The organism is Streptomyces sp. AC602_WCS936 (genome assembly GCF_019049125.1).
Taxonomy (GTDB): Bacteria; Actinomycetota; Actinomycetes; order Streptomycetales; family Streptomycetaceae; genus Streptomyces.
The window spans coordinates 56830-112482 of record NZ_JAGMUF010000001.1 but is presented as its reverse complement, the minus strand read 5'-3'; the positions used below and the strand labels follow the sequence as shown (position 1 = coordinate 112482).

Sequence of the window (55653 nt, the reverse complement as noted above, 5' to 3'; positions counted from 1 at the left end):
AGGTGGCGAGGATGAAGTCGGAGTTGGCGGCGAACCGGATCAGTTCGGAGTGGCCCTGGCCCCAGCCGGTGCCGAGGGTGCCGCCGGAGCCGAACGCCCACAGGGCCTGCATGGCCTGCTCGGAGTGGCCGACCTGGCCGGCGCGGGAGAGCGTGTATTCCTTCATCGGGTCGAGCCAGGCGTCGACGCGCTGCTGGATGTGGGGTTCGAAGCTGGCGACGCCGACGGCGCCGACGGCGGACATCAGCAGGCCGAAGACGATCCAGCTGGTGCGCTCGGTGGCGACGTACAGCATGATCACGAACATGCCGAAGAACAGCAGCGAGGTGCCGAGGTCGGTCTCGAAGACCAGGATGAGGATCGAGACCATCCAGACGACGAGGATGGGGCCGAGGTCGCGGCCGCGGGGCAGGTAGAGGCCCATGAAGCGGCGGCTGGCGAGGGCGAGCGCGTCGCGCTTCACCATCAGGTAGCCGGCGAAGAAGATCGCGAGGACGATCTTGGCGAATTCTCCGGGCTGGATGGAGAAGGAGCCGACCTGGATCCAGATGCGGGCGCCGAAGACGTTCTTGCCGAGGCCCGGCACCAGCGGGAGCAGCAGCAGGATCAGGGCGCCGACCATGGAGATGTAGGTGTAGCGCTGAAGGACGCGGTGGTCCTTGAGGAAGATCAGCACGGCCACGAACAGGGCGATGCCCATCGCGGTGTAGAGCAGCTGGCGGGGTGCGGCGTTGCCGGCCTGGTCGATGGACTGGAGGAGTTCGGACTGGTCCAGGCGCCAGATGGCGACGAGGCCGAGTCCGTTGAGGAGGGTGGCCAGGGGCAGCATCAGCGGGTCCGCGTAGGGCGCGAACTTGCGTACGACGAGGTGGCCGACGCCGGCCAGGAGGCCGAGGCCGAGGCCGTAGCTCAGCAGGCCGGCGGGTACCTCGTCGTTGATGGCCAGTCCCACGTTGGCGTACGCGAAGACCGGGATGAGGACGGCGAACACGAGCAGTGCCAGCTCGGTGTTGCGCCGGCTCGGCGCGCCGATGGCGCCGATCGTGGACGTGTGGTGCGTCGGCGAGTTGGAAGTACTGCTCATCGGATGACGGTGCCTCTCACGGCTTGCCTACTGCTTACCGCACAGCGAGACGACCTTCTGTTCTTCCTCCGAGAGGGTCGGTCCTGAGCCTGGAGTGGGTGCGGTCGTGGACGGGGACTCGGACGATTCTGGTGCCTTCGGCGATCCCGAGGGGTTCGGGGTCGGTGAGGCCTTGGACGTGAAGGAGGCGGGAGTGGTTCCCGTGGTGCCTCCGGCCTGGCCCTGGCCCGTCTTCGCGTTCTGCTCGTTCTTGGCGTCCTGCTCGTTCTTCGCGTTCTGCGCGGCGCGGCGCTCGGCCTGCTTCTTGCAGGCGGAGGCCTGGACCGCCAGTTCCTCGATCTTGGCGCGCGCGTCGGCGAGGTCGCCTTCGGGCATGGTGGCCTCGACCAGTTTCTGCTGGTAGGGCGGCAGGTACTTGAGTTCGATCTCGGGGTGGTCCTTCTGGACCTTGGAGAGCGAGACCCAGGCGAGATCCTGGCTGATGCCCCGGTACAGCGCGAGGTGGTCGTCCTTGGTGCCGACGTAGTACTGGGTCTGGGTCCAGCGCCAGCCGCCGTACATGCCGCCGCCGATGACGGCGAGGGCGAGCACCGTGTAGAGGGATCTCTTGAGCCACTTGCGGTTCTTGCGGGGTTTGACGAAGTCGTCGGGGCCGTAGTCGTCGAAGTCGCCGGCGGGGATGAAGCCGGTGGTGTCGCCGCTGCCGGGCGGGCCGAACTCGCCGCCTCCGCCGTGCCGGCCGCCGCCCTGGCGGCCGAGGCCGGCGGCGCGGCCCGCCGGGGTCTGCATGATGCCGTTGTCGCCGAACTGGGCCTGGTTCTCGGCGACGGCGCCGACCACGACCGGGGTGTCGGACAGCTGCCCGGCGAGGGTGTCGCCGGTGTCGAGGTCGAGGACGTCGGCGACGATGACGGTGATGTTGTCGGGGCCACCGCCGCGCAGGGCGAGCTGGATCAGCTCCTGCACGGTCTCCTGGGGGCCCTGGTAGCTGGCGAGGGTGTCCTCCATCGTCTGGTGGGAGACGACGCCGGACAGTCCGTCGGAGCAGATGAGGTAGCGGTCGCCGGCCCTCACCTCGCGGATGGACAGGTCGGGTTCGACGTGGTCGCCGCTGCCGAGGGCCCGCATCAGCAGGGAGCGCTGGGGGTGGGTGCCCGCCTCCTCCTCGGTGATGCGGCCCTCGTCGACCAGGCGCTGCACCCAGGTGTGGTCCTGCGTGATCTGGGTGAGGACGCCGTCGCGCAGGAGGTAGGCGCGGGAGTCGCCGACGTGGACGAGGCCGAGGCGCTGGCCGGTCCACAGCAGGGCGGTGAGGGTGGTGCCCATGCCCTCCAGGGCGGGGTCCTCCTCGACCATCTGCCGCAGCTGGTCGTTGGCGCGCTGGACGGCGTGGCCGAGGGAGGTGAGGACGTCGGAGCCGGGCACGTCGTCGTCGAGGGCGACGATGGTGGAGATCACCTCGGAGGAGGCGACCTCGCCGGCGGCCTGGCCGCCCATGCCGTCGGCGATGGCGAGCAGGCGGGGACCGGCGTAACCGGAGTCCTCGTTGCCCTCCCGGATCATGCCCTTGTGGGAACCGGCGGCGAAGCGCAGTGACAGACTCATGCGCACCTCGCCCGTCGGCTGCTCCGGGTACAGCCGGTCGTGTCGAGCCACACTGCCCACCCTCCGGTCGGGAGCGCGCCGGGGCCCGGGGTGCCGGCCGCCGGTGCGTGCTCGCTCCGCTCGCGCTCAATCATTGGTGTAGCACTACTTCCGCAGCTCGATGACGGTCTTGCCGATGCGGATCGGCGCACCCGGGCCAATCGGTGTGGGGGTCGTCAGCCGGGACCGGTCCAGGTAGGTGCCGTTGGTGGAGCCCAGGTCCTCGACGATCCACTGACCGTTCTGGTCCGGGTAGATCCTGGCATGGCGGCTGGAGGCGTAGTCGTCGTCCAGCACGATCGTCGAGTCGTGTGCCCGGCCGAGCGTGATGGTCTGGCCCTGGAGGGCAACGGTGGTGCCGGTGAGGGTGCCTTCCGTCACGACCAGTTTGGTGGGGGCGCCCCGGCGTCCCCGGCCGCCGCCCTGCTGCTGGCGCTGCGGTGGTGGCGCCTGGCTCTGGCGCGCGGCGGCCTGCTGCGGCCGGTCGGCGCCGCGCCGCGCTCCGCGCTGGGTGACCCGCGTGCCGAACAGGTCGCTGCGGATGACCTGCACGGCCACGATCACGAACAGCCACAGTACGGCCAGGAAACCCAGCCGCATGACCGTGAGGGTCAGCTCTGACATTGCCCCCGGATCACCCTTCGGCTTGCCTATAGATAACGGTGGTGCTGCCCACGACGATCCGCGAGCCGTCGCGGAGCGTAGCGCGGGTGGTGTGCTGCCCGTCCACCACGATGCCGTTGGTGGACCCGAGATCCTGGATCGTCGAGGGCGTTCCGGTCCGGATCTCGCAGTGCCGGCGGGAGACGCCGGGGTCGTCGATCCGCACGTCGGCTTCGGTGCTGCGGCCCATCACGAGCGTCGCGCGGGAGATCTGATGGCGGGTGCCGTTGATCTCGATCCAGTGGCGGGTGCGTCCGCCGGCCGCGGGTGCGGCCGGGGGCTGCTGGCCGCCCGCGGGCTGCGGGTAGCCGTATCCGCCGGGGCGGCCGCCGGGCGGCGGCGCGGACGGCATGGGCGGGGCGCCGGCGGGGGCGGCGGGCGGCGGGTAGCCGTAGCCACCGCCGTTTCCGGCGCCGGATCCGCCGGGGCGTCCGGCCGGGGAGGGGGGCGCGGCGGGTCCGGTGGGTGCCGGGCCGCCCTGGTGGCTGCTGGAGGAGGCGAGCGTGCGGCTGCGCACCCGGTACAGGCCGGTGTCGAGGTCGTCCGCCTTCTCCAGGTGGACCTTGATCGGTCCCATGAAGGTGTAGCGCTGCTGCTTGGCGTAGTCGCGGACCATGCCGGCGAGCTCGTCGCCGAGCTGGCCGGAGTAGGGGCTGAGGCGCTCGAAGTCGGGCGTGCTCAGCTCCACGATGAAGTCATTGGGTACGACGGTGCGGTCCCGGTTCCAGATGGTCGCGTTGTTGTCGCATTCGCGCTGGAGCGCTCCCGCGATCTCCACGGGCTGCACCTCGGACTTGAACACCTTCGCGAAGGTGCCGTTGACCAGACCTTCGAGACGCTGCTCGAACTTCTTCAGGACTCCCATGGGGCACCTCCTCCGTCGCTGCCGTCCTGTCCGCTGCCTTGCGTACTGCTGTTTCGCGTACTGCTTTCCTGCGTACTTCCCGCGTGCGTACCGCTCACGCGCGCACTGTCCACCTGGTACTGCTTACTGATCGTATCCACGCGCCGGTCGATCGGCTGGTTCCCCCTGTCGGCCCGGTCGACGGTGTCGACGCCTCCCGGTGCCTCCCGGTGCCTCCGGGTACTCATGCCCAGGATCGTAGAGGCGGCCGCAGACCAGTGTCCCGCACCCGGCCGTCGACCCCCACCGGCTCCTGGGCGGATGCGCCGGACCGGTACGAGGTTGATACGTGAACGGCCGGCGGCCGGGACGAGTGCCCGAAGGAGGGCGGGCGTCCCGGTTCCCCTGCCCTTCACCGCTGGGAAAGGGATGTGAATCCACCCCGTACAGCGTGCTAATGTTCTCGTGTCGGAAGGCGCCGGACCGCAAGGAAAGGCCCCGAGGACACACCCAATGCGCGGGTGGCGGAATAGGCAGACGCGCTGGATTCAGGTTCCAGTGCCCGCAAGGGCGTGGGGGTTCAACTCCCCCCTCGCGCACCAGCCGGAAGCCCCCCAGGTCTCGGACCTGGGGGGCTTCCGCATGTTCGGACGCCGGGCCGTGGGGTGCCGGATGCTGTGAGGAAGGTCTCAGGGCTCGCGGCGCCACAGCGCGGGCACGTTGGGCGGCTCCCAGCCGGCCAACGAGGTGTGCGCCTGGAGACAGCGGTAGCCGCCACCGCCGTACGTCACCCGGTCCCCGGCCGCGTAGGAACGGCCGGCCGCCCAGGTGCCGCCCGGGGGGTCGGTGGGCGGGTCGGTGGGGTCCGGGCCAGGGCCGCCGTCCACGTTCAGGACGAAGTCGAAGGTGGCCTCCTTGCCGCCGCCGGCGTCGCGGACGTTCATCAGCAGCGCCGGGTCGAAGAGCGCGTCCGTGCTGTTGCGGGGCTCGCCGGGGAAGTACAGCTGGGTGGTCAGCACGGGCTCGCCGGGCGCCTGCGCCTTGACGTGGATGTGCCGGGTGCGGCCCGGATAGAGGCCGGGGACGATCGTGCGCAGGGTGAACGCGCCGGAGGCGTCGGTGAACTGGTGGCCCCTAAAGCGGTACCCGGCCATGTCGTAGGCGCCCGCGTCGTCGGCCTGCCAGAAGTCCAGGAGCACGCCGGTCAGCGGGACGCAGTTGCGGCCGAAGACGTAACCGCTGACGGTCAGCGGGGTCCCCGGGGTGCCGGGTGTCACCAGGTCGGTGCGGAGCGGGGAGTTCGGTTTGAAGTAGGGGCCCTCCATCTGGTCGGGCGTCGGGTCGTCGCCGTCGTCGCAGTAGGGGGTCGGCGGCAGGGTCCGGCCGGTGGAGCCGCGGGCGGCGTCCCGGGCCAGCGCGATCGAGCCGGTGGCGATCAGCGGGACGGCGGCGCCTGCGGCTACGGCCGCCCTGAGCAGCGTCTTGCGGCTGACGCCGCGGTCGGGGGCGGGGCCCGGGCCGGGTTCGTCGGGGGCGGCGGGGGAGGTGGGGGCGTCGGAGGTCATGGCGGTTCCTCGGTCTCCTCGGTGGGGTGGTCCCTGGGGAAGCTGGGCGGGACGTGCGGCAGCCGGGACGTCGGGACAGGGAGCGCGCCCGCCGGCGCGGGGCAGGCTGCTGTCGTTGCTTCGACGGGCGCGCTCCGTGGTGATCGCTGGAAACCGTAGGCGCGGCGGCCGGGGCCCGGGCACCTCCTGTTTCGCCCTCTGGCCGGCGTTATGCGGGGCTGGTGGGGGCGTTCGCGGGGCGGGCGCGCGACGGTTGCGCGTCAGGGGCGGGCGCAGTGGGGGCGCCTGTGCGGTGGTGGCCGGGGGCGGGATGGCCCAGGTGGGTGGGGTGGGGCGGGCCGTACGCACGGGTGGGGCGGGCCGTACGCGCGGGTGGTGCGGGAGGCGGCGTGTACGGACGGTTCGTGCGGCGGTACGGTCGTGGCGCGTTGACGCCGGGCTGATGAGGCCGGGTGAGGCCGGGGCCTGGTGAGGCCGGGTCCGGGTGGGCTCGGGGACTGCCGGGCTTGGGGCCTGCCGGGCTTGCGGTGTGGCTCCGGTCTGGGCGGCGGTCCGGGCGCGGGTGCGGCGCCGGTTCGGGCCCGGTTCGGGCGGTGGCTCAGGTGCCGGTTGCCGGTACGGCTCGGGCGGGCGGGACGGCTCAGGTACGAGGACGGGGAGGTCGGCCGGATGGCCGAGGCGATGACGGGGACGCGCGGCGCGGCGGACGAGGCCGGTGCGGTGGACGTGGGGGATGTGGTGAATGTGGTGGATGCGGCGGGCGGCGCTGAGGGAGGCGTCGGCCGAGTGCCGGACGTGCCCGGGTTCGCGCGGTGGCCCGGCGGCGGTTCGCCGAAGGCGGAGGGCAAGGCGCTGCGCACGCGCGTCCCGCGGTCCGCGCACGCCGCGCTCGACCTGGACGGCTCCCGCCCGGACGCGGTGAGCGCGGTCGAGGAGTCCAACCGCGGCCGGATACCCGGGCTCACCCCCATACGCGCGGGCCGGATGGCGGCCACGCCGTTCGCCTTCCTGCGCGGGTCGGCCGGGCTGATGGCGTACGACCTGGCGCGCACCCCGGTGACCGGCATCGGCGCGCAGATCTGCGGCGACGCGCACGCCGCCAACTTCGGCCTCTACGGCGACGCCCGCGGCGGCCTCGTCATCGACCTGAACGACTTCGACGAGACCGTGCACGGCCCCTGGGAGTGGGACCTCAAGCGGCTCGCCGCCTCGATCGTCCTCGCGGGCCGGGAGGCCGGCGCCGACGAGGACACCTGCCGCGAGGCCGCCCACGACGCGGCCGGCGCCTACCGGCGCACCATGCGGCTGCTGGCGAAGCTTCCCGCGCTGGACGCCTGGAACGCCATCGCGGACGAGGAACTGGTCTCCCACACCGACGCCCACGACCTGCTCGGCACTCTGGAACGGGTCTCCGAGAAGGCCCGCGCCAACACCAGTGGACGTTTCGCCGCCAAGTCGACCGAGGCCACCGAGGACGGCGGACGGCGCTTCGTGGACGCCCCGCCGGTGCTGCGGCGCGTTCCGGCCGCCGAGGCCGCGTCGGTCGCGGCGGCCCTGGAGCCGTACCTGGCGACCCTCTCCGAGGACCGGCTCCCGCTGCTGGCCCGGTACGCGGTGCACGACGTCGCCTTCCGGGTCGTCGGCACCGGCAGCGTCGGTACGCGGTCGTACGTCGTACTGCTCCTGGACCACCGGGGCGAACCGCTCGTGCTCCAGGTGAAGGAGGCCCGGCCCTCCGCGCTGCTGGCCCACCTGGCGACCGCCGGGTTCGACGCCCCCGGGGCCGGGCACGAGGGGCGCCGGGTGGTGATGGGGCAGAAGCGGATGCAGGTGGTCAGCGACATCCTGCTGGGCTGGACCACGGTCGACGGGCGGCCCTTCCAGGTACGGCAGTTCCGCAACCGCAAGGGCAGCGTCGACGCCACCGCCCTGGCCGCCGACCAGATGGACGACTACGGCCGGATGACCGGCGCCCTGCTGGCCCGCGCCCACGCGCACAGCGCCGACCCGCGGCTGATCGCCGGCTACTGCGGCAAGAACGGCGAGCTGGACGAGGCGGTGGCCGCCTTCGCCGTGGCCTACGCCGACCGCACGGAGGCCGACCACGCCGTACTGCTCGCCGCCGTGCGGACCGGACGGGTCGCGGCGGAGCTGGGGGTGTGAGGGGAGCGCCGGGGACCGCGCGGGCGGCTTCCCCGGCCCGCAGGCCCTAGGCTGGTCGGGTGACGACGCCCGAAGCTGAGCCCGAGCAGGGGGGTGCGCCGCGTCCCGAGGAACGGCTGGAGAAGGCCGTACGGGCCGCCGAGCAGGCACTCATCGAGTACGAGATCGCGCTGGAGACCTTCCGCGTGGAGGTGGAGAACTTCTCCCGCCTGCACGAGCAGCGGCTCGGACCGGTGTACGCGCGCCTGGAGGAGCTGGAGGCGCAGATCCTGGAGGCCCGGGCCGCCCGCACCGGTGACGCCGAGGACCGGCGCCGGGCCGACGAGGCACGGGCCCGGCTGATGCCCATCCCCGGGGTCGAGGAGCTGCTGCACGGCTGGATGGACGGGGACGGGCTGTTCCCGGAGGCCACGGCGATGCTCACGGACCAGGCGGTACGCCCCCCGCAGCGGGTGCGGCCGAGCGAGGAGGCCCGCAAGCTCTACCGCGAGCTGGCCCGCAAGGCCCACCCCGACCTGGCGCAGGAGGAGGACGAGCGGGCCCGGCGCGAGGAGTTCATCACCCGGGTCAACGCCGCCTACGCCCGTGGTGACGCGGACGCGCTGCGGGAGCTGGCCGAGGAGTGGGCCGCGGGGCCGGTGCCCGAGCGGCGCCCGAGCCGGGGCGAGGAGCTGTACGCCCGCCTCGAATGGCTCGACCGGCGCAAGGAGATGCTCACGCTGCTCGCCAAGGAGCTGGAGGAGAGCGCGATCGGCGGCATGCTGCGGCTGGCCCCGGACGATCCCGACCGGCTGCTGGAGGAGATCGCCGAACAGCTCGCGGCCCAGGTGCGGGAGCGCGAGGCGGAGCTGGCCGCGGCGCTCGGGCAGGACTGAGCCGGGCGGTGGCTCCGGTAGCGTCTGGGGCATGAGTTTCGGAGCTGGTGTGCCCACGGTCGAGGTCACGGACCTCAAGGACGGCGACTTCCTGCTGGACGTCCGCGAGGACGACGAGTGGCAGGCGGGTCACGCCGCCGGGGCGCTGCACATTCCCATCAGCGAGTTCGTCGCCCGGTACGGTGAGCTGACCGACGCCGCGCCGCAGGACGGCCGTGTCCACGTGATCTGCCGCTCCGGCGGCCGTTCGGCCCAGGTCACCATGTACCTGGTCCAGCAGGGCATCGACGCCGTGAACGTCGACGGCGGCATGCAGGTGTGGGCGGCGGCCGGGCGGCCCGTGGTGGACGGCAAGGGCGAGCCGGGGCACGTCGTCTAGGGGGCAGGCCCTGGCCCGTCCCGCCGGTGTGGTGTCGCCCACGGTGCGGTCGGTCCGCCGGGGGCTGTGCGGGCGGCCGGTCCTGAGTACCGTTCCCGTTCGAACGTCACCGAGCAGCCGCACCAGTGGTGCGCGGGCGCCCCGTGGCGGGGCGGGCGGAACGAGGATCAGGACCGGAACGGGGCGGAATGGACGCGTACGACACAGGCTCGGACGCCCGGCAGGGGCGGGGAGACGATCAGGACGTCCCGGCCGGACCGGGTGGACCGGGCGGACCGGGCGGACCGGGCGGCGACACCGGTGAGGCGGGGACCGCCGGGCCCGCACAGCCCGCCGAGCCCCCCGAGCCCCGCACCGGTGTGGCCGCGCTCTCCCCGCGCTACCAGGTCGGTGCCGTGATCGCCCTCGCGGTCGTCGCCGTCGCCGTCTGCGCCCACCTGGGGCTGGTCTTCCTGCACGTGGCCCCGTCGAACACCCTCACCAAGCAGCACGGCGCCGCGGTGGACGAGTGGGTCTTCCCGGAGTTCGAACAGAACTGGAAGCTCTTCGCCCCCAATCCCCTCCAGCAGAACATCTCCGTCCAGGTCCGCGCCGAGGTGAGCACGCCGGACGGCGGCATACGCACCACCGGCTGGTACGACCTGTCCGCCGAGGACGGCCGGGCCATCGACGGCAACCCGGTGCCGAGCCACACCCAGCAGAACGAGCTCCGGCGGGCCTGGGACTTCTTCGTCGCCACCCACGACTCCGACGACCGTCCGGTGGGCCTGCGGGGCACGCTCTCCGAGTCCTATCTGCGGCGCATCGCGGTCCTGCGCCTGGAACGCAACGACGCCGCCGGTCCGGGCGGCGTGGTCGAGCGCGTCCAGTACCGCTCCCGGACCACCAATGTGGAGCCGCCCCCGTGGAGCGGGGTGAAGGTCTCCGACCGGCCGACCGTGCGCGAACTGCCCTGGTGGCCGGTGTCCGGCGAGGGTGAGGACGCCGCCGCGAAGAAAGAGGGTGCCGCGTGAACCGCATCGTCCTCTCCGTGTCCCGCGGCATCGCCCGCGTCACCGGTGGCGCGCTGGGCCCGTACCAGACGGCCGTGATCCGCATCGGCTTCAGCGTCACCTGGCTGCTGTTCCTGCTGCGTGAGCTGCCCCACCGCCACGAGCTGTACGGACCCGACAGCCCCTGGGGCCACGACCTCGCCGAGCAGCTGATCGCGGACAACGGCGCCTTCTCGGTGCTGATGTGGTCCGACGGGCGGGTCTGGTTCGAGATCGTCTACGCGCTGGCCGTGCTGAGCAGCGTGCTGCTCCTGCTGGGCTGGCGCACCCGGACCGTGTCCGTCCTCTTCATGGTCGGCGTGCTCTCCCTGCAGAACCGCAGCGTTTTCATGGGGGACGGCGGCGACAACGTCCTGCACCTGATGAGCATCTACCTGGTCCTCACGCGCTGCGGCCAGGTGTGGTCGCTGGACGCCCGCCGGGCGCGGCGCGCCGAGGAGGCCCGGGCGCGCGGCGAGCGGGTGGCGGACCGGGTCGGGCCGGTGCTGTGGTGCGTGTTCGGGTTCCTGCTGCTCACGGTGACGCTGGCGGGCGGGCTGGCCGGCGACTGGTTCGTCCCGGCGCTGCTGTGGGCGGTGTGGGTGGCGCAGGGCCTGTGGTGGGCCGTGGGGCGCGGCACCGGGAGCGGCGGGGGGAGCGGGCAGCCGCGCATCCTGCTCGACGTGGTCACCAACGTCGTGCACAACGGCGCCCTGGTAGTGATCATGGCGGAGGCCTGTCTGATCTACGCCACGGCGGGCTGGTACAAGATCCAGGGCTCGCGCTGGCAGGACGGCACCGCGGTCTTCTACCCGCTGCACCTGGACTACTTCTCGCCGTGGCCCGCGCTGTCCGACGTCCTGGCGTCCAGCGGCACGATGGTCATGCTCATGACCTACGGCACGGTCGCCGTGCAGGTCGCCTTCCCGTTCACGCTGTTCAACCGGCGGGTCAAGAACGTGCTGCTGGCCGCCATGATGACCGAGCACGCGGTGATCGCCGTGGTGCTGGGGCTGCCGTTCTTCTCGCTGGCGATGATCGCCGCCGACGCGGTCTTCCTGCCGACCTCCTTCCTGCGCCGGATGGGCGGCTGGGCGGTGCGCGGGCGGGACCGGCTGCTGCTCCTGCTGCCGGGTTCGCGGGCGGACGGGCTGCCGGCCGGGGGCGGGGACGGCGGTACGGCGACGGTGCCCGGGCCGCGTGCCCGCTCCGGCGGGACCGGCGCGTGGGAGACCGGTGCCCAGGCGGCCGGTGCCGGGGACAAGCGGGAGGCCGGTGCCGGGGACAAAGGGGGCCCCGATCACACGCACGTAGGCTTCGGGGCATGACCGACCCCGACCCGCTCGCCGACTGGCGCCGGTACGCCGGTGCCTGCGTGCTGCTCGACGGCTTCCACGCCCTCAAGCACGCGCTGCGCTTCGGTGCCGAGGTCCCCGTGGCCGTCACCGCCGACCGCACGGCGGCCCTGGCCCTCGCCGACGAGCTGGCACCCGACGTACGGTCCGCCCTGGACGGGCTGCTGACCGAGGTGGCGAGGGAGGCGTACGCCTCCCTGGTGCCGCGCCCGCACCCCACCGCGGTGGCCGCCCTGGCCGTACGGCCTTCCCGCGAGGCCGGACTGCGGGCGCTGGCGCACACGCCCCGGCGGGCGCCCGTGGTCGTCCTCGACCAGCCGCGCAACCTCGGCAACGCGGGGGCGGTGATCCGGCTGGCCGCCGGTTTCGGGGCGACCGGCGTCGTGACCACCGGCACCCTCGACCCGTGGCACCCCACGGTGGTGCGGGGCGGGGCGGGGCTGCACTTCGCGACCGTGGTGGAGCGGCTGGAGGTGGATCGGCTGCCGTCCGGGCCGCTGTTCGCGCTGGACCCGGAGGGCGAGGACATCCGCGGGCTGAAGCTGCCGGACGACGCGCTGCTCGCCTTCGGCTCCGAGCGCAGCGGGCTGTCGCCCGAACTGCGCGCGCGGGCCGACCACCTGGTGGCGCTGCCGATGCGCCCCCAGGTCTCCAGCTACAACCTCGCGACCAGTGTGGCCATGACGCTGTACCACTGGAGCGCGGGCGGGGCGCACCGCGCCTGTCCTGACCGGCCGTCCTAGGCGGGCCGGCGGACCTCCACCACCCGGAAGCGGTTGGCGACGAACGCTCCGTCGCACAGTGCCGCGTTGGCCGCCGGGTTGCCGCCCGAGCCGTGGAAGTCGGAGAATGCGGCCGTCTGGTTGACGTACACCCCGCCGGTGAGGTTGAGGGAGAGCTGGGCGGCCTCCTCCAGGCAGGCCTCCCGCACGGACTGCTCGACCTCCGGGTCGGTCGTGTACGCGCCCACCGTCATCGCGCCCTTCTCGCGGACGCTGTGGCGCAGCACCTGAACGGCGTGGTCGGCGGAGTCGACGGCGACGGCGAAGGAGACGGGGCCGAAGCACTCGCTGGTCCAGGCGGCCTCGTCGTCGGGCTTGGCGCCGTCCAGCTTGACGATCACCGGGGTGCGCACGACCGCGTCCGGGAACTCCGGGTTGGCCACCTCGCGGGAGGCGAGGGCGACCTCGCCGAGGCCGGCGGCGGCCTCCAGGCGGGCCTTGACGTCCGGGTTGACGATGGCGCCGAGCAGGGCGTTGGCGCGGGCGTCGTCGCCGAGGAGGCCCTCGACGGCTCGGGCGAGGTCGGCGGTCACCTCGTCGTAGGTCTTGGCGCCCTGGTCGGTGCGGATGCCGTCGCGGGGGATCAGCAGGTTCTGCGGGGTGGTGCACATCTGGCCGCTGTAGAGGGACAGCGAGAACGCCAGGTTGCCGAGCATGCCCTTGTAGTCGTCGGTCGATTCGACGATCACCGTGTTGACGCCGGCCTTCTCGGTGAAGACCTGGGCCTGACGGGCGTTGGCCTCCAGCCAGTCGCCGAAGGAGGTGGAGCCGGTGTAGTCGATGACCCGGATCTCCGGGCGGGTGGCCAGGGCCTTGGCGATGCCCTCGCCGGGGCGCTCGGCGGCCAGCGCGACCAGGTTCGGGTCGAAGCCTGCCTCGGTGAGGACGTCGCGGGCGACCCGCACGGTCATCGCGAGCGGCAGCACCGCGCGGGGGTGGGGCTTGACCAGGACCGCGTTGCCGGTGGCGAGGGAGGCGAACAGGCCCGGGTAGCCGTTCCAGGTCGGGAAGGTGTTGCAGCCGATGACCAGGCCGATGCCGCGTGGGACCGGCGTGAACGCCTTGGTCAGCGCGAGCGGGTCGCGCTTGCCCTGGGGCTTGGTCCACTCGGCCGTCCCGGGCGTGCGGGACTGCTCCGCGTACGCGTACGCCACCGCCTCCAGGCCGCGGTCCTGCGCGTGCGGGCCGCCCGCCTGGAAGGCCATCATGAAGGCCTGCCCGGAGGTGTGCATGACCGCCTGCGCGAACTCCATGGTGCGGTCCGCGATCCGCTTGAGGATCTCCAGGCAGACCATCGCCCGCAGCTCCGGGCCCGCGTCCCGCCACGCCCGCTGGCCCGCCTTCATGGCGGGCAGCAGCACGTCGAGGTCCGCGTGCGGGTACTCCACGCCCAGCTCGATCCCGTACGGGGAGACCTCGCCGCCGACCCAGTCGTCGGTGCCGGGCTGGCCGAGGTCGAGGCGGGTGCCGAGCAGGGCGTCGAAGGCGGCCTTGCCCGCGGCCGTGTCCAGGCTGCCGTTCTCCCCGTAGGCCTTGGGGTGCTCGGGGTGGGGGGACCAGTACGCGCGCGTGCGGATCGTCTCCAGCGCCTGGTCCAGGGTCGGCCGGTGCCGGTCGATCAGCTGGTGCGCGGTGAGTTCGGCGGCCATGCGGGACCAACTCCTCGTCTCTCCCGGACGCGCCGTCGACTCTCCGTCGAGTCCGGGACCTGGGGGGAAACCTGGGCAGAAACAGGCGGACACGGCTAGAGTAACCGAACGATCGGTCGGGACAAGGGGGACCGCCGCATCTGTGGAAAACCCCGTGCGGGAGGATCGCGCACATGATAGCACTCGACCTCAGCAGCCCCGTCGCCGTCGTCGGCACCGGCACCATGGGTCAGGGCATCGCCCAGGTGGCGCTGGTCGCGGGCCACCCCGTGCGGCTGTACGACGCCGCCCCGGGCCGGGCCCGGGAGGCGGCCGACGCGATCGGCGCCCGGCTCGACCGGCTCGTCGAGAAGGAACGCCTCACCGGCGCCGAACGGGACGCCGCCCGCGCCCGGCTCCGGCCCGCCGAGGCCCTCGCCGAGCTGGCCGACTGCGCCCTGGTCGTCGAGGCGGTCCTGGAGCGGCTGGACGTCAAGCAGGAGCTGTTCCGCGCGCTCGAGGACGTCGTCGGCGACGACTGCCTGCTCGCCACCAACACCTCCTCCCTCTCCGTCACCGCCATCGGCGGCGCGCTCCGGGGCCCCGGCCGCTTCGTCGGCCTGCACTTCTTCAACCCGGCCCCGCTGCTGCCGCTGGTGGAGGTGGTCTCCGGGTTCGCCACCGACGCCGCGTCGGCCACGCGCGCGTACGAGACGGCCCGCGCCTGGGGCAAGACCCCCGTCGCCTGCGCCGACACCCCGGGGTTCATCGTCAACCGCGTCGCCCGCCCCTTCTACGCCGAGGCCTTCGCCGTCCACGAGGACCAGGGCGCCGACCCGGCCACCATCGACGCCGTGCTGCGCGAGTCGGGCGGCTTCCGCATGGGCGCCTTCGAGCTGACCGACCTCATCGGGCAGGACGTCAACGAGTCCGTCACCCACTCCGTGTGGCAGGGGTTCTTCCAGGACGTGCGCTTCACGCCCTCGCTCGCCCAGCGCCGCCTGGTCGAGTCCGGCAGGCTCGGCCGCAAGAGCGGGCACGGCTGGTACGACTACCGCGACGGCGCCGAGCGCCCGGAGCCGCACACCGCCGAGCCGGCGGACCGGCCCGCGTACGTCGTCGTCGAGGGTGATCTGGGGCCGGCCGCCGAGCTGGTCACGCTGATCCGTGAGGCCGGGATCGAGGTCCGCGAGGAAGGGTACGAGGGCAGCGGGTCGCTCGTGCTGCCCGGCGGCGGCCGGCTCGTGCTCGCCGACGGGCAGACCTCCGTGGAGCTTTCCGGCATCGTCCACTTCGACCTGGCGCTGGACTACCGCGCGGCCACGCGTGTCGCCCTGTCCGCTTCGCAGTCCACCGCACCGAGGGACCTCGCCCAGGCCACCGGCCTGTTCCAGGCACTCGGCAAGAAGGTCAGCGTCATCGGTGACATCCCCGGCATGATCGTGGCGCGCACCGTCGCGCGGATCATCGATCTCGCCGTTGAAGCCGTGGCCAAGGGCGTCGCCACCGAGGATGACGTCGACACCGCGATGCGTCTGGGCGTCAACTACCCGCTCGGCCCGCTGGAGTGGAGCCGCCGCCTCGGCGACGGCTGGGCCCACGCGGTCCTCACCAACCTGCACGAGTGCGCCCCCACGGGTCGCTACGCGCCCTCTTTGGCGCTCCACCGCCACACGTACGCCTCCGACACCGAGGAGGGCGGCACCTCATGACCACCGCCAAGCGCGACACGTACACGCCCGAGACGCTGCTCTCCGTCGCCGTGCAGGTCTTCATCGAGCGCGGCTACGACGGCACCTCCATGGAGCACCTGTCCAAGGCTGCCGGCATCTCCAAGTCGTCGATCTACCACCACGTGTCCGGGAAGGAGGAGCTTCTGCGCCGGGCCGTGAGCCGCGCCCTGGACGAGCTGTTCGGGATCCTCGACGAGGAGCACGCGCGCGTGGGCTCCGCCGCCGAGCGGTTGGAGTACGTCGTGCGGCGCATGGTCGAGGTGCTGATGGCCGAACTGCCTTATGTGACGCTGCTGCTGCGGGTGCGGGGCAACACCGGCACCGAGCGGTGGGCGCTGGAGCGGCGGCGCGAGTTCGACCACCGGGTGGCCGATCTGCTGAAGGCGGCGGCCGCCGAGGGGGACGTGCGCGCGGACGTGGAGGTGCGGCTCGCGACCCGCCTGGTCTTCGGCATGATCAACTCGATCGTCGAGTGGTACCGCCCCGACGGTCCCGACGGCCGGGGCGGCGCGGGCGGTGCGGGCGAGCGCGAGGTGGTCGACGCGGTGGCGCGGCTGGTGTTCGGGGGGCTGCGCAAGGCGTCCTGAGCGGGCCGCTCGCCGGTGGCCCCGGCTGCCCCGGTGGCCCCGGCGGTCAGCTCTGCGGCTCCAGGTCCTCGGTCTCGAAGACGAGGAGGGTGCGGGTGCTGAGCACCTCGGGGATGGCCTGGAGGCGGGTGAGCACCAGCTCGCGCAGGGCCCGGTTGTCGGGGGTGTGCACGAGGAGCAGGACGTCGAAGTCGCCGCCCACCAGGGCGATGTGCGAGGCCCCGGGGAGCTGCCTCAGCTGTGCGCGGACGGTGCGCCAGGTGTTCTGGACGATCTTCAGGGTGATGTACGCCGACGTGCCGTGCCCGGCCCGTTCGTGGTCGACGCGGGCGCCGAAGCCGCGGATGACGCCGTCCTCGACGAGCCGGTTGATGCGGGCGTAGGCGTTCGCGCGCGAGACGTGGACCCGCTCGGCGACCGAGCGTATCGAGGCGCGGCCGTCCGCCTGGAGCATGCGCAGGATGTCCTGATCGATGGCGTCCAGCGGGCGCGGGGGCGGCGGGGTTCCGGAGTCCTCGGGGCCGCCGGCGTCGTCCGGGCGTTCGGCCATTTGTTCAGATGCCATGTCCCCCCGCCTTCTTACGATGGACGTACTGCACCCATCTCAGGCTGTGGAGAACCGTTTGTCCACAGCCTGGGGCCGCCTGTAGCCAAAATGTGCCGACGACCGAACAATCGGTAGGTGAGGCCCGTCACACCCGTGGCGAGCCCGAAGCCGCTCCCACGAGGAGGTGCCGTCATGACGGTCATGGAGCAGCGGGGCGCGTACCGGCCCACACCGCCGCCCGCCTGGCAGCCCCGTACCGACCCCGCGCCGCTGCTGCCCGACGCGGAGCCGTACCGCGTCCTCGGCACGAAGGCCGCCGAGCAGGCCGACCCCGAGCTGCTGCGCACGCTGTACGCCCGGCTGGTCCACGGCCGCCGCTACAACGCGCAGGCCACGGCGCTGACCAAGCAGGGGCGGCTGGCCGTCTATCCCTCCAGCACCGGCCAGGAGGCCTGCGAGGTCGCCGCCGCGCTGGCCCTTCAGGAGCGCGACTGGCTCTTCCCCAGCTACCGCGACACCCTCGCCGTCGTCGCCCGCGGCGTCGACCCCGTCGAGGCCCTCACTCTGCTGCGCGGTGACTGGCACACCGGCTACGACCCCAGCGAGCACCGGGTCGCCCCCCTGTCCACGCCGCTCGCCACCCAGCTCCCGCACGCCGTGGGCCTCGCGCACGCCGCCCGGCTGGGGGGCGACGACGTGGTCGCCCTCGCCATGGTGGGCGACGGCGGCACCAGCGAGGGCGACTTCCACGAGGCGCTGAACTTCGCCGCCGTCTGGCAGGCGCCGGTCGTCTTCCTCGTGCAGAACAACGGCTTCGCGATCTCCGTGCCGCTCGCCAAGCAGACCGCCGCCCCGTCGCTGGCCCACAAGGCCGTCGGCTACGGGATGCCCGGCCGCCTGGTCGACGGCAACGACGCCGCAGCCGTGCACGAGGTCCTGTCCGACGCCGTACAGCGCGCCCGCGCGGGCGGCGGCCCCACGCTGGTCGAGGCGATCACGTACCGCGTGGAGGCCCACACCAACGCCGACGACGCCACGCGCTACCGGGGCGACGCCGAGGTCGAGACCTGGCGCCGGCACGACCCGGTCGAGCTGCTGGAGCGGGAGCTGACCGAGCGCGGCCTGCTGGACGAGGACGGCGTCGCGGCCGCCCGCGAGGACGCCGAGACCATGGCAGCCGACCTGCGCGCCCGCATGAACCAGGACCCGGCCCTCGACCCGATGGACCTGTTCGCCCACGTCTACGCCGAGCCCACGCCGCAGCTGCGCGAGCAGCGGGACCTGCTGCGCGCCGAGCTGGCGGCGGAGGCCGAGGCGGAGACCGGTTCCGGGTCCGGTTCCGCGTCCGGGACGACCGAAGGGGGACAACGATGACCACGGTCGCCGTCAAGCCGGCCACCATGGCGCAGGCCCTCACTCGCGCGCTGCGCGACGCCATGGCCGCCGACCCGAGCGTGCACGTCATGGGCGAGGACGTGGGCACCCTCGGCGGCGTCTTCCGGGTCACCGACGGACTCGCGAAGGAGTTCGGCGAGGACCGCTGCACCGACACCCCGCTCGCCGAGGCCGGCATCCTCGGCACCGCCGTCGGCATGGCGATGTACGGGCTGCGTCCGGTCGTGGAGATGCAGTTCGACGCCTTCGCCTACCCGGCGTTCGAGCAGGTCGTCAGCCACGTCACCAAGATGCGCAACCGCACCCGCGGGAAGATGCCCCTGCCGCTGACCATCCGTGTCCCCTACGGCGGCGGCATCGGCGGCGTCGAGCACCACAGCGACTCGTCCGAGGCGTACTACATGGCGACTCCGGGGCTCCATGTCGTCACGCCCGCGACCGTCGCCGACGCCTACGGGCTGCTGCGCCAGTCCATCGCCTCCGACGACCCGGTCGTCTTCCTCGAACCCAAACGGCTGTACTGGTCGAAGGACACCTGGAACCCCGAGGAGCCGACGCCCGTTGAGCCGGTAGGCCGCGCGGTGGTGCGTCGCTCCGGCCGGAGCGCCACACTCATCACGTACGGGCCGTCGCTGGCCGTCTGCATGGAGGCGGCCGAGGCGGCCCGGGCCGAGGGCTGGGACCTCGAAGTCGTCGATCTGCGCTCCCTGGTGCCGTTCGACGACGAGACGGTGTGCGCTTCGGTGCGGCGGACGGGACGCGCGGTCGTCGTCCACGAGTCGGGTTCCTTCGGGGGCCCGGGCGGGGAGATCGCGGCCCGGGTCACGGAGCGCTGCTTCCACCATCTGGAGGCGCCGGTGCTGCGTGTGGCCGGGTTCGACATCCCGTACCCGCCGCCGATGCTGGAGCGTCACCACCTGCCCGGTGTGGACCGGATCCTGGACGCCGTGGGGCGCCTGCAGTGGGAGGCCGAAAGCTGATGGCACACGCTTCTGACGGTCGCAGCCTGGAGTTCAAGCTCCCCGACCTCGGTGAGGGCCTCACCGAGGCGGAGATCGTGCGCTGGATGGTCGAGGTCGGCGACGTCGTCGCCGTCGACCAGCCGGTCGTCGAGGTCGAGACGGCCAAGGCGATGGTCGAGGTGCCCTGCCCGTACGGCGGCGTGGTCACCGCCCGCTTCGGCGAGGAGGGCGCGGAGCTGCCGGTCGGCGCGCCGCTGCTGACGGTGGCGGTGGGCGAGGGGGCGGACGGCGGTGCCGCGCGGGCGCCGCGGGCCGAGGAGCCCGGGACGGGGGAGGAGAAGTCCGAGGGCTCGGGCAACGTCCTGGTCGGGTACGGCACCTCGGAGGCACCCGCCCGCCGGCGCCGGGTGCGGCCGGAGCGACGGGTGTCCGGCGGGGCGGCGGCCGGCGGGTCGGCGTCCGGTACGGAGGCGGTCGGGCGGGCCAACGGCCGGGTCCGGGCCGCCGAGCCGGTGGACGGGCCGGTCCCCGTCATCTCCCCGCTGGTGCGCCGGCTGGCCCGGCAGAACGACCTGGATCTGCGTGAGCTGACCGGCTCCGGACCGGACGGACTGATCCTGCGGGCGGACGTGGAGTACGCCCTGCGGGCCGCCGCGGCCCAGGGCAGCGGCCGTACGGCGGCCCAGGAGGCCGGCCCGCACGCGGCGGAGGCGGCCCGGGAACAGGCCACCGCGGCTCCCGCGACCACCGGCGCCCGCGCATCCTCCGCGGTGCCGCCGGGCGGCATCCGTACGCCGCTCAAGGGCGTCCGCGGCGCCGTCGCCGACAAGCTCTCCCGCAGCCGGCGCGAGATCCCGGACGCGACCTGCTGGGTGGACGCCGACGCGACCGAGCTGATGCGGGCGCGCACGGCCATGAACGCGGCGGGCGGACCGAAGATCTCCCTGGTCGCCCTGCTGGCCCGGATCTGCACGGCCGCCCTGGCCCGCTTCCCCGAGCTGAACTCCACGGTCGACACGGAGGCCAGGGAGGTCGTCCAGCTCGACCACGTCCACCTCGGCTTCGCCGCGCAGACGGACCGGGGGCTGGTCGTGCCGGTCGTCCGCGACGCGCACGCGCGGGACGCCGAAGGGCTCACCGCCGAGTTCGCCCGGCTCACCGAGACGGCCCGCGAGGGACGGCTGACGCCCGGTGAACTGACCGGCTCGACCTTCACGTTGAACAACTACGGAGTCTTCGGCGTCGACGGCTCCACGCCGATCATCAACCACCCCGAGGCCGCCATGCTCGGCGTCGGCCGCATCGTCCCCAAGCCGTGGGTCCACGAGGGCGAGTTGGCGGTGCGTCAGGTCGTGCAGCTGTCGCTGACGTTCGACCACCGGGTGTGCGACGGCGGTACGGCGGGCGGTTTCCTGCGGTACGTGGCGGACTGCGTGGAACAGCCGGCGGTGCTGCTGCGGACGTTGTGACGGACGGGACGACGTGACGGCACCGGTGCCGGTGCGCCGACTCTGACGCGCGGGCTCCCCCACGTTCCCTGTGATCGCGCAGGGACGCATACTCGGGGGGTGACCGCGTACCAGCCCTCCGGTGCCCCCGGCGCCGGCACCGATCCCGCGCCGGGCGCGGACCTCGTCGGGTACGACGCCGTCGTGCTCGCCGGCGGGGCCGCCCGGCGGCTCGGCGGTGCCGACAAACCCGGCCTGCGGGTGGGCGGGCGGGCGCTGTTGGACCGGGTGCTCGCCGCCTGCGCCGGAGCGCGGAGCACCGTCGTCGTGGCCGCCCCGCGGCCCACCGCGCGCCCGGTGACCTGGGCGCGCGAGGACCCGCCGGGCGGCGGACCCCTGGCCGCCCTCGCCGCCGGCCTCGGGCACACCACGGCCGAACACGTCGTGGTCCTCTCCGCCGACCTGCCGTTCCTGGCCGGTCCCACCGTCGGACGCCTGCTGTCGGCCCTCGCCGCGAGCGACACCGACGGTGTCCTCCTCACCGACGCCGACGGCCGCGACCAGCCCCTCGTCGCCGCCTACCGCGCGTCCGCGCTGCGCCGCGTACTGGCCGCGCTCACCCGGGACCGGGGAGCCGGGGCGGGCGGGGCGGACCGTGCGGACCTCACCGGGCTGCCCCTGCGCCGGCTGACCGGCGCCCTCCGCCTCACCCGTGTCCCCGACGCCGTCGCCTCCTTCGACTGCGACACCTGGGACGACATCGCCACCGCAAGGGCACGCATCAGGGAGCATGGTCACGTGTTGGATGAATGGATCTCCGCAGCCAAGGACGAGTTGGGCATCGACCTCGACGTCGACACCGGCCTCCTGCTCGACCTCGCCCGGGACGCCGCCCACGGGGTGGCCAGGCCCGCGGCGCCGCTGACCACCTTCCTCGTCGGCTACGCGGCCGGACGGGCCGGGGGCGGCCCCGAGGCCGTCGCCGAGACCGCCCGCAAGGCGGCAGCCCTCGCCGGGCACTGGGCGGAGGAGGCCGCGGCCGCCGAGGCCCCGCCCGCCCCGACCCCGGCGGGCAAGCCCGACGTGGCTCCCGACGCCACCCCCGACACCCGCCCGGACGCCCGATGACCTCCCCCGGCACCCGGACCGGCGAGGAAGCCGACGACCTCGACGTCGAGGAGGCGCTCGCCCTCGTGAAGGAGAACCCCGGCCCTCCCGGCGGCACCCCCGACGGACCGGCCACCCAGCCGCACGCCTCACACCACGGCGACCCGCACCACCACGGTGGCCCCCACCCCCACGGCGACCGCCACCGCGCGACCCCCTGGCCCGAGGCCCGGACGACCGCCGAACGCGCGGCCCGCTCCGCCGTCCGTGCCGCCCGCCGATCCCCCGTCCCGGCGCCCCTCGACGCGGCCCTCGGCCTGACCCTGGCCACCCCGCTCACCGCCCTCACCGACCTGCCCTCCTTCGACACCTCCGCGATGGACGGCTGGGCCGTCTCCGGCCCCGCCCCCTGGACGGTGCGCGACGAAGGCGTCCTGGCCGGACACGCGGAACCCGCGCCCCTGACCGACGGAGAAGCCGTCCGCATCGCCACCGGCGCCCGCGTCCCCGCGGACACCACCGCCGTCCTGCGCACCGAGCACGGCCGCACCGACGAACGCGGCCGCCTGCACCCCACCCGCGAGGTCGTCCACGGTCAGGACATCCGACCGCGCGCCCAGGAGTGCCGCGGCGGCGACCAGCTGCTGCCCGTCGGCACCGTGGTGACCCCGGCCGTACTGGGCCTCGCGGCGGCCACCGGGTACGACACGCTCACCGCGGTCCCCCGCCCCCGCGTCGACGTCCTCGTCCTCGGCGACGAACTGCTCACCGGGGGACTGCCGCACGACGGCCTCATCCGGGACGCGCTCGGCCCGATGCTGCCGCCCTGGCTGCGCGCCCTGGGCGCCGAGGTCCGCACGGTCTGCCGGATCGGCGACGACGCCGAGGCCCTGCACCGCGCCGTCACGGCCTCCGACGCCGACCTGATCGTCACGACCGGCGGCACCGCCGCGGGCCCCGTCGACCACGTGCACCCCGTCCTGAGCCGCATCGGCGCCGAACTCCTCGTGGACGGCGTCAAGGTACGCCCCGGCCACCCGATGCTGCTGGCCCGCCTGGGGGACGACCAGCACCTCGTCGGCCTGCCCGGCAACCCGCTCGCCGCCGTCTCCGGACTGCTCACGCTCGCCGAGCCGCTGCTGCGCATCCTCGCCGCCCGCCCGGCGCCCGAGCCCTACACGCTGCCACTGCGGGACGCGGTGCACGGGCACCCGTACGACACCCGGCTGGTCCCCGTCATCCTGCGCGGCGACCGTGCCGTGCCCCTGCACTACAACGGTCCGGCCATGCTGCGCGGCATCGCCGCCGCCGACGCCCTGGCCGTCGTACCGCCGGGCGGTGCGCGGCCCGGTCAGGAGGCGGAACTGCTCGACCTGCCCTGGACCACCGGCGGTATCGGAGTGTGTTTCACGTGAAACTTCCGGGCCAGGACGCGATCGCCCGTCAGGCGGACGAACACCTCGTGACCCATCGGGTGAAACTCCCCAGGAAGCTGGTCGAGCACCCGATCCGCCAGGTCGGCAAGCGGCTGTCCCTGGCCCTGGTGGTCCTGCTGGTGACGGCCTTCATCGTCTACGCCGACGCCGACGGCTACAACGACAACTCCGACGGCTCCGTCGACCTCCTCGACGCCTTCTACTACGCCACCGTCACCCTCTCCACCACGGGCTACGGCGACATCACGCCCGTCAGTGACGCCGCCCGGCTGACCAACATCTTCGTCATCACGCCGCTGCGCGTGCTGTTCCTGATCATCCTGGTCGGCACCACGCTGGAAGCCCTCACCGAGCGCACTCGGGAGGAGTGGCGCCTGAACCGCTGGAGGTCCACCTTGCGCGATCACACCGTCGTCGTCGGATTCGGCACCAAGGGACGGTCGGCGATCCAGACCGTCTGCGCGACCGGGCTGCGCAAGGAGCAGGTCGTCGTGGTCGACCCCAGCGGCAAGGCCATCGAGGCCGCCACGGCCCACGGCTACGCGGGGGTGATAGGCGACGCGACGCGCAGCGATGTGCTCAACCGCGCCGAGCTGTTCCGGGCGAAGCAGATCATCATCGCCACCCAGCGCGACGACACGGCCGTACTGGTCACGCTCACCGCCCGGCAGCTCAACCGCGGCGCGAAGATCGTGGTCGCGGTCCGCGAGGAGGAGAACGCGCCGCTGCTGAAGCAGTCCGGCGCCGACGCCGTGATCACCAGCGCCAGCGCCGCGGGCCGCCTGCTCGGTCTCTCGGTGCTCAGCCCCGCCGCCGGCATGGTCATGGAAGACCTGATCAGCCAGGGCAGCGGCCTCGACCTCATCGAGCGGCCGGTCATAAAGTCCGAGGCGGGCAGGGTTCCGCGGGAGGTGGACGGCCTGGTGGTCAGCGTCCTGCGCGGGCACCGGGTGCTCGGTTACGACGATCCGGCCGTCGGCGAGCTCCAGCTGACGGATCGCCTGATCACGATCGTACGGGCGACTCCGGCCACCCATGTGGCCCCGGACGCCCGCCCGCTGCCCCGCGACTGACGGCGCCGACCGCGGGCGGTCGGCGCCGACGCCGTACCGGCCGGGTCACTTGCGGTTGTACAGCCGCATGGTGACCGGGCCGAAGACCAGCAGCAGCACGCCGGCCCAGCCCAGCGTCCAGGCGATCTCCACGCCGGGCCACTCGCCCGCCATCAGTCCGCGCACCGCGGACGCCAGGTGGGTGATCGGGCTGTTGTTGACGAATGCCTGCAGCCAGCCCGGCATCGTCTTCGGGTCGACGAAGACGTTGGACAGGAAGGTGAGCGGGAAGATCACCATCATGCTGACGCTCATCACCGACTTCTCGGTGCGCAGCATCAGCCCGAACATCGTCCAGATCCACGAGAACGCGAACGAGAAGAGCAGCAGCAGCGCGATTCCGGCGACCACACCGCCGAACCCGCCGTCGGGCCGGTAGCCGAGGAGCAGGCCCACGACGAGCATGATCACGGAAGCGATCGTGTAGCGCAGCGCGTCGCCGAGCAGGTAGCCGACCATCGCCGAGGGCCGCCAGATGGGCAGCGAGCGGAACCGGTCGAAGACGCCCTTCTCGATGTCGATGTTGACCGAGACCCCGGTGTACATCGTGATCATCACGACCGACATCACGAGGATGCCCGGCAGCACGAACTGGATGTAGTCACTGGGCGAGCCCGCCAGCGCACCGCCGAAGAGGTACGTGAACATCAGCAGGTTCATGATCGGGAAGGCGGTGACGTCGAAGAGCTGCTCCGGCACGTGCTTGATCTTGAGGATCGCGCGCCAGCCGAACGTCAGCGAGGTCGACAGGGCGCTGGGCCGCGGCGGCCGCTCCTTGGCGACCAGCAGGGCGGCCAGCGACTCGGTGCTGACCGCGGAGAGCTCCTTGCCCCCGGTGCTCGTGGCCGTGCTCATGCCGCCACCTCGTCCTTCGTGTCGGTGTCGGGGCCGGCCCCGGTGGCGTCGTCGCCGCCCTGGCCGGTGTCGTGCCCGGTCAGCGCCAGGAAGACCTCGTCGAGGCTGGGCTGGCCCAGGGAGAAGTTGTCGACGGTGATGCCGGCCCGGGTCAGCTCGCCGAGCGCCTTGGCGGCCTGGTCGGCGGCCGCGTCGCCGGCCGTCACCCCGAGCCGCGCGGTCAGTGCCACCGGGTCGGGTTCCAGCTGCACCTCGGCGACCAGCAGGTCCCGCAGCAGCCGCTCGGCCTCCGGCCGCCGGCCCGCGTCCCGCAGCCGCAGGTGCACCGAACCGGCCCCGACGGACGCCTTCAGCTCGCCCTTGGTGCCTTCGGCGATCACCCGGCCCTTGTCGATGACGGCGATCCGGGAGGCCAGCTGGTCGGCCTCGTCCAGGTACTGCGTGGTCAGCAGCACGGTCGTGCCCTGGGCGACGACCGCGCGCACGATGTCCCACACCTGGTTGCGGCTGCGCGGGTCCAGGCCGGTGGTCGGCTCGTCGAGGAAGAGCAGGTCGGGGGTGTTGAGGATGGACGCGGCGATGTCGATGCGCCGCCGCATGCCGCCGGAGTAGTGCTTGACCTGCCTGGCCGCCGCGTCGGTCAGCCCGAAGGCCTCCAGCAGCTGCTCGCCGCGCTGCCGCGCGGCCGTCTTGCCGTGTCCCAGGAGCCGGCCCAGCAGGATCAGGTTCTCGGTGCCGGTGAGGTCCTCGTCCACGGACGCGTACTGCCCGGTGAGGCTCACCCGGCTGCGCACCTCGTCCGCCTCGCGCACGACGTCACGGCCGAAGACGTGGGCCTGGCCGCCGTCCGGCCGCAGGAGGGTGGCGAGCATCTTCACCGTGGTGGTCTTGCCGGCGCCGTTCGGCCCGAGGACGCCGTAGACCGTGCCGGCGGGCACGGCGAGGTCGACGCCGTCCACGGCCCTGGTCTCGCCGAACGTCTTCACCAGGCCCGCGGTCTCGATCGCGAGTCCGGACGTGTGCGTGCTCATCGATGGTCCTTCCGCGTTCTTGGGCTACGCATGGGAAGACCTTTACCGTCGCGCAAACTCATCGGTCTCGCACAGGCTTTTTCCCACGGACGGTCCCAAAGTCGCAGGGCGCTCCGACCACGGACCCGGGCGCGGGGGTCCGGCCAGGGGCGGAGGAGTAGCGTCGCCCCCATGCATGCGATCACGATTTCCGAACCCGGTGGCCCCGAGGCGCTGGCCTGGGCCGAGGTTCCCGACCCGGTGCCCGGCGAGGGCGAGGTCCTGGTCGAGGTGGTGGCCAGTGCCGTCAACCGCGCCGACATCATGCAGCGCCAGGGCTTCTACGACCCCCCGCCGGGCTCCTCCCCCTACCCGGGCCTGGAGTGCTCCGGGCGTATCGCCGCGCTCGGTCCCGGCGTGTCCGGCTGGTCCGTCGGCGACGAGGTGTGCGCGCTGCTCGCGGGCGGCGGTTACGCCGAGAAGGTCGCCGTTCCGGCCGGTCAGCTGCTGCCGGTGCCGGAGGGCGTCGGTCTGAAGGAGGCGGCCGCGCTGCCCGAGGTGGTCTGCACCGTCTGGTCGAACGTCTTCATGGTGTCCCACCTCCGCCCCGGCGAGACGCTCCTCGTGCACGGCGGCTCCAGCGGCATCGGCACCATGGCGATCCAGCTGGCCAAGGCCGTCGGCGCGAAGGTCGCGGTGACGGCGGGCACCGAGGAGAAGCTGGAGCGCTGCGCCGAACTGGGCGCCGACATCCTGATCAACTACCGGGAGCAGGACTTCGTCGCCGAGGTGAAGGACGCCACCGGCGGCGCGGGCGCGGACGTCATCCTCGACAACATGGGCGCCAAGTACCTGGACCGCAACGCCCAGGCGCTCGCCGTCAACGGCCGCCTCGCCATCATCGGCATGCAGGGCGGCCGGAAGGGCGAGCTGAACATCGGCGCGCTCCTCGCCAAGCGCGCCGCCGTCAGCGCGACCTCGCTGCGCGCCCGCCCCCTGGAGGAGAAGGCGGCGATCGTGGCGGCCGTCCGCGAGCACGTCTGGCCGCTGCTGGCCGGGGGTCACGTCCGCCCGATCGTGGACCGTGAGCTCCCGATGAGCGACGCCCCCGACGCCCACCGGGTCGTGGAGGAGAGCGGGCACATCGGCAAGGTCCTGCTGGTCACCTCGTAGCGGCGGCCGGTTCAGCCGCGCCGCAGGCGGAGGCCGACGAAGGCCAGGCCCAGCCCCAGTCCGACCAGGACCAGGCCGGTGCCCAGCGGCAGGACCTGCGGTACGTCCCCGGCGGCCTGGTCGGCGTAGGTGCCGGCCCGCGGGCCGGACGGGGTCGCGGAGGGAACCGGGCCGGCTTCCCGGGACGGCACGGCGCCGGCCACGTCGTCGGCCGGATCCCCGCCCTCGTCCTCCGCCCGCGGGCCGCCGTCCTCGTCGGCGTCGTCCCGCTCCGGCCCGGGCCCCTCGGGACGCCCGGGCCGCTGCCGCCCCTCACCCGGACGGCTCCCCGCCCGGGAGGGCTCCGGGTCGGCCGTGGCGGCGGCGGGCGCCGAGGACGACGGAGAGGGCGAAGCGGTACCGCGCCCCGCGCTGCCCGAGGGGCGGGAGGCCGGCCCGTCACCGGGCCGGGCCTCCTCGGCGTCGTCGGCGGCGGGACCGGCGCCCGGACCATCGGGACCGTCATGACCGTGCTGCCCCCGGGGGCGCTCGTCCCCCTCGGAGCCGTCCCCCTCGGAGCCGCCTCCCTTGAGGCTGTCCCCCTTGGACCCGTCCCCTTCGGACCCGCTCTCCTCGGGCCCGTTCCCCCCGGGGCCGTCGTCCTTGGAGCCGTCCGGCCCGGATGACCTGCCCGGGGCGGCGGCCGGCACCGAGGGGGACGGCGCCACGGCGGCTCCTGCCCCCGCGAACCCGGTGCCGTACGCGGGTCCCGCCCCGCACGGCGACACCAGCGCACCCACCCCCAGCACTCCCACCAACCCCGTCGCTCGCAGAGAGCGCAGCCATGGATTCACGCCCGTGACCCCCTCCCGGTGATGGGTTCGACGGAACAAGCCTCACATCGCTCAGCCTTCCCGGCATTCCGGACGCCCCCGAATGCGGGGGCGCCACCCTGTCGAGGGGTACGGGTGCGAGAGAATGTCGGCATGGAGATGCCGAGGAACGACAGGTCGCCGGAGAACCCTCAGATCCTGGTCGTCGGCCAGGACGGAATGGCGCTCAGCGGCGGCGGGGGAGACGACGACTCCCGGGAGATTCCGGTGACCGAGCAGGTGGAGCAGCCTGCCAAGGTCATGCGGATCGGCAGCATGATCAAGCAGCTGCTGGAGGAGGTGCGTGTCGCGCCCCTGGACGAGGCGAGCCGGGCCCGGCTCAAGGAGATCCACGCCAGTTCGGTGAAGGAGCTGGAGGACGGACTGGCCCCCGAGCTGGTCGAGGAGCTGGAGCGGCTGTCCCTGCCGTTCACGGACGACGCGACCCCGACCGACGCGGAGCTGCGGATCGCCCAGGCACAGCTGGTCGGCTGGCTGGAGGGCCTCTTCCACGGCATCCAGACCACGCTGTTCGCCCAGCAGATGGCCGCGCGGGCCCAGCTGGAGCAGATGCGCCGGGCGCTGCCGCCGGGCGCCGTTCCGGAGGGCGAGGAGCCGCATCCCGGCGGCCGCTCCGGCGGCCCCTACCTGTAGGACCCGGAGAACGTCAGCGAACGCCCCGACGACGACGCGAAGGGCCCGGCGGCACCGGCCGCCGGGCCCTTCGTCGCGAGTGTGCGATCAACTCCTGATCAGGAGGACGGCGGGTTGCCCGTCGACACCTTGAGCTGGATCGTCGGCATCTTCTTGGGGTCGACGTCCGTACCGGCCACGGGGAACTGGTCCCGGATCGAGCCCTCGCCGTAGGTGTTCTCGTCGACGTCGACGACCTCCATCGACCAGCCGGCGGCCTGGAAGCACTCCTTGACCGAGCCGATGTACTTGAAGGTGAAGTCCGGCACCCTGATCTTGTCGGGGTCGTTGAACGACTCCTCAGGCTCCGTGCACTCGTCCTTCTCGATGGTCTTCGTCTTGTCCGGCCCGCGGTAGCCCTCCGCCTTCGACGGTGACGGGGAGCCGCTCGCGGTGGTGTCCCCGCCCTTGGGGTCCTCCCCGCCGTCGTCCATGGTCAGCGCGCCGATCAGGCCGCCGACGACCAGGACGGCGACCGCGATCGCGCCGATGACCATCATCTTGCTGTTCTTGCGGCCGCCCCCGGAGCCGGAGGCCGGCGCGGAGGGCGTGAGGTTGTACGGCGGCGGGGTGTGCGCGCCCTGCGGGTGCTGCTGCTGCGCGTACGGCGACGCGGCCGGGGCCTGGTAGCCGCCCTGCTGCGGGTAGCCGTACGCCGGCGAGGGCGTGGGGGCAGGCGTGCCGTACGGGTTGGGGCCCGGGTTCGGCGTCGGCTGGTACGGCGTCTGGACCGGGCCCGTCGGCGCCGGGGTGCTCTGATCGACCGGCGGGAACACCGCGGAGCCGACGCCCGCGCCGCTGGAGGTCTGCGCGCCGGGCACGATGTTCGGCGCGGCCGCCTGGAAGGAGGCCGCCACCCGCAGGCACTCGTCGCGCATGGACTCGGCGCTGGGGAAGCGTTCGTTGGGGTTCTTCTTCAGCGCGCGGGCCACCAGCGCGTCCACGGCCGGGGGCAGCGCGCGGTTGACCGACGAAGGAGCCACCGGCTCCTCCTGCACGTGCGCGTACGCGATGGCCAGCGGCGAGTCCGCGTCGAACGGCAGGCGCCCGGTGACCAGTTGGAAGAGCATGATGCCGACCGAGTACAGGTCGGAGCGGGCGTCCACACCGCGGCCGAGGGCCTGCTCCGGCGAGAGGTACTGCGGGGTGCCGACGACCATGCCGGTCTGCGTCATCGACGTCACGCCGGACTGCATGGCGCGGGCGATGCCGAAGTCCATGACCTTGACCACGCCGCGCTTGGTCATCATCACGTTGCCCGGCTTGATGTCGCGGTGGACCAGGCCCATCTCGTGGCTGATCTCCAGCGCCGCCAGCACGTCCGCGGTGATCTTCAGCGCCTTGTCGGCGGGCATCGCGCCCTGCTGCCGGACGTCCTCGTCGAGCACCGAGCCGAGCGGCCGGCCCTCGACGTACTCCATGACGATGTACGGCGTCGTCATGCCGCCCAGGTCGTCCTCGCCGGTGTCGAAGACGGAGACGATGTTGGTGTGCGTGAGCTTGGCCACTGCCTGGGCCTCGCGGCGGAAGCGCTCGCGGAAGGCCTGCTCCCGGCCCAGCTCGGTGTGGAGCGTCTTGATCGCGACCTGCCGGTCCAGCACCGAGTCGTACGCCAGGTGCACCGAGGCCATGCCGCCCTCGCCGAGCAAGTCGCGCAGCTGGTAGCGGCCGCCGGCGAGCGCGCGCCCCGCGTACCGGCCCTGTCCGGCGTCCTGGCTCATGTGTCTGCGTCCCCCATAGGCGTCGGCGCCGTTGGCGGCGGCACGCACGCTTCGTGATCGAAAGTGCTATTCCCGGCCAAGTCTGCCCGAGGGCACTGACACGTCAAGCGCGGTGCCCGTTCCGTGACCGTACGCGAAAGAAGCGTCGCGGAAGCGTTACAGCCGACGTACCGCCGGTACACAGAATTTGCACGGCGGCGCGGAACCAGGGTTTCATGACCGGTCCGTCTCGATGCCGGTCCCGGCAGCCCGTCTCGGACCAGAGGCTTGCGCGGAGGCTGTAGCGTGGCCGACGGAGACCGTAACAACACCGCGCGTACCGCGGGCAGAAACGACGGCGAGGACTGATGGCACAGCAGCAGCGCGCCCAGGGCCCGTCCGAACCCGAGGCATCTGGCGGCGGTATGTCTGAAGCGCCGGAGAACTGGGGCAACGGCGGCCTGGTCGGCGACGGCCGGTACCGGCTGACCCGCAGACTCGGGCGGGGCGGCATGGCCGAGGTGTTCGCCGCCGAGGACGTCCGCCTCGGGCGCACCGTGGCGGTCAAGCTGCTCCGCGCCGACCTCGCCGAGGACCCGGTCTCCAAGGCCCGCTTCACGCGCGAGGCACAGTCGGTGGCCGGGCTCAACCACCACGCCATCGTGGCCGTCTACGACTCCGGCGAGGACTTCGTCGGCGGCCAGTCCGTGCCGTACATCGTGATGGAGATCGTCGAGGGCCGCACCATCCGCGACCTCCTCCTCAACGCCGAGGCGCCCGGCCCCGAGCAGGCGCTGATCATCGTCTCCGGCGTCCTGGAGGCGCTGGCCTACTCGCACCAGCACGGCATCGTGCACCGCGACATCAAGCCCGCCAACGTCATCATCACCAACAACGGTGCCGTGAAGGTGATGGACTTCGGCATCGCCCGCGCCCTGCACGGCGCGTCCACGACGATGACGCAGACCGGCATGGTCATGGGTACCCCGCAGTACCTCTCGCCGGAGCAGGCCCTCGGCAAGGCCGTCGACCACCGCTCCGACCTGTACGCGACGGGCTGCCTGCTCTACGAACTCCTCGCGCTGCGCCCGCCGTTCACCGGCGAGACCCCGCTGTCGGTGGTCTACCAGCACGTCCAGGACATCCCGACCCCGCCGTCCGAGGCCTCCGACGCCTCGCCGCCGGAGCTCGACGGACTGGTGATGCGGTCGCTGGCCAAGGAGCCCGACGACCGCTTCCAGACCGCCGAGGAGATGCGCGGCCTGGTCCAGTACGGGCTGCAGATGCTGTACGAGCAGGGCGGCCACACCAACACCTGGAACACCGGCCCGGTCGCCGCGCACGACGGCCGGCACACCCCGGCGGCCGGTTTCGCGGGCACGACGGTGCTGCCGCACCCCGACCACGGCGTCTCCGGCACCCAGCAGATCCCCCAGCAGATCCTGCCGAACGGCTACGGCGGTGGCGACGACGGCGGTTTCGAGGGCCACGGCAACAGGGGCAGCGGCCGGGGCAAGCTGTGGATCCTGGCCGTCCTGGCGGTGATCGCCATCGCCGCGGGCGTCGCGCTGGCCATGAACAACGGCGGGGGCGAGAAGGGCGGCACGAAGACGGACAACAGTCCGACGGCGTCCACCTCGCAGAGCACCGACAGCGAGTCCTCCAGTCCCTCGCCGAGCGACGAGGAGACGCAGGAGAACACCGATCCGGAGACGGACCAGAACAACGGCAGCGGGGGCACCGGCGGGGACTGGGACGACGAGCCGTACACACCGTCGTACACGCCGTCCGAGAGCGCGTCGGGGGAGCCGTCCGGAGAGCCGACCGACGGTCAGACGGGCCCGTCCGCGCCGACGGACGGTGGCGGTGAGCCGTCGGACGGTGGCGGTGAGCCGTCGGACGGTGGTGGCGAGCCGTCCGGTGGGACCGGCGGTGAACCGACGGGCGGCAGTGGTGGTGAGCCCACCGGTGGCGCGACCCCTCCGGCCGACGGCGGCGGCAACTGACCGAAACGACCCCCACGCGCGCGTGCGGCCCGAACCGGGCTCCACGCGCGCGTCGCGTTCCCGGCCGCCCCACCGGCCGTCACAGCACCCCGGCGGGCCCCTCCGTCACGTGCACCGACCCGAACCGCGGCTCGATCCGCAGGTAGACCGGCTCGAACGGCTCACCGTCCACCCGGCCCGGCGCCGGACCGAACCGGTCGATCTCGGCGGCGCTCGGTTCGTGGGTCTCGCACCGGCCCACGACCTGCACGGTCCACACGCTCTCACCGGGCGCGGCGGAGCCGAGGTTGTCCGCGCCGTACGCCACGACGCTCCCGGCGCACACCTGGTGGTACCCGCAGCTCCTCGGCATGCGCAGCAGGACCCGGCCGTCGGCCACGATGTGCCGCGCGGTGGCGAGGAAGGGCAGGGCGCGCATGGTGGTGGCCGCCCGGCCGTAGGCGGTGCGGCCGAGCAGGCCGACGGCGAGCTGTGCGTCGGAGGGCATACGTCCACTGTGCGCGGGCGGACGGAAGGGAAACAGAGTCGCCCGCCCCGGCATGAGGGGACGTAAGTCCCGAATAAAGGTCTGCCGCGGTGGTCAGCGGTTCTCGGCCTGTAGCCGGGCCACGAAAGCCGCCGCCTGGGAACGCCGCTGCATTCCGAGTTTGGCCAGCAGACTCGACACGTAATTCTTGATCGTTTTCTCGGCGAGGTGCAGCCGCTCGCCGATCGCGCGGTTGGTCATCCCCTCGCCGATCAGGTCCAGGATGCGCCGCTCCTGCTCGGTGAGTCGGGCGAGCCGGTCGTCGGTCCGGGTGCCGCCGTCGCGCAGTCGCTCCAGCACCCGCGCGGTGGCCGCCGGGTCGAGCAGCGACTTGCCCGCGGCCACCTCCCGGACGGCGCCCAGCAGCTCGGCGCCGCGGATGTCCTTGAGCACGTATCCGGAGGCGCCCGCCATGATCGCGTCGAAGAGCGCCTCGTCGTCCGCGAAGGAGGTCAGCATGAGGCACCGGACGGAGTCGTCCCGGGAGCGGATCTCGCGGCAGACCTCCACGCCGCTGCCGTCGGGCAGCCGGACGTCCAGCACCGCGACGTCGGGCCGGGCGGCCGGGACCCGGGCCAGCGCGTCGGCCGCCGTACCGGCCTCGCCCACCACCTCGATGTCGGGCTCGCCCGAGAGCAGATCGTGCACACCGCGGCGCACGACCTCGTGGTCGTCGAGGAGGAATACCCGGATTTTTCCGTCTTCGCGCACGCGGTCAGTCTCACACACCGACTCTTCCCGTGCCCGGGGTGGCCGGGATAACGTGCCGTTGTTCCGGCCCCCTGCGAGGCTGTGACCAGTAAAACTTCCGCACTTCGCCGATTTACTTGGAAATCCGAGTAAAAACGCAGGTCAGGAGGGGTTTCACAGAAATGTGGAGCACTGGGTAACGTGCTGTTCGCAGGGCGCTCGCCGGGGCACCTGTCACGCCTGTTCCCGAACGGGCCGCACCCACCCTTGTGCGTCCGCCGGGCCGCAGGTGAGCCGCACTGGCTTCCGGCGAACCCGGGGGCCGGACCGACGGAGGAGCACACGTGACCGAGAGCACTGCCGCGCGCAAGCCGCGACGCAGCGCCGGAAGCAAGGCGGCCGGTACGACCGGCGGCAAGGCCGGCACCACCGGCGCCAAGCGCACCACTCGCAAGACCGGCACCGCTGCAACGAAGGGCTCCGAGACGGAGCTGGTGCAGCTGCTGACGCCCGAGGGCGAACGGATCGAGGACGCGGCTTACGCCGAGTACGCCCAGTACGTCGCCGACATCACCCCCGACGAGCTGCGCGGCCTGTACCGCGACATGGTGCTCACCCGGCGCTTCGACGCCGAGGCCACCGCTCTGCAGCGCCAGGGCGAGCTGGGCCTGTGGGCCTCGCTGCTGGGCCAGGAGGCCGCCCAGATCGGCTCCGGCCGGGCCACCCGGGACGACGACTACGTCTTCCCGACCTACCGCGAGCACGGCGTCGCCTGGTGCCGCGGCGTCGACCCGACCAACCTCCTCGGCATGTTCCGCGGCGTGAACAACGGCGGCTGGGACCCCAACAGCAACAACTTCCACCTGTACACGATCGTCATCGGCTCGCAGGCGCTGCACGCCACCGGCTACGCCATGGGCGTCGCCAAGGACGGCGCGGACTCCGGCGTGATCGCCTACTTCGGCGACGGCGCCTCCAGTCAGGGCGACGTCAGCGAGGCGTTCAACTTCGCCGCCGTCTACAACGCCCCCGTGGTGTTCTTCTGCCAGAACAACCAGTGGGCGATCTCCGAGTCCAACGAGAAGCAGACCCGGGTGCCGCTCTACCAGCGCGCCCAGGGCTTCGGCTTCCCCGGCGTACGCGTCGACGGCAACGACGTCCTCGCCTCCCTCGCGGTCACCCGCTGGGCCCTGGACCGCGCCCGGCGCGGCGAGGGACCGGCGCTGATCGAGGCGTACACGTACCGCATGGGCGCCCACACCACCTCGGACGACCCCTCCCGCTACCGGCACGACGACGAACGCGCCGCCTGGGAGGCCAAGGACCCGATCCTGCGCCTTCGCCGGTTCCTGGAGACCTCAAACCACGCGGACGAGGGATTCTTCGCGGAACTCGAGGCGGAGAGCGAGGCGTTGGGCAAACGAGTGCGCGAGGTGGTCCGTGCCATGCCGGACCCGGACCGGTTCGCCATCTTCGAGAACGTGTACGCGGACGGGCACGCGCTCGTCGACGAGGAGCGGGCCCAGTTCGCCGCCTACCAGGCGTCGTTCGCAGAGGCCGAGGGGGTCTGACATGGCAGCCGAAAAGATGGCGCTGGCCAAGGCGATCAACGAGTCGCTGCGCCGCGCGCTGGAGTCGGACCCCAAGGTCCTGATCATGGGCGAGGACGTCGGCAAGCTCGGCGGCGTCTTCCGGGTCACCGACGGTCTGCAGAAGGACTTCGGCGAGGACCGGGTCATCGACACCCCGCTGGCCGAGTCCGGCATCGTCGGCACCGCCATCGGCCTGGCCCTGCGCGGGTACCGCCCGGTGGTGGAGATCCAGTTCGACGGCTTCGTCTTCCCGGCCTACGACCAGATCGTCACGCAGCTGGCCAAGATGCACGCCCGCTCGCTGGGCAAGGTCAAGATGCCGGTCGTCATCCGCATCCCCTACGGCGGCGGCATCGGCGCGGTCGAGCACCACTCCGAGTCCCCGGAGGCCCTGTTCGCGCACGTGGCGGGTCTGAAGGTGGTCAGCCCGTCCAACGCGGCGGACGCGTACTGGATGATGCAGCAGGCCATCCAGAGCGACGACCCGGTGATCTACTTCGAGCCCAAGCGCCGCTACTGGGACAAGGCCGAGGTCGACAAGGAGGCCATCCCGGGCCCGCTGCACGCCGCGCGGGTGGTGCGCGAGGGCACCGACCTCACGCTGGCCGCCTACGGCCCGATGGTGAAGCTCTGCCAGGAGGTCGCCGACGCGGCGGCCGAGGAGGGGCGGTCCCTGGAGGTCGTGGACCTGCGCTCGATCTCCCCGGTCGACTTCGACACGATCCAGGCCTCGGTGGAGAAGACCCGCCGCCTGGTCGTGGTCCACGAGGCGCCGGTGTTCCTGGGCTCGGGCGCGGAGATCGCGGCCCGGATCACGGAGCGCTGCTTCTACCACCTGGAGGCCCCGGTGCTGAGGGTCGGCGGCTACCACGCCCCGTACCCGCCGGCGCGTCTGGAGGAGGAGTACCTGCCCGACCTGGACCGGGTGCTGGATGCCGTCGACCGCTCGCTGGCGTACTGAGGAGGGGAGCGTGACGACGATGACGGACAGCTCCGTGCGTGAGTTCAAGATGCCCGACGTGGGCGAGGGGCTCACCGAGGCCGAGATCCTCAAGTGGTACGTCCAGCCCGGTGACACGGTCACCGACGGGCAGGTGGTGTGCGAGGTCGAGACGGCCAAGGCCGCCGTCGAACTGCCCATCCCCTACGACGGCGTGGTCCGCGAGCTGTACTTCCCCGAGGGCACCACGGTCGACGTGGGCACGTCGATCATCGCGGTGGCCGTCGGCGGTGGGGCCGCGGCGGAGCCGGCGCAGGAGGCCGTCGAGGAGACGGCCGCCGCACCGGCAGCCGCACCGGCCGCGACGACCGACGCCGTGGAGGAGAAGAAGCCCGAGGCCCGCCAGCCGGTCCTGGTCGGGTACGGGGTGTCCACCTCCTCGACCCGTCGCCGCCCCCGCAAGGGCGCCCAGGCCCCGGCCCAGGAGGCACCGGCGGCCGCCGCGATCCAGGCCGAGATGAACGGCCACGGTCCGGCCGCGCCGGCCACCCGCGAGCGCCCGCTCGCCAAGCCCCCGGTGCGCAAGCTGGCCAAGGACCTCGGCGTCGACCTGGCCACGGTCACCCCGACCGGCCCGGACGGCGTCATCACCCGCGAGGACGTGCACGCGGCGGTGGCCTCCACGCAGGCCGCCGAACCGCAGGCGGCACCGGCCGCCCAGGCCCCCGCCACTCCCGCGGCCTCCCCGGCCCCGGCGGCGGTGTCGTACGACACGGCGCGCGAGACCCGTGTCCCGGTCAAGGGCGTGCGCAAGGCGACGGCGGCGGCGATGGTCGGCTCGGCGTTCACGGCGCCGCACGTGACCGAGTTCGTGACGGTCGACGTGACGCGCACGATGAAGCTGGTCGAGGAGCTGAAGCAGGACAATGAGTTCGCGGGCCTGCGGGTGAACCCGCTCCTGCTGATCGCCAAGGCCCTGCTGGTGGCGATCCGGCGCAACCCGGACATCAACGCCTCCTGGGACGAGGCGGCGCAGGAGATCGTGGTCAAGCACTACGTCAACCTGGGCATCGCCGCCGCGACCCCGCGCGGCCTGATCGTCCCGAACATCAAGGACGCCCACGCCAGGACGCTCCCGCAGCTGGCCGAGTCCCTGGGTGAGCTGGTCTCGACGGCCCGGGAGGGCAAGACCTCCCCGGCCGCCATGCAGGGCGGCACGGTGACCATCACCAACGTCGGCGTCTTCGGCGTCGACACCGGCACGCCGATCCTCAACCCGGGCGAGTCCGCGATCCTCGCGGTCGGTGCGATCAAGCTCCAGCCGTGGGTGCACAAGGGCAAGGTGAAGCCGCGTCAGGTGACCACGCTGGCGCTGAGCTTCGACCACCGCCTGGTCGACGGCGAGCTGGGTTCCAAGGTGCTCGCCGACGTCGCGGCGATCCTGGAGCAGCCGAAGCGTCTGCTCACCTGGGCCTAGCCGGCGGCGAAAGGCCGGAGCCGCACCACCTCCACCGGGTGGCGCGGCTCCGGCCTTTCGCGTCGTTCCGGCGTCCGCCGGTTGATGACGGATGTCACGGCTTCGCCGGTCGCCGCGCCCCTAGGGTCGGTCAGGGGGCTTTCAGGCTGCCCTTCGCCCGTCCGTGGGGAGGCTGGAGGTCCAGTGCCGAAGGTGACCGTGAAGCCGCCGCCGCGTCGCCGTGCGCAGATCGTGGCCCGCTCCCTGTGTGCCACGATCGCCCGCCGCCCGGCAAGGAGCCAGGAGGAGGCGACGGTGATCCGGCACTCCTCCGAACTGCGCACCCTGCTCCTGGTCCTGACGCTCACGGAGATTCCGGTGGCATTCCTCGTCTCCGGTGTCCTCCCGCCCCCGGCACGGCCGTTCCACGCCCTGCTGGAGGTCACCCTCGTCCTCACCGGCTTCGGTGTCCTCGCCACGATCGCCCGGCACCCCCACACCGTCTCGCCGTCCCGGGTCGTGCTGCGCACCGGCCTCCTGGGGGACCTCGACCTGCCCCGCGAGCGGGTGCGTTCGGCCGTGCGCACCCTGCGGACCGTCCAGGGACGCGGTCTGCGCCGGGTGCCGGGGGAGCCGTCGGCCGTGGTCTGCTCCCTCGGCAGCACGATCGGCGTACGCCTACGTCTGGACCCGCCCGTCCCCCTCGATCTCGGCGACGGCGCCGGGAGCAGGGACGTCGACACGGTCTACGTCTCCGCGGACGCGGCGGACGCGTTCACGCGGGCGCTCAGCGGCGGTGCGGGTCCGCGCGCAGCGCGTTGAGCAGGGCCGCGCCCCGCTCCGCGTCGTCGACGCTCACCGCGAACTCCGTACGGCGCCCCCGGGGCCGTATCACCAGGCACTCCCCGGCGCGCAGCATCACCGTGGTGCCCAGGCCGCTGACGCGGTATCCCCAGCCGCCCGCCTGGGCGGGAGAGCGGACCTCGGCGCGCGCCGCGTCGATGTCGCCGGGCGCCCAGCGTCGCGCGGGCCGGCCGAGCGGACCGAAGGACACCTCCAGGCCCCGCTCCGAGACCCGCGCCTGCACCGAGGAGAACAGGGCGCAGGACAGGGCCGCGACGGCGCAGCCGGCGAACGCCGCCCACAGGCCGCCGGGGTCCGCGAGGCCGCCGACGATGGCGACGAGCACTCCCACGGCCGCCAGGCCGGTCACCGCGGCCACCAGCCGGAGCCAGGGGTTGGTGGTCCGGGAGAACCACGCCACCCGTCGGCCGTCGGGGATGTCCAGGGCCGGGACACCGGACGCGTGCTCACCGGCGGCCGCGGTGTCCGCCGCGCGCCGGGTGGCGACGAACCAGGCGCCCACTCCCGCGACGACGGCCGCGACGAGGATCGCGACGATCCACGCGGTCGGCTGCCGGGCCTCGTGCCAGTCCGCGCGGTCCAGGTTGGCCCGGACGAGGGCGGCCTGCGCACCGGCCAGCACGATGCCGGTGGGCAGCAGGGTCACGGCGGTCCACGGGTGGTGCGACCCGGTGCGGTCGCGCAGCAGCACGCCGAGCGTCGCCCCCGCCGTGACGAGCCAGATCAGCGCCGGGAAGAGGGACGCCGCCCACAGGGGCATCGACCCGTCGGGCGCCCCTGTGCCCAAACCCCAGTGGGTCGCCAGCGGGTCGGGCAGCCGCCCCCGCACCATGAGCGGCATCCCGGCCAGCACGGCCGTGACGCCGACCGTCCAGACCACCGCCGTCGTCCGCGCCGCCACCGTCGTGTCCCTCACGGCATCCCCCTGATCATGTCGATGAGATCGGTTCTGCTGTAGCCCAGCCGGGCCGCCTCGGCGACCAGCTCCCGTACGCGGATCTGCAGGCCCGAGTGCGGCCGGGCCCCCTCGGCGACGGTCACCCCCCGGCCCCGGCGGAACTCCAGCAGGCCCTCGTCCCGCAGTCCGCGCAGGGCGCGCAGCACGGTGTTGACGTTGACGTCCAGCGCGGCGGAGAGGTCGCGCGCGGAGGGCAGGCGGTCCCCGGGGGCGCACTCGCCCTCGGCGATGGCGCGCCGGACGGCGCCCGCGACCTGTTCGTGCAGCGGGCGAGTGTCGGTTTTGTCCAGACTCAGCAGCATGGTGCTAATGAAGCTATCACCATCAGCTCCAAAGGGGCAGGGCGTAGGAGCGGAAAAGGGGCCCGTCGCGGCTGCGACGGGCCCCTCGTGCGGTCGGACCGGCTCAGTTCAGCCTGGCGAAGCCGTAGTTCATGAGCTTCGTGGCGTCCTTGGCGCGCTGCGCCGACGACGAGGAGGTCAGCACCGTGCCGATGACGGTCTTCCCCTTCCGGGTCGCGGCGAAGACCAGGCAGTACTTGGCCTCGGGCCCCGAACCGGTCTTGACGCCGATCGCGCCGCTGTAATTGCCGAGCAGCGTGTTGGTGTTGACCCAGGGCGCCATCGTGCGGGTGCCGCCCTTCTTGGTGACCGTCTTGGCGGTGTACTTCTTCGTCTTCACGATCGTGCGGAAGGTCGGGCTCTTCATCGCACTGCTCGCGAGCTTGGTCAGGTCGCGCGGCGTGGAGTGGTTCCTGCCGTTGCCCGATGCCGTCGAACGAGTCGAAGTGGGTGTTCTTCAGCCCCAGTTTCCGAGCCTGGGCATTCATCTTGCCGATGAACGACTTCACGCGGGCCGCGCGCGTCTTCCCCGAACCGAACCGGTCGGCGAGCGCGTACGCCGCGTCGCAGCCCGACGGCAGCATCAGCCCGTACAGCAGCTGCCGGACCGTCACCTTGTCGCCGACGATGAGGCGCGCGGAGGACGCGTTCTTCGAGACGATGTAGTCGCTGTACGCCATCTGGATCGTGACCTTGGCGTCCAGGTTCAGTCCGGGCTGGGCGAGTACCACCTTCGCGGTCATGATCTTGGTCGTGGAGCCGGTGGGGCGCCTGGTGTCCGCGGCCTTGGTGTAGAGCGCCCTGCCGCCGGCGTCGTTCATCACGAAGCCGCCCTTGGCGACGATCGCCGGTGCGCCGGCGGGCGCGAGCGGCGCCCGCGCGGACGCCTCCCGGACGGGTGCGGCCTGCGCGGGCGTGGTGGCGAGGGCGCCGGTCGCGAGCAGGGCGCCGCTGGTCAGGGCGACGGCTGTGGCTCTGCGCAGGCGGGCGCCCGGAATGACGTTTATCAAGTTGAGTACCCCGATTGTTCTGAATGCTTGAACGCAATTCCCCTGGGGCGCGGCCGAGTTGTGGTCGGTGCGGGTCCGGCCGCGCCCGTGTGACATGTGGATAGCACGGACGGCCGCGCGGCGGCAGGGCGTGGCCGCCGGCTCCCTCCTGCGGGTGGTCGGGCGTCCGCATGGTGGACGGCGTCCTTCTTGTGTCCCTGTTGTATCTATCCTGTCGGCATGACCACGGCAGTGAAGCAGCCCCCAGCGGCGGACCGCGTCTACACCCACGTCAAGCAGGGCGTCCTGGAGCGCCGCTACGAGGGCGGAACCCTGCTCACCGAGGGCGAGCTCGCCGAAGCGGTGGGCGTGTCCCGCACGCCGGTGCGCGAGGCGCTGCTGCGGCTGGAGGTCGAGGGGCTGATCCGGCTCTACCCGAAGAAGGGCGCCCTGGTGCTGCCCGTCTCCGCGCAGGAGATCGCCGACGTGGTGGAGACCCGGCTCCTGGTCGAGGAGCACGCGGCGCGCAAGGCCGTACCCGCCCCGCCCGGTCTGGTCGAGCGGCTGGAGGAACTGCTCGCCCGGCAGAAGGAGCAGGCCGCCGCCCAAGACTTCGCCGCCGCCTCCGTCACCGACCGCTGCTTCCACGCCGAGATCGTCCGCAGCGGCGGCAACGAGATCCTCTCCCGCCTCTACGACCAGCTCCGCGACCGCCAGCTGCGCATGGGCGTCGCCGTCATGCACTCCCACCCCGACCGGATCGCCAAGACCCTCGCCGAGCACGAGGAGATCCTCGACGCGCTGCGCTCCGGGGACGCGGACGCTGCGGTCGGAGTGGTCCACCGGCACGTGGGCTGGTTCTCGCACCTGGCCCGGGGGGAGGTCCGATGAGTTCGGCCACGTCGGCCGGGAAGGCGCTGCCCGGTGATCCGCCGGGCGGCCGTCGCGCGGTCGCCGTCTGGAGCATCGGCGTCGCCGTCTACTTCGTCGCCGTCATCTTCCGCACGTCACTGGGCGTGGCCGGCCTCGACGCCGCCGACCGCTTCCACGTCAACGCCTCGGCCCTGTCCACCTTCTCCATCCTCCAGCTGCTGGTCTACGCCGGCATGCAGATACCCGTCGGCCTGCTCGTCGACCGGCTCGGCACCAAGAAGGTGCTCGGCATCGGCGTCGTGCTGTTCACGGCCGGGCAGCTGGGCTTCGCCTTCTCCCCGTCGTACGGCATGGCGCTCGCCTCCCGGGCGCTGCTGGGCTGCGGGGACGCGATGACCTTCATCAGCGTGCTGCGGCTGGGCAGCCGCTGGTTCCCGGCCCGGCGCGGGCCGATGGTCGCCCAGCTCGCCGGACTGGTCGGCATGGCGGGCAACCTGGTCTCCACCCTCGTCCTGGCCCGGCTGCTGCACGGCATCGGCTGGACGGCCGCCTTCGCGGGCAGCGCGCTGGCCGGTGTCGTGGTGCTGGTCCTGCTCCTGCTCTTCCTCAAGGACCACCCCGAGGGGCACGAGCCGGAGCCGATGCCGCACCAGGGCGCCGCGTACGTACGACGCCAGATCGCCACGTCCTGGCGCGAACCGGGGACGCGGCTCGGGCTGTGGGTGCACTTCACCACCCAGTTCCCGGCGATGGTGTTCCTGCTGCTGTGGGGGATGCCCTTCCTGGTGGAGGCGCAGGGGCTGACGAGGGAAACGGCGAGCGGACTGCTCACCCTCGTCGTCCTGTCCAACATGGCGGTCGGCCTCGTCTACGGCCAGGTCATCGCCCGGCACCACGCGGCGCGGCTGCCTCTCGCGCTCGGCACGGTGGGCGCGACGGCGGCCCTGTGGGCGGCGACGCTCGCCTACCCGGCCGACCGGGCGCCGATGTGGCTGCTGGTCGTGCTGTGCACGGTGCTGGGGGCGTGCGGGCCGGCGTCGATGATCGGCTTCGACTTCGCCCGGCCGGCGAACCCGCCGGAGCGGCAGGGGACGGCGTCCGGGATCACCAACATGGGCGGCTTCGTGGCGTCGATGACCACGCTGTTCGCGGTGGGCGTGCTGCTGGACGCGACCGGAGACGACTACGCCGTCGCGTTCTCGTCCGTGTTCGTGCTCCAGGCGGTGGGGCTGTCGCAGATTCTGCGGTTGCGGAAGCGGGCGGCGCGGCGGGAGCGGGAGCGGTTGGTTGCCAGCCGGGTGGAGACGGTGCACGTGCCTGTGTAGGTGCCCGGCGTGGGTGCGGGGCCGGGCCGGGGGCTGCCGCCCCCGGACCCCCGCTTCGGCCTGGACGGCCTCGTCCTCAAACGCCGGACGGGCTGGAATCACTCACCCGCGTTACTGAGTCACCGTGAAGTTCCGCAGGATCGCCGCCGTCAGATCCGGGTCGCCCTCCGTCTTGATGCGGTCCGCCGCCGCTTCCGGCGTCACGCGGCCGCAGGCCAGGCGGACGTACGTCTCCCAGTCGAGGGTGAGGGTCGCGGCGGGGCCGAGGGCGGGGGACGATTCCAGGGTGCCGCGGCCCTGGATGTCGACGCGGATGGTGCGCAGGAACTCGACCGGCCCGTGGACGTCGAAGACGACGGCGGAGCTGCGCGGCGCGTCCGCGCGCTCGGCGACGACCGCCGGCAGCTCGGCGAGCAGCACGTCACGGGTGACGTGCGCGCCGGGGGAGTCCAGGTTGCCGGGGCGGCCGAGGGCCGTACGCAGGTCCTGCTCGTGCGCCCACACGTCGAAGGCGTGCCGGCGCATGGCCTCCACGAGGGTCAGCTCGGTGCCGAGCGGGCCGCGCACCTTCGTGCCGGGGTCCCGCGACTCGTTCCGCAGCTGGCGGTTGCGCCGGATGATCATGTACTCGAGCTCGGACGTCATCTCCGGCGCCGTGTGGTGGCGGCGGACGTCGACCTGCATCTCCATGTAGCGCTGGTGCTCGTTGGTGACGTGGAAGAGGTCGCGCGGGAGGGAGTGGATGGGACGCGGGTCGCCGAGCATCTCGGAGTCCAGGCCCAGGACGTGGGAGACCACGTCGCGCACCGACCAGCCCGGGCAGGGCGTGCGGCGGTTCCACTCTGCCTCCGCAAGCGGCTGGACCAGCTCGGATATCGCCTCGATGGAGTGAGTCCAGGCGTCGGCGTAGGGCTGGAGGGTGGGATGCAGACTCACGGAACGGGACCCCTCGGCGGTCGGTACACGGGCGGGTTGTGGCGTCGGTGCCAGTGGGAGGTGGCTGCGGTCGGCGGGCGTCTTGAGACGCTAAGTTACGCTGCTGTGCGGCACCCCGGCAGTGCTTTCGTGTGACGATCGTAGGCCCGTGTGGACGGCTCGAATGCCAGGACGGTGGTAGTGTGCGCGCCTCTTTGATCCAAATCGCCGTGAACGAGGGCGAATCAGTGGAAGCGCGTCGTCGGCGCGCGGCGTCTCTGGTACGGGATCAGGCGGGCGCCGCCGACCTGGTCGTGCTGCCGGAGCTGTGGACCACGGGCGCCTTCGCCTTCGAGGAGTTCGGCACGGCGGCCGAGCCGCTTCAGGGCCCGACGTACGAGGCGATGGCGAAGGCGGCGAGCGACGCGGGCGTGTGGCTGCACGCGGGCTCCGTGCCGGAACGGGACCCGGACGGGACGCTCTACAACACCTCCCTCGTCTTCTCCCCCACCGGCGACCTGGCCGCCGCATACCGCAAGATCCACCGCTTCGGCTTCGACAAGGGCGAGGCCGTGCTGATGGGCGCCGGGCGCGAGCTGGTGACGGTCCGTCTGCCGGAGACGACCCTCGGTGTGGCCACCTGCTACGACCTCCGTTTCCCCGAACTCTTCCGCGGCCTCGTCGACGCCGGTGCCGAGACCCTGGTCGTCCCGGCGGGCTGGCCGGAGCGCCGCCGGTCCCACTGGACGCTGCTGGCGCAGGCACGCGCGGTGGAGAACCAGGCGTTCGTCCTCGCCTGCGGAACGGCCGGGACACACGCCGGGGTTCCGCAGGCCGGTCACTCGATCCTGGTCGATCCCTGGGGCGAGGTGCTGGCGCGGGCCGGTGCGGAGGAGGAGGTCCTCACGGTGGAGTTCGACCCGGCGAAGGCGGCGCGGACCCGGGAGCAGTTCCCGGCGCTGAAGGACCGGGTGCTGGGCCTGGAGCCGCCGCGCCGTCAGCGGGCGCATGATGGGAGTTGACGCGGGGTGACGGGACGGTCACGCGGCCTAGAATCCCGCACATGGCACCGACCGGAATCCCTGCCGTGCGCCGTGTCCGGGTGGACCCCGCCGGCTTCCCCTTCGCGACGGCCTTCGAGCTCCCGGCCGCCGGACTGCCCCGGCTGACACCGGAGGAGTGGGTGCGCGCCAGCTTCGAGGACGTCCCGGTGGCCCTGCGCGAGCTGTTCCGGACGGGCTGGGCGGGCGTGCTGGGCCTGCGGCTGGGACCGCGTTCCTCGGCGCGGCACGTGGTGGGGTGGCGCAGGGTGGAGGCCGGGCCGGACCGGGTCGCCCTGGAGGCCCGCGCGCCTTCCCTGACCGTCCGCAACGTCGTCACCCTCGACGACACGCGGCTGCTCTGGGCGACGTACGCACGCTACGAGCGCCGGGCCGGCCGGGCGCTGTGGTCCCTGGCCGCGCCGGTGCACCACCTGGCCGTACCCCTCCTCCTCACCCGCGCGGTGCGTCGCACGGGGTGAGTCCTCACCGGGCCGTCACTCCGGGCCGGTCACACCGGACCCGTCAGTCTTCCTCCCGCTCCTTCTCCGCGAGGTGGATCACGCACACCGTCAGCGCGATCAGCAGCGCCGGATCGGCGTCGTCCCGTACGACGTCCACGCCGTAGGTGTCCCGGAGGGTGAGCCACCGCCGGGAGACGACGGCCAGCAGCTCACCGTCGTACTCGATGGCGAACTCCCGGTCGAGGATCTTGCCGCTGACGTCCAGCTCGTTGCCGTCGGCCAGGGAGACCCGGTAGTGGTTGCGCAGGAGCGACAGCCGTTTGCGCTTGATGCGCGCCAGCGGCTCGCCGTCCCGCTCGATCACCATCGTGTCCCGCAGGGCGAGCATCTTCTGATGGATGTCGACGAGGACCCGCCCCTGGGCGTCCTTCAGCTCCCAGGTGTCCCGCAGTCGCATGGCCTTGCCGTCGACGAGGAACACCTTGTTGCCGCTGTCGTCCTCGATCCAGTAGTCGTCACCGAAGCCGAGGAGGCGGTCGTACACGAGGAATCTCATGGCGTGATCGCTTCCCCGGCGCCCGTTCCGAAACGCTGTCGGTAGGCCGACGGGCTGAGTCCGGTCTCGCGACGTATCCGTGCCCGGAGGTTCGAGGCGGTGCCCAGTCCGCTGCGGGCCGCCACCACGTCCAGCCGCTCCTCCCCGAGCTCGATGAGCCTGCGTGCGAGGGTCACGCGCTCGGCCGTCAGCCAGGCGAGCGGCGTCGTCCCCAGCTGGGACCGGAAACGCCGGTGCAGCGTCGCCGGCGACATCGCGGAGCGGTCCGCGAGGTCCGCCACGGTCAGTGGCTCGTGCAGGCGCTCCTGCGCCCACTCCAGCAGGGGGGCGAGCGACTCGTCGGGCACGTGGGGCACTGGCCGCTCCACGAACTGCCGCTGCCCGCCGTCCCGGTGTGTGGCGAACACCAGCCGCCGGGAGACGGCGTTGGCGATCTCGGCGCCGTGGTCCTTGCGCCAGATGTGCAGTCCGAGGTCGAGCGCCGCCGCGCTGCCCGCGGCGGTGAGAACGTCACCGTCGTCCACGAACAGCACGTCCGGCTCCAGCAGCACCCGCGGGTGCAGTCGGCGGAAGGAGTCCGCCCACAACCAGTGTGTGGCGGCCCGCCGCCCGTCCAGCAACCCGGCCTCGGCGAGGGCGAAGCTGCCGGTGCACAGGCTGATGACGCGGGCGCCACGCGCGTGCGCGCGGCGGATGGCGTCCAGGACGGCCGGGCCGCGCGGTACGACGTTGTCCGGCCGACCGGGGACGACGAGCGTGTCGGCCCCGTCCGCGGCCTCCAGGCCGGTCACGTCGGTGAGGGTGAAGAACCCGTGGTTCATCCGGATCACCGGTGCCGGCCCGCACAGCGTCACCTCGTACAGCGGTCCCGGCAACCCCAGCTCGGGACGCGGCAGGCCGAACAGCTCGGTGGCGCAGCCGACCTCGAACGGGTTGGTGCCCTCGTCGACGATCACGGCGACGCGGTGGGTCCGGGGGCGCTGAGAGGATCCTTGCGGCATATGCGATTTCTAGCACTCGTCCGACGGACACGGCGCCCCGCACGATGACGTCATGACACAGGAACCTGTCTCCCTCGCCTCCGCCCTCGCGTCCTTCACCGAGCAGTGGAGCCCCCGCATCGTCACCGCCGTCAACGACTACGACGTCCGTATCGCCAAAGTCGAGGGCGAGCACGTCTGGCACGTGCACGATCACACCGACGAGTTCTTCCTGGTCCTCGACGGCGAACTGCGCATCGCCCTGCGCGAACCCGGCGGGGAACGCACGGTCGTCCTGCCCAAGGGCTCGGTCTTCACCGTCCCGCGCGGTACGGAACACAAGCCCTACGCCCCTGAGCCCGCGGCGATCCTGCTCCTCGAACCGACGGGGACATCGACCGTGGGCGACCGGCACGACGAAGTGCCCGACCACGTGGACGCGACGACGGGGCTCGCGCTGACGTAAAGCCGGTACCGGGCGCCGGTCACCTGCGGGGTGCGGGTTCCGGGTTCCGTGGCTCAGCACGCTTCCACAGTTCCTCGCTGTGCTCCGCGAATCGGTCGAACATGCCTCCGCTGCCGTGCCGACGCAGATGCAGCAGCGGGGAGTCGTGCCCCACCAACCGTGCGAGGTGGGGTGTCACCAGGGCGTCGTCATCGAACCGGAACACGGACAGGCTGACGTGGTTGATGGCGTCCTGCGCAGCGGAGAAGCGTGTTTCCAAGCCCTCCAGCGGTCCCAGGCGGTCGAGGTGTTCCAGCGTGATGCTGATGCGCGTCGAAACGGAGAGGGCCACGTCTTCGACGGTCTCTCGCTGGCGGGTCACATCACCGTTCGGATCGCCGAGCAGGAACCGCACACGACATCCCGACTCCGCCTTGCGTCGGACCGTGTCGGCGAAGTGCGGCACCTGGGTCCAGAAGAAGTAGTTCGTGTAGCCCGCGAGGAAGAGGTCGACGTCGGCCGATTCCGCGAGCTCGGTCCAGACCGTCGACGGGCATGCGGACCGGTACGGGTAGCTGTGCACCAGTTCGCGATCGGTCCCGGTCTTGACGCGGTCTTGCACAGCCTTTGGCCACAACATCTCTTCGTCCACTCCCAGCGCCCGGCAGGCGTCCGCTCGGTTCCTTGCGTGTGGTGTGAGATCAGGATTGCTCAGCCATCGTTCCACTTGCTTCGCAGATACCCCTGCCCGGTACGCGAGCTGTCGGGCGGACAACCCCGCGTCGTTCATGGCGAGCTGAAGAGCGTCGTTCAAGTCAACCCCCGTACCCGGGCCTTTTGGGCTTTTCTTGAAGGTAGGGCCTAAAGCTCCAACTGTCCGGCGTATCGGGGAGATACGTCCTCAAGGGCGAGCCACGATGCCGTCATGACCGAACCTACGCGCTACAGCACGCCACCCGTCGAACTGCCGCTGTGCCTGGACCAGGAACCGACAGCGGTCGAGGGGTGCGCGGGGTGCGCCGAACTCACTGCGGTACGGAACCGTGCGCGAGCCGTGGGCGACATGACGACCGTGACCGACTGCAACGTCTTCTTGCGGCGGCACCCTGAGGGACACTGATGGTCACGCGGGAGATGTTCGGCTTTCGGGTCGAGGACGGCTCCGGAGAAGCACCAAGACACGGTCGTGGTTACCGGGCTAGCACCGTACGTGGCGCCGGGGCCGACCATGCTGCGCTTCCCCGAAAGGGCCCTGCGGCTGCCCTCCGGGGACTTCCTGGTCAGCGACATCACCCGGCATCAGCTGGTGGAGCTGGCCGAGGACCGGAAGGCGTCGTGCGGCGGATCGGTTGCGGGGCGCCGGGGGTTACGCGGCCGGTCTCGCCGAGGACGCCTCCTTCAGCGAGCTCAGGGCCTGACCTCCTCGGTGACGGCGGGATCGACGTAGCGTTACAGAGGACTGGCAGGACAAAGCTCGACACTCGGTACGACCCGTCGACGCGACTGCAGATTCTTGCTTCCCCGCCCGAGCTGCTGCCTGGCGAGGGCGCGGGAACCGATCTGTCCCGCGCCCTTGGCCTGAACCGCGACCGTCTCGGAAGCCATGCCACACGTCTCCGTGATGGCAGCCTGCCGCAGCCACGACCGGGCCACGAGTACCCCGCCTGTCACGTCCACCAATAGGGCTGGGGCGTCCCGCTCCGCCTCACTGAGGGCGGCGCCGAACGGCTGCCGCTGGTACCGGCGGCCCTGGGTTAGGTCGCTGCGGGCTGTATTAGTAGCAGTTAGTCCAGGGCGACATCCTGCGTCTCCTCAGGCTCGGGACCGATGTGCTCCAGCGCGCGGTTCTCGACCGACCTGCGTCGGAGGTTCTCCAAGTCGGTCAGGATGCCAACGAGCAGTTTGTGCAGTTCGTCTAGCCGGCTCACGGGCACGATCGGCGTGTGGCCGCCGACCTCGGGCTCCAGGGCGTGCAGATAGTCCAGGGCGTCGCGAGCGCCCTGCACGCTCAGCTCGAGGGCCTTGCGGTGACCCGCAGCGCGCTGGCTGGGAGGCGCCGAGGGGGATGCGTTGCGAGGACCGGGCAGGGCAGCGGTGTTCGGAGCGTTCATGGCCTCCTGCGGGGCTCCATACTGGAACAACGCGCCCTCGGGAACCGCTTCAGCGTTCGCGGGATCGGAAGGTGTGTTGTTGGACTCGGCTCCTTCCTGGCCTTCTGCCGGCGTCGGCTCGCTGTCCGTTGACCGTTCCGCCGTGCCCAGGATGGGAGGCGGAGCGACGGTCGCCGCGGACGTCACCAGTCGTGCTGCCCGGTCCGGAGCCGACGCGGCAACGACGTCCCACTCGTACAGTCGCTCCGGCACCCCGGCAGCGTCACGGGCGATGTGGTCCTCGACGTCGAGGTCGACCTTGAAGTAGACGTACGGCGGTTCGTCCGATGTCGACGTCCCCTTGCCCGTGAGGCTCTGCTTGGCCACGGAGTTCTGCGGCAGGCCGTCGCCGCGGAACGTGTTGGCGGCCAGCGCGAGGGTCCACAGGCCGAGCTCGTTCGTCCGGTGCGACAGTCCTTCAACGACCTTGTACACGTCGGCGCGGAAGGGGACGCCGCCCTTCTCCTTGGCCGTGCCCAGCGACGAACCGACGTTCCTGGTCAGGAGCTTGTCGGCAATCAGGGCGACACCGCCGGCCACCGCCAGGGTGCAACGGGCGTCATTGTCGCCGTTCATCGCCGGTGCGATCAGCGTGGTGAAGTCCTCGGTGGGGACGGGGATCCAGCCCTGGATAACGTCGTTGGTCAGCACACCGCCGTTGTTCCAGGCGTTGCGTGCCTGCTTGGTGACAAGCTTTTTCTTCGCACGCCAGGGCAGGTCGATGATGGGGCCGAGTAGCTCGCTGAAGCCCTTGATGCTCATCCGCTTGCCGCCCTTGATGGCCTTGGCCTGGTCTTTGAGCAGTTCCAGCAGATCCGGCTGGGTGAGGGCGCTGATCAGGTAGACGGCGCGCCACAGGGCTGTTGCCGGAGGGGCCGGGTTGCCGCCGAAGGTTTGCGGCAGTTCCTTCACCGGGATGCGGCCGACAGCGAGGCCGTAGACCGACTGGAGTTCAGTGGTGTTCCAGCGGGGGTCGTTCTGCTGGATGATCCGCTTTAGGGCCCGTGTGATGACTTCGAGGTTCTGCGCCGCCGGGTCCCACTGCTGGAATTCGACGTGCACCGATGCCAGGACGGAACGGATGGCGTCGTCGAAGATGTCCTCGGGCGACAGCACTCGGCCGTCGTGGCCCTCAATTCCGACAGAGACTTGCGCGGGGACGACGAAGGACTGGGCGATCTGGGCGGCCCGCAGTCCTGGTGCGGTCCCGTTCATCTCCTCGTCGAACTCCTTGCGCAAGTTCTGCCGCCAGCCCGCCCGCGCGGTGACCAGACGCTCTCCCAGGCCGGAGAGCGTGGAGGCGCCCGGCACGTTTTCTTCGCCCAGCAGGGCGTTGGTGGCCAGGGTGGCCACATCCGCTAGGTCGGCGTCGTGCCCGGCAAGGACGGCCCAGGCGCTGGCGAGTCGGGTGATGCCATCACGGACGGCGAGGACGTGAACCGGCTCCGTACCGTCCTCGAAGGTGATCTCGACGGGGTGGGTGATCAGGTTGCGGGTTACCGAACGTGTGAGGATGGAGGCCGCGTAGCTGTTGATGTTCAGCGTGGCGTGGATGGTCTGCCACACATGGTTGCGCAGGTGTTCGAGGTTTTCGTAGTGGTATCGCACGATGGCACCGGGCCGGCCCTCGTGGGTGACCCCGTGTACCTGCGGGTCGGATACCTCCGAGACCTCCATGCCAGTGCGTGGCTGGATACCTGGGAACAGCTCGCTCAGAAGGACGCGGGTGACGGCCGATCGCAGAGTCGCGCCCTCGACATGCTCAATCATCAACAGGCCGCTTGGTTCATCCACGGTGGGCTGGAGCTGTACCGCGAGTGCCTCGGGGCGGGTGGTGGCACGCGCGATGGCGTTCCAGGCCATTTCCGGCAGCCAGCTACTGCGGTTGGCCCGACCCGCCGCGACCACCTGCTCAACCTGACCATCCGTCGGGTCGGCGGGCAGACGGGACGAGACGTTGGTGACTCGGATCGTTTCCCTTCCCCAGGCAACGTCGAGGGAGAGAGGGGTGGGTGTGTCGGTGGACATGTGCGTGTTCTCCCGAGTAGGTGAGAGAGGCTGAATGTGCGACCACTGGCCAGCACGGCCGGAAGGGTGGCGAGTGTGTGAACTCGCCACCCGGGCTGGTCAGTATGTGTCGTTATTGGTAAGGAAAACGGGATCTGCCCAGGTCATCCTCGACGGGAGCCAGAAGGGGCGGGGTGACGGGTTCGGGTAGCACCGGTGCTGGTAAGCCGCGTAGGCGGCAAGCTTTGCCGGGAACCCGAGCAGCTCGAATCCGGACGGGCTGCCGAAAGGACTGGCGTCAGGAGTGGGACAGAGGGCTTCCGGTGTGAGGTGGTAACCGGTGGTATCCGCACCCGTGTGGAGAACAGCGTTTCCGTAAGGTCGGCCGCCGAGCAGCGTGCACGCCCAACGGAAAATCTCATGCTCGACCCGCTCTGCGGGCTGCTTGGGCATGTGGATGACATGCAACCGAGGGAAGTTGTCCAGTGCCTCGGTGAGCCGCCGCATGAACGAGTAGGGTTCTAGCTTGACGAGTCTGCTGGGGTGTGGTAGGAGCTGCGGCTTGGTCGCATTCAGCCGGTCCCCCAGGAGAGATCGCCATGCCATCTCATACTCGGAGAGCTCCGTACGATCCAACTCAAGGGCGCATATCGTGCGGAGCGGCAGCCGTCCGGAGGTGCCTATGAGGAAGACCGGCTCCCCCTGAAGGGCGGATGTGCTTTCGCCGTTGCTCATCGGGCGACTCCTGGTCATGTCAGCTGCCTATGTGACGGTAGGGGTGGAACGTCACCTGAGTTGCTGGTGACGTTCCACCCCTACCGTACCGGCCACAATGCCGCCGATGCGCCTAGGTGGTTATCAACTGCCCTTTGGAGGAGCAGAGTTACGCCTGATGATGTAGACGAGTGCAGAGGGTCTGCGTACTGATAGCTACGTCGTGGAGTCCAAGTAGCTGTGGGCTTGCGGGTAGTTGGCGAAGATCTGAGGCAGTGGGTTCATCCTCAACCTGTCCAGGTCTGCGAGTGCGGCAGCCACATCCACGACTTCGCCCAGGGCGCTGTCGCGCTGTATGACCCAAACGAACTCGTTCTCTGATGTCGGGAGCGTACGTGGCAGGGTGCTGAGTCCAATGCGCTCGAACTCCGCACTGATCTCCACACACAGTTCCGCGCTCAGCCGGTCACGCTTTGGTGCGGCGTGCTTCTTGATGAACCGCATCGATAGCCGCTTGATGCCATGGTCCACCTCCACGGCATGCTTGATAATTGTGAAGTCCATAACTCAGTAGCTTACTGAGTTAATAAGGGGGTTGTCGCGGAAATCTGTGGTTGATCAGGCACCGTAGCCGTTGTGGTACCCGTCCCGCGTGTGGGTGTGGGGCCGGTCCTCGACGACCGGGGTCGTCGGCGGCATCACGACGCGGCGGCGCCGGGCGATGCTGCTGAACGTCGCGACACCGATCAGACCGACGACCATGAAGATGACACCGACCAGGTCGAGGTTGACGCCCTGCATGTCCCAGTCGGTCGCGAACGTGAGGATGGCTCCCACGGCGATGAGGATGATGCACCCGCCGAGGCCCATGAGTGTTGCCTCCCTGTCAGATCCGGTCGGTTCCGGGTTTCCGGTCGATCCGGTTCCGTGCGGGTACCCCGGGCGTCAACCACCATGCCGTGGGCTGCCGTTCCGCGGCGGAACTAGGGCTGGAGGAACGCCACCAGCGCGTTCGCCAGCAGGTACGGGTCGTCGGCGCCGCACAACTCCCTTGCGCTGTGCATGGAGAGGATCGCCGCGCCGATGTCGACGGTGCTGATGCCGTGCCGGGCCGCGGTGATCGGGCCGATGGTGGTGCCGCAGGGCATGGCGTTGTTGGAGACGAAGGTCTGGAAGGGGACGTCCGCCTTCTCGCAGGCGGCGGCGAACACCGCGCGGCCCGAACCGTCCGTGGCGTAGCGGTTGTTGACGTTGACCTTGAGGATGGGGCCGCCGTTGACGCGCGGGTGGTGCGTCGGGTCGTGCCGTTCCGCGTAGTTGGGGTGGACGGCGTGGCCCGTGTCGGAGGACAGGCAGACCGTGCCGGCGAAGGCGCGGGCGCGGTCCTCGTACGTCCCGCCGCGCGCGAACACCGAGCGCTCCAGAACGCTGCCGAGGAGCGGGCCGTCGGCGCCCGTGTCCGACTGCGAGCCGGTCTCCTCGTGGTCGAAGGCGGCGAGGACCGGGATGTACGACAGGTCCGCGCCGGAGGCGGCGACGGCGGCCAGGGCGGACGTACCGGCGTGCACGGACAGCAGGTTGTCCATGCGCGGGCCGGCCACCAGCTCCCGGTCGCGGCCCAGGTACGCCGGGGGCTCCACGGAGTGGGTCATGAGGTCCCAGCCGGTGACCTCACCGCGCGTGAGACCGGTCTCCTCCTCCAGGAAGGCGATCAGGTCGCCGTCGAGGACCGGGTCGCCGAGGCCCCAGACCGGCTGGAGATGGCGCTGCTTGTCGAGCTTGAGGCCCTCCGCGGACACGTTGCGGTCCATGTGGATGGCGAGTTGGGGGACGCGGAGCAGCGGGCGGTCGACGTTCACCAGGCGGGTCGAGCCGTCGCGCAGGGTGAGGCGGCCGGCCAGGCCCAGGTCGCGGTCGAGCCAGGAGTTCATCAGCGGTCCGCCGTAGATCTCCACGGCGACCTGGCGCCAGCCGTGCGCACCGGTGTCGGGGCGGGGCTTCACGCGCAGGTTGGGGGAGTCGGTGTGGGCGCCGACGATGCGGAAGGGGGTGTGCGGCTCGGCGCCCTCCGGGACGTACCAGGCCACGATCGCGCCGCCGCGCAGCACGTACTTGCCGCCGGACGTGCCCTCCCAGGCTTCCGTCTCCGCGACCTGCCGGAAGCCGGCCTTCTCCAGCCGCTCGGCGGCGTTCGCCACGGCGTGGTACGGCGTCGGGCTCGCCGCCAGGAAGGTCATCAGGTCGTCGGTGTGCCCGCGGTCGAAGCGGGAGGGGCTGCTGCTCATGGCAGCCACCATAAGGGGCCTCGCGCCGGTGGCGGTTCGCGGTCGGGTGAAGGAATGGCGGTGCCGTGCAGGCGGCATCGGGACGGGGACGCGCGGCCGGTCCCGGGGCGGGGCGGTGCGGGCCGCCCCGGGACCGGGTGGCGCGTCAGCGGCGCAGGGCGTCCGCCGGCTGGACGCGGGCGGCGCGTGACGCCGGGTAGAGACCCGCCAGGACGCCAGAGGCCAGGGCGACGGCGAGGACGACCGGGGGCCTGCCGGGTGCCCGCAGGCTGATGTGGATGTCTGAGTCTCGCGGTAATCATGTGCCGTGTGTGCTGGTGGTGGCGTCGTTCACTGCCGGATCGACCCACTGCTGCCACCGCTCGTCGGTCGCCAGGGCCTGGATCTGGGCCGCCCGGTAGGAAGTGCCGGTCGCGGTCACGACCACGCGCGTGCCGTCCGGGCGCAGTACGTCGGCCGTGACCGCGGTGCCGGCGTCGCTGCCGCGTTCCCGGACGAGCAGTACCGCTCCGTCGCCGAGCTTGTCGATCCGGCAGCCGTCGTCCCCGTCCGGGCAGGAGTAGTGCCTGCCCAGCTCGGACCGCGACGGCATGTGGGAGGGGTCGGTCAGGTCGGGCTTGCTCGTGGGGCGGTTGCCGGGCCACGGGGAGTCGCCCCGCCGGCTCTTCTCCGCCTCCCGGACGAAGGCGCCCTGGAACGACACGGTGACGGTCCCACCTTCCGCCAGCGTGACCTTGCCGTAGGTCTGCACGGCGGTGTACGCCGGGTCGCTGTCCCGGGACTCGGTCTTCGTCACCGCGGGCTCGCCGGGCAGCAGCTCGGTCAGCAGGGCGACGGTGGCGGCGCCCGTCACGGGTTCCTTGCCCGCGGGGGCGGAGCCGCCGACGGCGGAGAAGTCGGGCAGGGCGACGGTCC

52 protein-coding genes, 1 tRNA gene and 1 pseudogene (2 of these 54 cut by a window edge) are annotated in these 55653 nt (G+C 72.0%); 28 read left to right on the top strand and 26 right to left on the bottom strand.

The genetic code is table 11. The features are described from left to right. The 4 genes from KUM03_RS00520 to fhaA form a co-directional block, all read right to left on the bottom strand. Nucleotides 1–1084, bottom strand: the 5' portion of a protein-coding gene (locus tag KUM03_RS00520; RefSeq protein ID WP_217244809.1) for an FtsW/RodA/SpoVE family cell cycle protein. 353 nt of this gene lie to the left of the window's left edge; only the first 1084 of its 1437 coding nucleotides appear in the window; the start codon lies at nt 1082–1084; the stop codon falls past the left edge of the window. A gap of 27 nt (nt 1085–1111) precedes the next feature. Further along, nucleotides 1112–2689: a Stp1/IreP family PP2C-type Ser/Thr phosphatase gene (locus tag KUM03_RS00515; protein WP_217244840.1), complete on the bottom strand. Its 1578-nt coding sequence runs from the start codon at nt 2687–2689 to the stop codon at nt 1112–1114. A 144-nt stretch (nt 2690–2833) separates the two neighbouring features. Then, nucleotides 2834–3352: an antibiotic biosynthesis regulator FhaB gene (fhaB, locus tag KUM03_RS00510; protein ID WP_217244808.1), complete on the bottom strand. Its 519-nt coding sequence runs from the start codon at nt 3350–3352 to the stop codon at nt 2834–2836. Nucleotides 3353–3362: 10 nt separating this feature from the next. After that, a complete protein-coding gene (gene fhaA, locus KUM03_RS00505; RefSeq protein ID WP_217244807.1) occupies nt 3363–4256 on the bottom strand; it encodes an antibiotic biosynthesis regulator FhaA in 894 nt (297 codons plus the stop codon). Between the two features lie 494 nt (nt 4257–4750). On the opposite strand from fhaA, the gene KUM03_RS00500 reads away from it, so the two are divergent. Next, nucleotides 4751–4837, top strand: a tRNA-Leu gene (locus KUM03_RS00500). Nucleotides 4838–4924: 87 nt separating this feature from the next. Here the strand turns inward: KUM03_RS00500 and KUM03_RS00495 are convergent. Further along, nucleotides 4925–5800, bottom strand: a complete 876-nt coding sequence (locus KUM03_RS00495) for a carbohydrate-binding protein (protein WP_217244806.1) — start codon at nt 5798–5800, stop codon at nt 4925–4927. 669 nt (nt 5801–6469) lie between these two features. Here KUM03_RS00495 and KUM03_RS00490 point away from each other — a divergent pair. From KUM03_RS00490 to KUM03_RS00465, 6 genes are all read left to right on the top strand, one after another. Beyond that, nucleotides 6470–7963, top strand: a complete 1494-nt coding sequence (locus KUM03_RS00490) for a DUF2252 domain-containing protein (RefSeq protein WP_217244805.1) — start codon at nt 6470–6472, stop codon at nt 7961–7963. 59 nt (nt 7964–8022) lie between these two features. After that, nucleotides 8023–8838 carry a hypothetical protein gene (locus tag KUM03_RS00485; protein WP_217244804.1) on the top strand — a complete coding sequence of 272 codons (816 nt, stop codon included), beginning with the start codon at nt 8023–8025 and terminating at the stop codon, nt 8836–8838. Nucleotides 8839–8887: 49 nt separating this feature from the next. After that, entirely contained in the window at nt 8888–9217 is a 330-nt protein-coding gene (locus tag KUM03_RS00480) for a rhodanese-like domain-containing protein (RefSeq protein ID WP_217244839.1), read from the top strand. 188 nt (nt 9218–9405) lie between these two features. Beyond that, nucleotides 9406–10230: a DUF5819 family protein gene (locus tag KUM03_RS00475; RefSeq protein WP_217244803.1), complete on the top strand. Its 825-nt coding sequence runs from the start codon at nt 9406–9408 to the stop codon at nt 10228–10230. Further along, nucleotides 10227–11576, top strand: coding sequence for an HTTM domain-containing protein (locus tag KUM03_RS00470; RefSeq protein WP_217244802.1), 1350 nt, complete (start codon nt 10227–10229; stop codon nt 11574–11576). Before KUM03_RS00475 ends, KUM03_RS00470 begins: the two co-directional genes overlap by 4 nt. After that, nucleotides 11573–12346: an RNA methyltransferase gene (locus KUM03_RS00465; protein ID WP_217244801.1), complete on the top strand. Its 774-nt coding sequence runs from the start codon at nt 11573–11575 to the stop codon at nt 12344–12346. Before KUM03_RS00470 ends, KUM03_RS00465 begins: the two co-directional genes overlap by 4 nt. Here the strand turns inward: KUM03_RS00465 and paaN are convergent. Continuing rightward, nucleotides 12343–14034: a phenylacetic acid degradation protein PaaN gene (gene paaN / locus KUM03_RS00460; RefSeq protein ID WP_217244800.1), complete on the bottom strand. Its 1692-nt coding sequence runs from the start codon at nt 14032–14034 to the stop codon at nt 12343–12345. The two genes, KUM03_RS00465 and paaN, sit on opposite strands and share 4 nt — an antisense overlap. 173 nt (nt 14035–14207) lie before the next feature. Between paaN and KUM03_RS00455 the strand changes: the two genes are divergently transcribed. Next, nucleotides 14208–15725, top strand: coding sequence for a 3-hydroxyacyl-CoA dehydrogenase (locus KUM03_RS00455; protein WP_217244799.1), 1518 nt, complete (start codon nt 14208–14210; stop codon nt 15723–15725). After that, entirely contained in the window at nt 15722–16333 is a 612-nt protein-coding gene (locus tag KUM03_RS00450) for a TetR/AcrR family transcriptional regulator (protein ID WP_217244798.1), read from the top strand. The genes KUM03_RS00455 and KUM03_RS00450 overlap by 4 nt, the downstream gene beginning before the upstream one ends. Before the next feature lie 46 nt (nt 16334–16379). Here KUM03_RS00450 and KUM03_RS00445 read toward each other — a convergent pair whose 3' ends face one another. Beyond that, nucleotides 16380–16898, bottom strand: a complete 519-nt coding sequence (locus KUM03_RS00445) for an Lrp/AsnC family transcriptional regulator (RefSeq protein WP_374225239.1) — start codon at nt 16896–16898, stop codon at nt 16380–16382. Nucleotides 16899–17072: 174 nt separating this feature from the next. Here KUM03_RS00445 and pdhA (KUM03_RS00440) point away from each other — a divergent pair, with 174 nt between their 5' ends. The 6 genes from pdhA (KUM03_RS00440) (at nt 17073) to KUM03_RS00415 (ending at nt 24301) form a co-directional block, all read left to right on the top strand. Then, a complete protein-coding gene (gene pdhA / locus KUM03_RS00440; protein WP_217244797.1) occupies nt 17073–18254 on the top strand; it encodes a pyruvate dehydrogenase (acetyl-transferring) E1 component subunit alpha in 1182 nt (393 codons plus the stop codon). Next, on the top strand, nt 18251–19255 hold the full coding sequence (locus tag KUM03_RS00435; protein ID WP_217244796.1) for an alpha-ketoacid dehydrogenase subunit beta: 1005 nt from the start codon (nt 18251–18253) through the stop codon (nt 19253–19255). The genes pdhA (KUM03_RS00440) and KUM03_RS00435 overlap by 4 nt, the downstream gene beginning before the upstream one ends. Further along, on the top strand, nt 19255–20706 hold the full coding sequence (locus KUM03_RS00430) for a dihydrolipoamide acetyltransferase family protein (RefSeq protein WP_217244795.1): 1452 nt from the start codon (nt 19255–19257) through the stop codon (nt 20704–20706). Before KUM03_RS00435 ends, KUM03_RS00430 begins: the two co-directional genes overlap by 1 nt. 99 nt (nt 20707–20805) lie before the next feature. Then, complete coding sequence (locus KUM03_RS00425; protein WP_217244794.1) at nt 20806–21813, top strand: NTP transferase domain-containing protein; 1008 nt, start codon at nt 20806–20808, stop codon at nt 21811–21813. Beyond that, the gene (locus KUM03_RS00420) at nt 21810–23207 is read left to right on the top strand and encodes a molybdopterin molybdotransferase MoeA (protein WP_217244793.1); all 1398 of its coding nucleotides are present in this window, start codon (nt 21810–21812) and stop codon (nt 23205–23207) included. Before KUM03_RS00425 ends, KUM03_RS00420 begins: the two co-directional genes overlap by 4 nt. Beyond that, a complete protein-coding gene (locus tag KUM03_RS00415; protein WP_217244792.1) occupies nt 23204–24301 on the top strand; it encodes a TrkA family potassium uptake protein in 1098 nt (365 codons plus the stop codon). Before KUM03_RS00420 ends, KUM03_RS00415 begins: the two co-directional genes overlap by 4 nt. Before the next feature lie 45 nt (nt 24302–24346). Here KUM03_RS00415 and KUM03_RS00410 read toward each other — a convergent pair whose 3' ends face one another. Together KUM03_RS00410 and KUM03_RS00405 are read right to left on the bottom strand one after the other, a co-directional pair. Then, complete coding sequence (locus KUM03_RS00410) at nt 24347–25195, bottom strand: ABC transporter permease (RefSeq protein ID WP_217244791.1); 849 nt, start codon at nt 25193–25195, stop codon at nt 24347–24349. Next, on the bottom strand, nt 25192–26226 hold the full coding sequence (locus KUM03_RS00405) for an ATP-binding cassette domain-containing protein (protein WP_217244790.1): 1035 nt from the start codon (nt 26224–26226) through the stop codon (nt 25192–25194). Before KUM03_RS00405 ends, KUM03_RS00410 begins: the two co-directional genes overlap by 4 nt. A gap of 171 nt (nt 26227–26397) precedes the next feature. Between KUM03_RS00405 and KUM03_RS00400 the strand changes: the two genes are divergently transcribed. Then, entirely contained in the window at nt 26398–27378 is a 981-nt protein-coding gene (locus KUM03_RS00400) for an NAD(P)H-quinone oxidoreductase (RefSeq protein ID WP_217244789.1), read from the top strand. A gap of 11 nt (nt 27379–27389) precedes the next feature. Here KUM03_RS00400 and KUM03_RS00395 read toward each other — a convergent pair whose 3' ends face one another. Next, the gene (locus tag KUM03_RS00395; RefSeq protein WP_217244788.1) at nt 27390–28085 is read right to left on the bottom strand and encodes a hypothetical protein; all 696 of its coding nucleotides are present in this window, start codon (nt 28083–28085) and stop codon (nt 27390–27392) included. Between the two features lie 258 nt (nt 28086–28343). On the opposite strand from KUM03_RS00395, the gene KUM03_RS00390 reads away from it, so the two are divergent. Beyond that, a complete protein-coding gene (locus KUM03_RS00390) occupies nt 28344–28883 on the top strand; it encodes a bacterial proteasome activator family protein (protein ID WP_217244787.1) in 540 nt (179 codons plus the stop codon). A gap of 98 nt (nt 28884–28981) precedes the next feature. Here KUM03_RS00390 and KUM03_RS00385 read toward each other — a convergent pair whose 3' ends face one another. Continuing rightward, nucleotides 28982–30643, bottom strand: coding sequence for a protein kinase (locus KUM03_RS00385; protein ID WP_217244786.1), 1662 nt, complete (start codon nt 30641–30643; stop codon nt 28982–28984). A 347-nt stretch (nt 30644–30990) separates the two neighbouring features. Here KUM03_RS00385 and KUM03_RS00380 point away from each other — a divergent pair, with 347 nt between their 5' ends. Beyond that, the gene (locus tag KUM03_RS00380; RefSeq protein ID WP_217244785.1) at nt 30991–32628 is read left to right on the top strand and encodes a protein kinase; all 1638 of its coding nucleotides are present in this window, start codon (nt 30991–30993) and stop codon (nt 32626–32628) included. Between the two features lie 79 nt (nt 32629–32707). Here the strand turns inward: KUM03_RS00380 and KUM03_RS00375 are convergent, their stop codons facing one another. Beyond that, the gene (locus tag KUM03_RS00375) at nt 32708–33115 is read right to left on the bottom strand and encodes a pyridoxamine 5'-phosphate oxidase family protein (protein WP_217244784.1); all 408 of its coding nucleotides are present in this window, start codon (nt 33113–33115) and stop codon (nt 32708–32710) included. 93 nt (nt 33116–33208) lie between these two features. After that, the gene (locus tag KUM03_RS00370; RefSeq protein ID WP_217244783.1) at nt 33209–33865 is read right to left on the bottom strand and encodes a response regulator transcription factor; all 657 of its coding nucleotides are present in this window, start codon (nt 33863–33865) and stop codon (nt 33209–33211) included. Between the two features lie 323 nt (nt 33866–34188). Here KUM03_RS00370 and pdhA (KUM03_RS00365) point away from each other — a divergent pair, with 323 nt between their 5' ends. The 4 genes from pdhA (KUM03_RS00365) to KUM03_RS00350 all read left to right on the top strand — a co-directional run bounded on the left by pdhA (KUM03_RS00365) (nt 34189) and on the right by KUM03_RS00350 (nt 38654). Next, entirely contained in the window at nt 34189–35415 is a 1227-nt protein-coding gene (gene pdhA / locus KUM03_RS00365) for a pyruvate dehydrogenase (acetyl-transferring) E1 component subunit alpha (RefSeq protein WP_217244782.1), read from the top strand. Nucleotide 35416: 1 nt separating this feature from the next. Beyond that, the gene (locus tag KUM03_RS00360) at nt 35417–36397 is read left to right on the top strand and encodes an alpha-ketoacid dehydrogenase subunit beta (RefSeq protein ID WP_374225238.1); all 981 of its coding nucleotides are present in this window, start codon (nt 35417–35419) and stop codon (nt 36395–36397) included. 19 nt (nt 36398–36416) lie between these two features. Beyond that, on the top strand, nt 36417–37853 hold the full coding sequence (locus tag KUM03_RS00355) for a dihydrolipoamide acetyltransferase family protein (RefSeq protein ID WP_217244836.1): 1437 nt from the start codon (nt 36417–36419) through the stop codon (nt 37851–37853). Between the two features lie 183 nt (nt 37854–38036). Next, nucleotides 38037–38654 carry a hypothetical protein gene (locus tag KUM03_RS00350; protein ID WP_217244781.1) on the top strand — a complete coding sequence of 206 codons (618 nt, stop codon included), beginning with the start codon at nt 38037–38039 and terminating at the stop codon, nt 38652–38654. Here the strand turns inward: KUM03_RS00350 and KUM03_RS00345 are convergent. The 3 genes and pseudogenes from KUM03_RS00345 to KUM03_RS00335 all read right to left on the bottom strand — a co-directional run bounded on the left by KUM03_RS00345 (nt 38620) and on the right by KUM03_RS00335 (nt 41005). Continuing rightward, complete coding sequence (locus KUM03_RS00345; RefSeq protein WP_217244780.1) at nt 38620–39612, bottom strand: DUF1648 domain-containing protein; 993 nt, start codon at nt 39610–39612, stop codon at nt 38620–38622. The two genes, KUM03_RS00350 and KUM03_RS00345, sit on opposite strands and share 35 nt — an antisense overlap. Next, the gene (locus KUM03_RS00340) at nt 39609–39956 is read right to left on the bottom strand and encodes a GntR family transcriptional regulator (RefSeq protein WP_217244779.1); all 348 of its coding nucleotides are present in this window, start codon (nt 39954–39956) and stop codon (nt 39609–39611) included. The genes KUM03_RS00345 and KUM03_RS00340 overlap by 4 nt, the downstream gene beginning before the upstream one ends. Before the next feature lie 103 nt (nt 39957–40059). Beyond that, nucleotides 40060–41005 (bottom strand): annotated as a pseudogene (locus tag KUM03_RS00335) (D-alanyl-D-alanine carboxypeptidase family protein). Between the two features lie 219 nt (nt 41006–41224). On the opposite strand from KUM03_RS00335, the gene KUM03_RS00330 reads away from it, so the two are divergent. Continuing rightward, nucleotides 41225–41875, top strand: a complete 651-nt coding sequence (locus KUM03_RS00330) for a GntR family transcriptional regulator (RefSeq protein WP_217244778.1) — start codon at nt 41225–41227, stop codon at nt 41873–41875. Further along, entirely contained in the window at nt 41872–43182 is a 1311-nt protein-coding gene (locus KUM03_RS00325) for a nitrate/nitrite transporter (protein ID WP_217244777.1), read from the top strand. The genes KUM03_RS00330 and KUM03_RS00325 overlap by 4 nt, the downstream gene beginning before the upstream one ends. Nucleotides 43183–43293: 111 nt before the next feature. Here the strand turns inward: KUM03_RS00325 and KUM03_RS00320 are convergent, their stop codons facing one another. Further along, a complete protein-coding gene (locus tag KUM03_RS00320) occupies nt 43294–44118 on the bottom strand; it encodes a maleylpyruvate isomerase family mycothiol-dependent enzyme (protein WP_217244776.1) in 825 nt (274 codons plus the stop codon). Between the two features lie 182 nt (nt 44119–44300). Here KUM03_RS00320 and KUM03_RS00315 point away from each other — a divergent pair, with 182 nt between their 5' ends. After that, nucleotides 44301–45119, top strand: a complete 819-nt coding sequence (locus tag KUM03_RS00315) for a carbon-nitrogen family hydrolase (protein ID WP_217244775.1) — start codon at nt 44301–44303, stop codon at nt 45117–45119. Nucleotides 45120–45160: 41 nt separating this feature from the next. Beyond that, on the top strand, nt 45161–45619 hold the full coding sequence (locus KUM03_RS00310) for a DUF2867 domain-containing protein (RefSeq protein WP_217244774.1): 459 nt from the start codon (nt 45161–45163) through the stop codon (nt 45617–45619). Between the two features lie 43 nt (nt 45620–45662). Here KUM03_RS00310 and KUM03_RS00305 read toward each other — a convergent pair whose 3' ends face one another. Both KUM03_RS00305 and KUM03_RS00300 read right to left on the bottom strand, forming a co-directional pair. Then, nucleotides 45663–46157, bottom strand: coding sequence for an LURP-one-related/scramblase family protein (locus KUM03_RS00305; RefSeq protein ID WP_217244773.1), 495 nt, complete (start codon nt 46155–46157; stop codon nt 45663–45665). Further along, nucleotides 46154–47158: a GlxA family transcriptional regulator gene (locus KUM03_RS00300; protein WP_217244772.1), complete on the bottom strand. Its 1005-nt coding sequence runs from the start codon at nt 47156–47158 to the stop codon at nt 46154–46156. Before KUM03_RS00300 ends, KUM03_RS00305 begins: the two co-directional genes overlap by 4 nt. A gap of 52 nt (nt 47159–47210) precedes the next feature. Between KUM03_RS00300 and KUM03_RS00295 the strand changes: the two genes are divergently transcribed. Beyond that, entirely contained in the window at nt 47211–47603 is a 393-nt protein-coding gene (locus KUM03_RS00295) for a cupin domain-containing protein (protein ID WP_217244771.1), read from the top strand. 19 nt (nt 47604–47622) lie between these two features. Here the strand turns inward: KUM03_RS00295 and KUM03_RS00290 are convergent, their stop codons facing one another. Beyond that, a complete protein-coding gene (locus KUM03_RS00290) occupies nt 47623–48222 on the bottom strand; it encodes an XRE family transcriptional regulator (protein WP_254398606.1) in 600 nt (199 codons plus the stop codon). Nucleotides 48223–48507: 285 nt separating this feature from the next. On the opposite strand from KUM03_RS00290, the gene KUM03_RS00285 reads away from it, so the two are divergent. After that, a complete protein-coding gene (locus KUM03_RS00285) occupies nt 48508–48702 on the top strand; it encodes a hypothetical protein (RefSeq protein ID WP_217244770.1) in 195 nt (64 codons plus the stop codon). A 664-nt stretch (nt 48703–49366) separates the two neighbouring features. Here the strand turns inward: KUM03_RS00285 and KUM03_RS00280 are convergent. The 6 genes from KUM03_RS00280 to KUM03_RS00255 all read right to left on the bottom strand — a co-directional run. Next, complete coding sequence (locus KUM03_RS00280; protein ID WP_217244769.1) at nt 49367–51760, bottom strand: hypothetical protein; 2394 nt, start codon at nt 51758–51760, stop codon at nt 49367–49369. 99 nt (nt 51761–51859) lie between these two features. Beyond that, nucleotides 51860–52474, bottom strand: a complete 615-nt coding sequence (locus KUM03_RS00275) for a hypothetical protein (RefSeq protein WP_217244768.1) — start codon at nt 52472–52474, stop codon at nt 51860–51862. Between the two features lie 195 nt (nt 52475–52669). Then, entirely contained in the window at nt 52670–53017 is a 348-nt protein-coding gene (locus KUM03_RS00270) for a hypothetical protein (RefSeq protein WP_217244767.1), read from the bottom strand. A 54-nt stretch (nt 53018–53071) separates the two neighbouring features. Continuing rightward, entirely contained in the window at nt 53072–53323 is a 252-nt protein-coding gene (locus KUM03_RS00265) for a DUF6458 family protein (protein ID WP_217244766.1), read from the bottom strand. A gap of 113 nt (nt 53324–53436) precedes the next feature. Next, nucleotides 53437–54738 carry a M18 family aminopeptidase gene (locus KUM03_RS00260; protein ID WP_217244765.1) on the bottom strand — a complete coding sequence of 434 codons (1302 nt, stop codon included), beginning with the start codon at nt 54736–54738 and terminating at the stop codon, nt 53437–53439. Nucleotides 54739–55036: 298 nt separating this feature from the next. Continuing rightward, nucleotides 55037–55653 carry the 3' portion of a hypothetical protein gene (locus KUM03_RS00255; RefSeq protein WP_217244764.1) on the bottom strand. 250 nt of this gene lie beyond the right edge of the window, so the window shows 617 of its 867 coding nt (coding positions 251–867); the start codon falls outside the window, past its right edge — the gene reads right to left on this strand; it ends in the stop codon at nt 55037–55039.

Excerpts from the sequence above, each read along its gene's own strand:
- KUM03_RS00515 (WP_217244840.1), bottom strand. The coding sequence starts at position 2,689 with ATGAGTCTGTCACTGCGCTTCGCCGCCGGTTCCCACAAGGGCATGATC.
- fhaB (WP_217244808.1), bottom strand. The coding sequence starts at position 3,352 with ATGTCAGAGCTGACCCTCACGGTCATGCGGCTGGGTTTCCTGGCCGTA.
- fhaA (WP_217244807.1), bottom strand. The coding sequence starts at position 4,256 with ATGGGAGTCCTGAAGAAGTTCGAGCAGCGTCTCGAAGGTCTGGTCAAC.
- KUM03_RS00495 (WP_217244806.1), bottom strand. The coding sequence starts at position 5,800 with ATGACCTCCGACGCCCCCACCTCCCCCGCCGCCCCCGACGAACCCGGC.
- KUM03_RS00490 (WP_217244805.1), top strand. The coding sequence starts at position 6,470 with ATGGCCGAGGCGATGACGGGGACGCGCGGCGCGGCGGACGAGGCCGGT.
- KUM03_RS00475 (WP_217244803.1), top strand. The coding sequence starts at position 9,406 with ATGGACGCGTACGACACAGGCTCGGACGCCCGGCAGGGGCGGGGAGAC.
- KUM03_RS00465 (WP_217244801.1), top strand. The coding sequence starts at position 11,573 with ATGACCGACCCCGACCCGCTCGCCGACTGGCGCCGGTACGCCGGTGCC.
- paaN (WP_217244800.1), bottom strand. The coding sequence starts at position 14,034 with ATGGCCGCCGAACTCACCGCGCACCAGCTGATCGACCGGCACCGGCCG.
- KUM03_RS00455 (WP_217244799.1), top strand. The coding sequence starts at position 14,208 with ATGATAGCACTCGACCTCAGCAGCCCCGTCGCCGTCGTCGGCACCGGC.
- KUM03_RS00450 (WP_217244798.1), top strand. The coding sequence starts at position 15,722 with ATGACCACCGCCAAGCGCGACACGTACACGCCCGAGACGCTGCTCTCC.
- KUM03_RS00445 (WP_374225239.1), bottom strand. The coding sequence starts at position 16,898 with ATGGCATCTGAACAAATGGCCGAACGCCCGGACGACGCCGGCGGCCCC.
- pdhA (WP_217244797.1), top strand. The coding sequence starts at position 17,073 with ATGACGGTCATGGAGCAGCGGGGCGCGTACCGGCCCACACCGCCGCCC.
- KUM03_RS00435 (WP_217244796.1), top strand. The coding sequence starts at position 18,251 with ATGACCACGGTCGCCGTCAAGCCGGCCACCATGGCGCAGGCCCTCACT.
- KUM03_RS00430 (WP_217244795.1), top strand. The coding sequence starts at position 19,255 with ATGGCACACGCTTCTGACGGTCGCAGCCTGGAGTTCAAGCTCCCCGAC.
- KUM03_RS00420 (WP_217244793.1), top strand. The coding sequence starts at position 21,810 with ATGACCTCCCCCGGCACCCGGACCGGCGAGGAAGCCGACGACCTCGAC.
- KUM03_RS00410 (WP_217244791.1), bottom strand. The coding sequence starts at position 25,195 with ATGAGCACGGCCACGAGCACCGGGGGCAAGGAGCTCTCCGCGGTCAGC.
- KUM03_RS00405 (WP_217244790.1), bottom strand. The coding sequence starts at position 26,226 with ATGAGCACGCACACGTCCGGACTCGCGATCGAGACCGCGGGCCTGGTG.
- KUM03_RS00400 (WP_217244789.1), top strand. The coding sequence starts at position 26,398 with ATGCATGCGATCACGATTTCCGAACCCGGTGGCCCCGAGGCGCTGGCC.
- KUM03_RS00390 (WP_217244787.1), top strand. The coding sequence starts at position 28,344 with ATGGAGATGCCGAGGAACGACAGGTCGCCGGAGAACCCTCAGATCCTG.
- KUM03_RS00385 (WP_217244786.1), bottom strand. The coding sequence starts at position 30,643 with ATGAGCCAGGACGCCGGACAGGGCCGGTACGCGGGGCGCGCGCTCGCC.
- KUM03_RS00380 (WP_217244785.1), top strand. The coding sequence starts at position 30,991 with ATGGCACAGCAGCAGCGCGCCCAGGGCCCGTCCGAACCCGAGGCATCT.
- KUM03_RS00375 (WP_217244784.1), bottom strand. The coding sequence starts at position 33,115 with ATGCCCTCCGACGCACAGCTCGCCGTCGGCCTGCTCGGCCGCACCGCC.
- KUM03_RS00360 (WP_374225238.1), top strand. The coding sequence starts at position 35,417 with ATGGCAGCCGAAAAGATGGCGCTGGCCAAGGCGATCAACGAGTCGCTG.
- KUM03_RS00355 (WP_217244836.1), top strand. The coding sequence starts at position 36,417 with ATGACGGACAGCTCCGTGCGTGAGTTCAAGATGCCCGACGTGGGCGAG.
- KUM03_RS00340 (WP_217244779.1), bottom strand. The coding sequence starts at position 39,956 with ATGCTGCTGAGTCTGGACAAAACCGACACTCGCCCGCTGCACGAACAG.
- KUM03_RS00330 (WP_217244778.1), top strand. The coding sequence starts at position 41,225 with ATGACCACGGCAGTGAAGCAGCCCCCAGCGGCGGACCGCGTCTACACC.
- KUM03_RS00325 (WP_217244777.1), top strand. The coding sequence starts at position 41,872 with ATGAGTTCGGCCACGTCGGCCGGGAAGGCGCTGCCCGGTGATCCGCCG.
- KUM03_RS00310 (WP_217244774.1), top strand. The coding sequence starts at position 45,161 with ATGGCACCGACCGGAATCCCTGCCGTGCGCCGTGTCCGGGTGGACCCC.
- KUM03_RS00305 (WP_217244773.1), bottom strand. The coding sequence starts at position 46,157 with ATGAGATTCCTCGTGTACGACCGCCTCCTCGGCTTCGGTGACGACTAC.
- KUM03_RS00300 (WP_217244772.1), bottom strand. The coding sequence starts at position 47,158 with ATGCCGCAAGGATCCTCTCAGCGCCCCCGGACCCACCGCGTCGCCGTG.
- KUM03_RS00295 (WP_217244771.1), top strand. The coding sequence starts at position 47,211 with ATGACACAGGAACCTGTCTCCCTCGCCTCCGCCCTCGCGTCCTTCACC.
- KUM03_RS00290 (WP_254398606.1), bottom strand. The coding sequence starts at position 48,222 with ATGTTGTGGCCAAAGGCTGTGCAAGACCGCGTCAAGACCGGGACCGAT.
- KUM03_RS00285 (WP_217244770.1), top strand. The coding sequence starts at position 48,508 with ATGACCGAACCTACGCGCTACAGCACGCCACCCGTCGAACTGCCGCTG.
- KUM03_RS00280 (WP_217244769.1), bottom strand. The coding sequence starts at position 51,760 with ATGTCCACCGACACACCCACCCCTCTCTCCCTCGACGTTGCCTGGGGA.
- KUM03_RS00275 (WP_217244768.1), bottom strand. The coding sequence starts at position 52,474 with ATGAGCAACGGCGAAAGCACATCCGCCCTTCAGGGGGAGCCGGTCTTC.
- KUM03_RS00270 (WP_217244767.1), bottom strand. The coding sequence starts at position 53,017 with ATGGACTTCACAATTATCAAGCATGCCGTGGAGGTGGACCATGGCATC.
- KUM03_RS00265 (WP_217244766.1), bottom strand. The coding sequence starts at position 53,323 with ATGGGCCTCGGCGGGTGCATCATCCTCATCGCCGTGGGAGCCATCCTC.
- KUM03_RS00260 (WP_217244765.1), bottom strand. The coding sequence starts at position 54,738 with ATGAGCAGCAGCCCCTCCCGCTTCGACCGCGGGCACACCGACGACCTG.